General features: G+C 56.5%; 53 protein-coding genes (1 of these 53 only partly in view). 34 read left to right on the forward strand and 19 right to left on the reverse strand.

The genetic code is table 11. The annotated features are described in order from the left end of the window. Positions 1–97: 97 nt before the first annotated feature. The 5 genes from PUP35_RS09775 to PUP35_RS09795 all read left to right on the forward strand — a co-directional run bounded on the left by PUP35_RS09775 (position 98) and on the right by PUP35_RS09795 (position 5,908). Positions 98–424: a YnfA family protein gene (locus PUP35_RS09775; protein WP_274243038.1), complete on the forward strand. Its 327-nt coding sequence runs from the start codon at positions 98–100 to the stop codon at positions 422–424. A 111-nt stretch (positions 425–535) separates the two neighbouring features. Next, positions 536–1,750, forward strand: a complete 1,215-nt coding sequence (gene manD, locus PUP35_RS09780; RefSeq protein WP_274243039.1) for a D-mannonate dehydratase ManD — start codon at positions 536–538, stop codon at positions 1,748–1,750. Positions 1,751–1,764: 14 nt separating this feature from the next. Next, positions 1,765–2,784 (forward strand): Zn-dependent oxidoreductase, encoded by a 1,020-nt coding sequence (locus PUP35_RS09785; RefSeq protein WP_274243040.1) that lies wholly within the window; start codon positions 1,765–1,767, stop codon positions 2,782–2,784. A 72-nt stretch (positions 2,785–2,856) separates the two neighbouring features. Next, positions 2,857–4,224 carry an MFS transporter gene (locus tag PUP35_RS09790; protein ID WP_045401182.1) on the forward strand — a complete coding sequence of 456 codons (1,368 nt, stop codon included), beginning with the start codon at positions 2,857–2,859 and terminating at the stop codon, positions 4,222–4,224. 220 nt (positions 4,225–4,444) lie between these two features. Then, positions 4,445–5,908, forward strand: a complete 1,464-nt coding sequence (locus PUP35_RS09795; RefSeq protein WP_274243041.1) for a mannitol dehydrogenase family protein — start codon at positions 4,445–4,447, stop codon at positions 5,906–5,908. Positions 5,909–5,951: 43 nt separating this feature from the next. Here PUP35_RS09795 and ydfZ read toward each other — a convergent pair whose 3' ends face one another. Then, positions 5,952–6,155, reverse strand: a complete 204-nt coding sequence (ydfZ, locus tag PUP35_RS09800) for a putative selenium delivery protein YdfZ (RefSeq protein ID WP_014883679.1) — start codon at positions 6,153–6,155, stop codon at positions 5,952–5,954. Positions 6,156–6,442: 287 nt separating this feature from the next. Here ydfZ and PUP35_RS09805 point away from each other — a divergent pair, with 287 nt between their 5' ends. After that, positions 6,443–6,874, forward strand: a complete 432-nt coding sequence (locus tag PUP35_RS09805) for a universal stress protein (RefSeq protein WP_111965759.1) — start codon at positions 6,443–6,445, stop codon at positions 6,872–6,874. 33 nt (positions 6,875–6,907) lie between these two features. Here the strand turns inward: PUP35_RS09805 and PUP35_RS09810 are convergent, their stop codons facing one another. Next, positions 6,908–7,594, reverse strand: coding sequence for a GntR family transcriptional regulator (locus PUP35_RS09810; protein ID WP_014883681.1), 687 nt, complete (start codon positions 7,592–7,594; stop codon positions 6,908–6,910). Between the two features lie 91 nt (positions 7,595–7,685). Continuing rightward, positions 7,686–8,432, reverse strand: a complete 747-nt coding sequence (gene ydfG, locus PUP35_RS09815; RefSeq protein WP_023292548.1) for a bifunctional NADP-dependent 3-hydroxy acid dehydrogenase/3-hydroxypropionate dehydrogenase YdfG — start codon at positions 8,430–8,432, stop codon at positions 7,686–7,688. A 142-nt stretch (positions 8,433–8,574) separates the two neighbouring features. On the opposite strand from ydfG, the gene dcp reads away from it, so the two are divergent. Together dcp and PUP35_RS09825 are read left to right on the forward strand one after the other, a co-directional pair. Then, positions 8,575–10,647 (forward strand): peptidyl-dipeptidase Dcp, encoded by a 2,073-nt coding sequence (dcp, locus tag PUP35_RS09820; RefSeq protein ID WP_274243042.1) that lies wholly within the window; start codon positions 8,575–8,577, stop codon positions 10,645–10,647. Between the two features lie 316 nt (positions 10,648–10,963). Continuing rightward, entirely contained in the window at positions 10,964–13,546 is a 2,583-nt protein-coding gene (locus tag PUP35_RS09825) for a bifunctional diguanylate cyclase/phosphodiesterase (protein ID WP_274243043.1), read from the forward strand. Positions 13,547–13,606: 60 nt separating this feature from the next. Here PUP35_RS09825 and PUP35_RS09830 read toward each other — a convergent pair whose 3' ends face one another. After that, a complete protein-coding gene (locus tag PUP35_RS09830; protein ID WP_127730655.1) occupies positions 13,607–14,278 on the reverse strand; it encodes an MgtC family protein in 672 nt (223 codons plus the stop codon). 455 nt (positions 14,279–14,733) lie between these two features. Here PUP35_RS09830 and PUP35_RS09835 point away from each other — a divergent pair, with 455 nt between their 5' ends. Further along, a complete protein-coding gene (locus tag PUP35_RS09835) occupies positions 14,734–15,942 on the forward strand; it encodes an MFS transporter (RefSeq protein WP_274243044.1) in 1,209 nt (402 codons plus the stop codon). Between the two features lie 19 nt (positions 15,943–15,961). On the opposite strand, the gene PUP35_RS09840 is transcribed toward PUP35_RS09835, so the two are convergent. Further along, positions 15,962–16,951 (reverse strand): 2-hydroxyacid dehydrogenase, encoded by a 990-nt coding sequence (locus PUP35_RS09840; protein WP_274243045.1) that lies wholly within the window; start codon positions 16,949–16,951, stop codon positions 15,962–15,964. A 321-nt stretch (positions 16,952–17,272) separates the two neighbouring features. Here PUP35_RS09840 and PUP35_RS09845 point away from each other — a divergent pair, with 321 nt between their 5' ends. The 4 genes from PUP35_RS09845 to PUP35_RS09860 all read left to right on the forward strand — a co-directional run bounded on the left by PUP35_RS09845 (position 17,273) and on the right by PUP35_RS09860 (position 21,722). Then, positions 17,273–18,028: a DUF4225 domain-containing protein gene (locus tag PUP35_RS09845; protein WP_115874945.1), complete on the forward strand. Its 756-nt coding sequence runs from the start codon at positions 17,273–17,275 to the stop codon at positions 18,026–18,028. Between the two features lie 541 nt (positions 18,029–18,569). After that, positions 18,570–21,209, forward strand: a complete 2,640-nt coding sequence (locus PUP35_RS09850; protein WP_274243046.1) for a YdbH family protein — start codon at positions 18,570–18,572, stop codon at positions 21,207–21,209. Further along, positions 21,206–21,397 carry a YnbE family lipoprotein gene (locus PUP35_RS09855; protein ID WP_014169918.1) on the forward strand — a complete coding sequence of 64 codons (192 nt, stop codon included), beginning with the start codon at positions 21,206–21,208 and terminating at the stop codon, positions 21,395–21,397. The genes PUP35_RS09850 and PUP35_RS09855 overlap by 4 nt, the downstream gene beginning before the upstream one ends. 7 nt (positions 21,398–21,404) lie before the next feature. Continuing rightward, entirely contained in the window at positions 21,405–21,722 is a 318-nt protein-coding gene (locus PUP35_RS09860) for a YdbL family protein (RefSeq protein ID WP_127730663.1), read from the forward strand. On the opposite strand, the gene feaR is transcribed toward PUP35_RS09860, so the two are convergent. After that, positions 21,723–22,631 (reverse strand): transcriptional regulator FeaR, encoded by a 909-nt coding sequence (gene feaR / locus PUP35_RS09865; RefSeq protein WP_274243248.1) that lies wholly within the window; start codon positions 22,629–22,631, stop codon positions 21,723–21,725. Positions 22,632–22,872: 241 nt separating this feature from the next. Here feaR and PUP35_RS09870 point away from each other — a divergent pair, with 241 nt between their 5' ends. Continuing rightward, positions 22,873–24,372 (forward strand): aldehyde dehydrogenase family protein, encoded by a 1,500-nt coding sequence (locus PUP35_RS09870; RefSeq protein ID WP_274243047.1) that lies wholly within the window; start codon positions 22,873–22,875, stop codon positions 24,370–24,372. Positions 24,373–24,414: 42 nt separating this feature from the next. On the opposite strand, the gene PUP35_RS09875 is transcribed toward PUP35_RS09870, so the two are convergent. The 3 genes from PUP35_RS09875 to paaZ form a co-directional block, all read right to left on the reverse strand. Continuing rightward, entirely contained in the window at positions 24,415–25,521 is a 1,107-nt protein-coding gene (locus PUP35_RS09875) for a GGDEF domain-containing protein (protein ID WP_115874951.1), read from the reverse strand. A 118-nt stretch (positions 25,522–25,639) separates the two neighbouring features. Beyond that, complete coding sequence (gene tynA, locus PUP35_RS09880) at positions 25,640–27,913, reverse strand: primary-amine oxidase (RefSeq protein WP_271367797.1); 2,274 nt, start codon at positions 27,911–27,913, stop codon at positions 25,640–25,642. Between the two features lie 598 nt (positions 27,914–28,511). Then, positions 28,512–30,554, reverse strand: coding sequence for a phenylacetic acid degradation bifunctional protein PaaZ (gene paaZ / locus PUP35_RS09885; protein ID WP_274243048.1), 2,043 nt, complete (start codon positions 30,552–30,554; stop codon positions 28,512–28,514). 285 nt (positions 30,555–30,839) lie between these two features. On the opposite strand from paaZ, the gene paaA reads away from it, so the two are divergent. The 14 genes from paaA (at position 30,840) to PUP35_RS09955 (ending at position 42,840) form a co-directional block, all read left to right on the forward strand. Further along, positions 30,840–31,769: a 1,2-phenylacetyl-CoA epoxidase subunit PaaA gene (paaA, locus tag PUP35_RS09890; RefSeq protein ID WP_274243049.1), complete on the forward strand. Its 930-nt coding sequence runs from the start codon at positions 30,840–30,842 to the stop codon at positions 31,767–31,769. A gap of 12 nt (positions 31,770–31,781) precedes the next feature. After that, entirely contained in the window at positions 31,782–32,069 is a 288-nt protein-coding gene (paaB, locus tag PUP35_RS09895) for a 1,2-phenylacetyl-CoA epoxidase subunit PaaB (protein ID WP_003857353.1), read from the forward strand. An 8-nt stretch (positions 32,070–32,077) separates the two neighbouring features. Next, positions 32,078–32,824 carry a 1,2-phenylacetyl-CoA epoxidase subunit PaaC gene (paaC, locus tag PUP35_RS09900; RefSeq protein WP_115874956.1) on the forward strand — a complete coding sequence of 249 codons (747 nt, stop codon included), beginning with the start codon at positions 32,078–32,080 and terminating at the stop codon, positions 32,822–32,824. A gap of 11 nt (positions 32,825–32,835) precedes the next feature. Further along, positions 32,836–33,333, forward strand: a complete 498-nt coding sequence (gene paaD, locus PUP35_RS09905) for a 1,2-phenylacetyl-CoA epoxidase subunit PaaD (protein WP_274243050.1) — start codon at positions 32,836–32,838, stop codon at positions 33,331–33,333. 7 nt (positions 33,334–33,340) lie between these two features. Beyond that, on the forward strand, positions 33,341–34,411 hold the full coding sequence (gene paaE / locus PUP35_RS09910) for a 1,2-phenylacetyl-CoA epoxidase subunit PaaE (RefSeq protein ID WP_274243051.1): 1,071 nt from the start codon (positions 33,341–33,343) through the stop codon (positions 34,409–34,411). Then, positions 34,408–35,175, forward strand: coding sequence for a 2,3-dehydroadipyl-CoA hydratase PaaF (paaF, locus tag PUP35_RS09915; protein ID WP_274243052.1), 768 nt, complete (start codon positions 34,408–34,410; stop codon positions 35,173–35,175). The genes paaE and paaF overlap by 4 nt, the downstream gene beginning before the upstream one ends. Further along, positions 35,175–35,963, forward strand: a complete 789-nt coding sequence (paaG, locus tag PUP35_RS09920) for a 2-(1,2-epoxy-1,2-dihydrophenyl)acetyl-CoA isomerase PaaG (protein WP_274243249.1) — start codon at positions 35,175–35,177, stop codon at positions 35,961–35,963. Before paaF ends, paaG begins: the two co-directional genes overlap by 1 nt. A 1-nt stretch (position 35,964) precedes the next feature. Then, positions 35,965–37,389 (forward strand): 3-hydroxyacyl-CoA dehydrogenase PaaH, encoded by a 1,425-nt coding sequence (gene paaH, locus PUP35_RS09925; RefSeq protein WP_274243053.1) that lies wholly within the window; start codon positions 35,965–35,967, stop codon positions 37,387–37,389. Continuing rightward, the gene (gene paaI / locus PUP35_RS09930; RefSeq protein ID WP_115874962.1) at positions 37,379–37,801 is read left to right on the forward strand and encodes a hydroxyphenylacetyl-CoA thioesterase PaaI; all 423 of its coding nucleotides are present in this window, start codon (positions 37,379–37,381) and stop codon (positions 37,799–37,801) included. The genes paaH and paaI overlap by 11 nt, the downstream gene beginning before the upstream one ends. Continuing rightward, positions 37,801–39,006 carry a 3-oxoadipyl-CoA thiolase gene (gene pcaF / locus PUP35_RS09935; protein WP_274243054.1) on the forward strand — a complete coding sequence of 402 codons (1,206 nt, stop codon included), beginning with the start codon at positions 37,801–37,803 and terminating at the stop codon, positions 39,004–39,006. The genes paaI and pcaF overlap by 1 nt, the downstream gene beginning before the upstream one ends. 27 nt (positions 39,007–39,033) lie before the next feature. Continuing rightward, positions 39,034–40,350 (forward strand): phenylacetate--CoA ligase PaaK, encoded by a 1,317-nt coding sequence (gene paaK / locus PUP35_RS09940; RefSeq protein ID WP_274243055.1) that lies wholly within the window; start codon positions 39,034–39,036, stop codon positions 40,348–40,350. Between the two features lie 102 nt (positions 40,351–40,452). Next, positions 40,453–41,388, forward strand: a complete 936-nt coding sequence (paaX, locus tag PUP35_RS09945; RefSeq protein WP_271367806.1) for a phenylacetic acid degradation operon negative regulatory protein PaaX — start codon at positions 40,453–40,455, stop codon at positions 41,386–41,388. A 9-nt stretch (positions 41,389–41,397) separates the two neighbouring features. Continuing rightward, positions 41,398–41,994: a phenylacetic acid degradation protein PaaY gene (gene paaY, locus PUP35_RS09950; RefSeq protein WP_274243056.1), complete on the forward strand. Its 597-nt coding sequence runs from the start codon at positions 41,398–41,400 to the stop codon at positions 41,992–41,994. A 102-nt stretch (positions 41,995–42,096) separates the two neighbouring features. Then, the gene (locus PUP35_RS09955) at positions 42,097–42,840 is read left to right on the forward strand and encodes an SDR family oxidoreductase (RefSeq protein WP_274243057.1); all 744 of its coding nucleotides are present in this window, start codon (positions 42,097–42,099) and stop codon (positions 42,838–42,840) included. A 16-nt stretch (positions 42,841–42,856) separates the two neighbouring features. On the opposite strand, the gene PUP35_RS09960 is transcribed toward PUP35_RS09955, so the two are convergent. Next, a complete protein-coding gene (locus tag PUP35_RS09960; RefSeq protein WP_271367808.1) occupies positions 42,857–44,098 on the reverse strand; it encodes a serine hydrolase domain-containing protein in 1,242 nt (413 codons plus the stop codon). A gap of 136 nt (positions 44,099–44,234) precedes the next feature. Here PUP35_RS09960 and PUP35_RS09965 point away from each other — a divergent pair, with 136 nt between their 5' ends. Then, entirely contained in the window at positions 44,235–44,717 is a 483-nt protein-coding gene (locus PUP35_RS09965; RefSeq protein ID WP_274243058.1) for a glutathione peroxidase, read from the forward strand. 219 nt (positions 44,718–44,936) lie between these two features. Here the strand turns inward: PUP35_RS09965 and PUP35_RS09970 are convergent, their stop codons facing one another. Both PUP35_RS09970 and PUP35_RS09975 read right to left on the reverse strand, forming a co-directional pair. Continuing rightward, positions 44,937–45,818 carry an arginase family protein gene (locus tag PUP35_RS09970; protein ID WP_271367809.1) on the reverse strand — a complete coding sequence of 294 codons (882 nt, stop codon included), beginning with the start codon at positions 45,816–45,818 and terminating at the stop codon, positions 44,937–44,939. A 37-nt stretch (positions 45,819–45,855) separates the two neighbouring features. Then, positions 45,856–46,950 carry an NADH:flavin oxidoreductase gene (locus PUP35_RS09975; RefSeq protein ID WP_271367810.1) on the reverse strand — a complete coding sequence of 365 codons (1,095 nt, stop codon included), beginning with the start codon at positions 46,948–46,950 and terminating at the stop codon, positions 45,856–45,858. A gap of 93 nt (positions 46,951–47,043) precedes the next feature. On the opposite strand from PUP35_RS09975, the gene PUP35_RS09980 reads away from it, so the two are divergent. Then, complete coding sequence (locus PUP35_RS09980) at positions 47,044–47,937, forward strand: LysR family transcriptional regulator (RefSeq protein WP_271367811.1); 894 nt, start codon at positions 47,044–47,046, stop codon at positions 47,935–47,937. 107 nt (positions 47,938–48,044) lie between these two features. Here the strand turns inward: PUP35_RS09980 and PUP35_RS09985 are convergent, their stop codons facing one another. Continuing rightward, positions 48,045–48,482, reverse strand: coding sequence for a VOC family protein (locus PUP35_RS09985; RefSeq protein WP_274243059.1), 438 nt, complete (start codon positions 48,480–48,482; stop codon positions 48,045–48,047). Positions 48,483–48,564: 82 nt separating this feature from the next. Next, positions 48,565–49,722 (reverse strand): MFS transporter, encoded by a 1,158-nt coding sequence (locus PUP35_RS09990; RefSeq protein WP_271367813.1) that lies wholly within the window; start codon positions 49,720–49,722, stop codon positions 48,565–48,567. A gap of 133 nt (positions 49,723–49,855) precedes the next feature. Here PUP35_RS09990 and PUP35_RS09995 point away from each other — a divergent pair, with 133 nt between their 5' ends. Together PUP35_RS09995 and PUP35_RS10000 are read left to right on the forward strand one after the other, a co-directional pair. Further along, positions 49,856–50,392, forward strand: coding sequence for a MarR family winged helix-turn-helix transcriptional regulator (locus PUP35_RS09995; protein ID WP_274243060.1), 537 nt, complete (start codon positions 49,856–49,858; stop codon positions 50,390–50,392). A 24-nt stretch (positions 50,393–50,416) separates the two neighbouring features. Further along, positions 50,417–51,340 carry a LysR substrate-binding domain-containing protein gene (locus tag PUP35_RS10000; RefSeq protein ID WP_127730698.1) on the forward strand — a complete coding sequence of 308 codons (924 nt, stop codon included), beginning with the start codon at positions 50,417–50,419 and terminating at the stop codon, positions 51,338–51,340. A 47-nt stretch (positions 51,341–51,387) separates the two neighbouring features. Here PUP35_RS10000 and PUP35_RS10005 read toward each other — a convergent pair whose 3' ends face one another. Further along, positions 51,388–51,858 (reverse strand): hypothetical protein, encoded by a 471-nt coding sequence (locus PUP35_RS10005; RefSeq protein WP_274243061.1) that lies wholly within the window; start codon positions 51,856–51,858, stop codon positions 51,388–51,390. Between the two features lie 183 nt (positions 51,859–52,041). Here PUP35_RS10005 and PUP35_RS10010 point away from each other — a divergent pair, with 183 nt between their 5' ends. Together PUP35_RS10010 and PUP35_RS10015 are read left to right on the forward strand one after the other, a co-directional pair. Further along, positions 52,042–52,827: a phosphotransferase family protein gene (locus tag PUP35_RS10010; RefSeq protein ID WP_274243062.1), complete on the forward strand. Its 786-nt coding sequence runs from the start codon at positions 52,042–52,044 to the stop codon at positions 52,825–52,827. A gap of 136 nt (positions 52,828–52,963) precedes the next feature. Beyond that, complete coding sequence (locus PUP35_RS10015) at positions 52,964–53,440, forward strand: WbuC family cupin fold metalloprotein (RefSeq protein ID WP_274243063.1); 477 nt, start codon at positions 52,964–52,966, stop codon at positions 53,438–53,440. A 65-nt stretch (positions 53,441–53,505) separates the two neighbouring features. On the opposite strand, the gene PUP35_RS10020 is transcribed toward PUP35_RS10015, so the two are convergent. From PUP35_RS10020 to PUP35_RS10035, 4 genes are all read right to left on the reverse strand, one after another. Continuing rightward, a complete protein-coding gene (locus tag PUP35_RS10020; RefSeq protein WP_274243064.1) occupies positions 53,506–54,048 on the reverse strand; it encodes a cysteine hydrolase family protein in 543 nt (180 codons plus the stop codon). 284 nt (positions 54,049–54,332) lie between these two features. After that, the gene (locus tag PUP35_RS10025; RefSeq protein ID WP_274243065.1) at positions 54,333–54,932 is read right to left on the reverse strand and encodes an NAD(P)H-dependent oxidoreductase; all 600 of its coding nucleotides are present in this window, start codon (positions 54,930–54,932) and stop codon (positions 54,333–54,335) included. A 74-nt stretch (positions 54,933–55,006) separates the two neighbouring features. Further along, positions 55,007–55,600, reverse strand: a complete 594-nt coding sequence (locus PUP35_RS10030) for a TetR/AcrR family transcriptional regulator (RefSeq protein ID WP_111964699.1) — start codon at positions 55,598–55,600, stop codon at positions 55,007–55,009. Positions 55,601–55,634: 34 nt separating this feature from the next. After that, a protein-coding gene (locus tag PUP35_RS10035; protein ID WP_274243066.1) for an efflux RND transporter permease subunit crosses the window boundary here: on the reverse strand, positions 55,635–56,896 show its end. 1,828 nt of this gene lie beyond the right edge of the window; the window shows 1,262 of its 3,090 coding nt (coding positions 1,829–3,090); its start codon lies beyond the right edge, outside the window; it ends in the stop codon at positions 55,635–55,637.

The following is a 56,896-nucleotide window of genomic DNA, read 5'->3' on the forward strand; positions in this document are numbered from 1 at the left end:
CTAATGCGAAATGACGGCATACCCGCGGGGCAAGTATGGAAAAGTAAAGGGCATCATCAGGTATGATGGTTAAATAAATCCTCACCTGACGTGAAATATGCTTAAAACGACGCTGCTTTTTTTTGCCACCGCGCTATGCGAAATCATCGGCTGCTTCCTGCCCTGGCTCTGGCTGAAGAAGGGGGAAAGCGCACTGCTGCTGATCCCTGCGGGCGTCGCGCTTGCCCTGTTTGTCTGGCTGCTAACGCTGCATCCGGCGGCCAGTGGTCGCGTTTACGCGGCTTACGGTGGTGTTTATGTGTGTACAGCGCTGCTGTGGTTGCGCGTCGTGGACGGGGTCAAACTCAGCGCATACGACTGGGCCGGGGCGCTGATTGCCCTGTGCGGTATGCTGATTATTGTGGTGGGATGGGGGCGCGCCTGAGCCCCCGGTTTTTGTGATCGCTAGCTGATTTCGCGATCTTTATACTTGTATGGTAGTAGTGTAGTTGCGTAAATTTCCAGCATCACAACGAGCGATGTAAGGAAAAGAATTATGAAGATTGTCGCGGCTGACGTGTTTGTTACCTGCCCGGGGCGGAACTTTGTCACCCTTAAAATCACCACCGATGAGGGGATTGTCGGTCTCGGTGACGCTACGCTAAACGGGCGCGAGCTCTCCGTGGCCTCATACCTGAAGGATCACCTTTGCCCGCAGCTGATTGGCCGCGATGCGCACCGCATCGAAGACATCTGGCAGTTTTTCTATAAAGGCGCCTACTGGCGTCGCGGCCCGGTTACCATGTCGGCCATCTCCGCCGTAGATATGGCGATGTGGGATATCAAAGCCAAAGCGGCCAACATGCCGCTCTACCAGCTGCTGGGCGGCGCCTCCCGGGAAGGAGTGATGGTCTATTGCCATACCACCGGCCATACCATTGACGACGTGCTGGAAGATTACGCCCGCCATAAAGAGATGGGCTTCAAGGCGATCCGCGTGCAGTGCGGCGTGCCGGGCATGAAAACCACCTACGGCATGGCCAAAGGGAAGGGGCTGGCCTACGAGCCTGCGACCAAAGGCGACTGGCCGGAAGAACAGCTCTGGTCCACCGAAAAATACCTCGATTTCACGCCGAAGCTGTTCGACGCGGTGCGCAGTAAATTCGGGTTCAATGAGCATCTCCTGCACGACATGCACCACCGCCTGACGCCCATTGAAGCGGCGCGCTTCGGCAAGAGCATCGAGGAATTCCGCATGTTCTGGATGGAAGACCCAACGCCTGCGGAAAACCAGGCTTGCTTCCGCCTGATCCGCCAGCACACCGTCACGCCGATTGCCGTGGGGGAAGTGTTTAACAGCATCTGGGACTGCAAGCAGCTCATCGAAGAGCAGCTCATCGACTATATCCGCACCACCATTACCCACGCGGGCGGGATCACCGGGATGCGTCGCATCGCGGACTTCGCCTCGCTCTACCAGGTGCGTACCGGTTCGCACGGCCCGTCGGATCTCTCGCCTGTATGCCACGCCGCCGCGCTGCATTTCGACCTGTGGGTGCCGAACTTTGGCGTGCAGGAATATATGGGCTACTCCGAACAGATGCTGGAAGTCTTCCCGCACAGCTGGCGCTTTGATAACGGCTATATGCATCCGGGGGATAAGCCGGGGCTGGGCATCGAGTTTGATGAAAAGCTGGCGGCGAAATACCCGTACGATCCGGCCTATCTGCCGGTGGCCCGTCTCGAAGACGGCACGCTGTGGAACTGGTAAGCGAGGAGAGAACGATGAAAAGCGTAGTGATTCAGCAGCCGAACGAACTGGTGATTGAAGAGCGGCCACGCCCGGAACCAGGCGCAGGCGAAGTGCGCGTCAAGATTAAACTGGCCGGGATTTGCGGTTCAGACAGCCACATCTACCGCGGGCATAACCCGTTTGCTAAGTACCCACGCGTAATTGGCCACGAGTTTTTTGGCGCGATCGACGCCGTGGGTGAGGGCGTTGATGCTGCCCGCCTGGGCCAGCGCGTCTCGGTTGACCCGGTGATCAGCTGCGGGCACTGCTACCCGTGCTCGGTGGGAAAACCGAACGTCTGTACCTCGCTGGTGGTGCTGGGCGTTCACCGTGACGGCGGCTTCAGCGAATATGCGGCAGTACCTGCACAAAATGCCTGGCCCATTCCGGATGACATTCCTGATAAACACGCCGTTATGGTGGAGCCCTTCACCATCGCCGCCAACGTGACGGGGCAGGCCAGTCCCACCGGGCAGGACGTCGCGCTGATTTACGGCGCAGGCCCGATGGGGCTGGTCACCGTGCAGGCGCTGAAAGGCGTCTATCAGGTGAAGCAGGTTATCGTGGTTGACCGCATAGACGAGCGCCTGGCGATGGCCCGGCGCAGCGGCGCGGATTGGGTCTTTAATAACGGCGAGCAGTCGCTGCAGGCCGCGCTGGACGAAAAGGGCATCAAACCGACGTTAATCATTGATGCCGCCTGCCATCCATCTATTTTGCAGGAAGCGATAACCCTGGCCTCTCCGGCGGCGCGCATCGTGCTGATGGGCTTTTCCAGCGAGCCGAGCCAGATTGTTCAGCAGGGCATCACCGGCAAAGAGCTGGCGATCTTCTCCTCACGCCTCAATGCCAATAAATTCCCGGTCGTCATCGACTGGCTGAAGAAGGGGCTGATCGACCCGGAAAAACTGATCACCCATACCTTTGACTATCACCATGTAACAGACGCCATCGAACTGTTTGAAAAAGACCAGCGGCAGTGCTGCAAGGTCTTACTGACGTTCGGTCAATAATCAAACACGCGGTTAAGAGCCTGCGCAGACAGGCTCTGGTGGTACGCATCTTACCTTTCAGAGATAGCCATTATGACGCAAGCACAACCTCAAAGAACCACCTCCGATCTGGTGAAAGCCGCCGTTTCCGGCTGGCTGGGCACCGCTCTGGAGTTTATGGACTTTCAGCTTTACTCGCTGGGGGCCGCCCTGGTCTTTCATGAGATCTTCTTCCCCGAACAGTCCGCCGCGATGGCGCTGATCCTGGCGATGGGGACCTACGGCGCAGGCTATATCGCACGCATTGTCGGCGCCTTTATCTTCGGCAGAATGGGCGACAGCATTGGCCGTAAGAAGGTGCTGTTCATCACCATCACCATGATGGGGATCTGCACCACGCTGATTGGCGTCCTGCCGACCTACGCGCAGATCGGGATTTTTGCCCCCGTGCTGCTGGTGACGCTGCGCATTATTCAGGGCCTGGGCGCCGGGGCGGAGATCTCCGGGGCGGGGACCATGCTGGCGGAGTACGCGCCGAAAGGAAAACGCGGCATCATCTCCTCGCTGGTGGCGATGGGCACGAACTGCGGGACGCTCAGCGCCACGGCGATCTGGGCGGTGATGTTCTTTGCTCTCGATCGTGAAGAGCTGATTGCCTGGGGCTGGCGCGTGCCGTTCCTCGCCAGCGTCGTGGTAATGATCTTCGCCATCTGGCTGCGTATGAATCTCAAGGAGAGCCCGGTCTTTGAGAAAGTAAACGATGCACAAAGCGTGCAGCCGGATACCTCGCTGGGTTCGATGGTGAAAAGCAAATCCTTCTGGCTGGCGACCGGCCTGCGGTTTGGTCAGGCGGGTAATTCGGGTCTGATCCAGACGTTCCTTGCCGGGTATCTGGTCCAGACGCTGCTGTTCGATAAGGCCATCCCGACCGATGCGCTGATGATCAGCTCCATTCTCGGGTTTATCTCCATCCCGCTGCTGGGCTGGCTTTCCGATAAAGTGGGGCGCCGTCTGCCGTATATTATCCTCAACATCTCCGCCATTCTGCTCGCCTACCCGATGCTGTCGATCATCGTCGATAAGAGCTATGCGCCGGGGACGATCATGCTCTCTATCATCGTTATCCATAACTTCGCCGTGCTGGGGCTGTTTGCTCTGGAAAATATCACTATGGCGGAGATGTTTGGCTCGCGAAATCGCTTTACGCGTATGGCCATCTCCAAAGAGGCGGGCGGTCTGGTGGCGGTGGGCTTTGGTCCGGTGCTGGCAGGGATCTTCTGCAATATGACCGGCTCCTGGTGGCCCATTGTTGCCATGCTGGTGGCCTATTCCGCGATTGGACTGGTCTCGGCGATCCTGATGCCGGAAGTGCGCGACCGTGATTTGAGCGCGGCGCATGACGCAGCCGAGTCTGCGCCAGAAGAGAGTGTGGGTTACGGCGCTGTCTCTTCGCGACGCTAGTGGTTTACAGCCTGCGCGACCTGTCACACAACTTTATTTTTATGTCACACCAGATGAGCAAAAGTTAATATATATCAAAAAATCAAACGGCAGTATCGGTATGGTTGATGGCAGTTCTCTTTTTACTACAGCTGCCATTCTAGTTGGTGTAGTCAGCAGGCGCTGCCGCTTCAGAAAGAGCGGCAGCGATCCACAGCTTTCTAATTAACGAGTCTTAATCATGGAAAACACGTTATTACAGGCCAACGCGACGCTGCCTCAGTACGATCGCGACAGCCTCAAACCACGCATTGTACATTTAGGCTTCGGCGCATTTCACCGGGCGCACCAGGCGGTGTACGCCGACATCCTTGCCGCTGAACACGGCAGCGACTGGGGCTATTGTGAAGTTAACCTGATTGGCGGCGAGCAGCAGATTGCCGATCTGGAGGCCCAGGATAATCTCTATACCGTGGCGGAGATGTCTGCCGATGCGTGGACTTCCCGCGTAGTTGGCGTAGTCAAAAAGGCGCTGCATGCGCAGGTTGACGGGCTGGAGACGGTGCTGGCGGCGATGTGCGAACCGCAGGTGGCGATTGTCTCGCTGACCATCACCGAGAAAGGGTACTGTCACTCACCGGCGACCGGGCAACTGATGCTCGATCATCCGTTTATCGTCGCAGACCTGCAAAACCCGCACCAGCCAAAATCCGCGCCGGGTGTCGTCGTGGAAGCGCTCGCGCGCCGTAAGGCGGCGGGTCTGCCGGCGTTTAGCGTGATGTCCTGCGACAACATGCCGGAGAACGGTCACGTGATGCGCAATGTCACCTGCGCGTACGCCCGAGCGGTAAACGCTGAACTGGCGGACTGGATTGAATCCCATGTCACCTTCCCGTCAACTATGGTGGATCGCATCGTGCCCGCGGTCACTCCCGATACGCTGGATAAAATCGAACGGCTGACCGGCGGGCGCGATCCGGCGGCGGTGGCCTGTGAACCGTTCCGTCAGTGGGTGATCGAAGATAACTTTGTGGCGGGTCGTCCTGCGTGGGAAAAAGCCGGAGCCGAGCTGGTGTCGGACGTGATCCCGTTTGAAGAGATGAAGCTGCGCATGCTCAACGGCAGCCACTCGTTCCTGGCGTACCTAGGCTATCTGGCGGGCTATCAGCATATCAACGACTGCATGGAAGATAAGAATTACCGTCTTGCCGCGCACGCGCTGATGCTCAACGAGCAGGCGCCCACGCTGAAGGTCAAAGGCGTCGATTTAAAACGTTATGCCGATCTCCTGATTGCCCGCTACAGCAACCCGGCCCTGCGCCATCGGACCTGGCAAATTGCGATGGACGGCAGCCAGAAGCTTCCGCAGCGCATGCTGGATTCCGTGCGCTGGCACCTGGTGCATCAGAAGCCTTTCCCGCTGCTTGCACTGGGCGTGGCAGGCTGGATGCGCTATGTCGGCGGGGTGGACGAGCAGGGCAACGCGATTGACGTAAGCGACCCGCAGCTGGCTGTGATTCAGGCGACGGTGAAGGGCAGTGCGGAAGGGGAAAGCCGGGTCAGGGCGCTGCTCGGCCTTGAAGCCATCTTTGGCAAGGAGTTACCGCGTGAAGCCGTCTTTGTTGACGCGGTGATGAAGGCCTACCTGACGCTGCTGCAAAAGGGAGCGAAAGCGACCGTGGAGCAGTACGTGTCTCAACGGTAATTCAGCACATGCCGCCGTGCGCGGCGGCATGTCCGCGCACCGTTTAGTGCATACCCAGGCGAATCAGCTCAATCGGTTCGAACTTACCTTCGCATCCTTCCACTTCAACCGTTTTGCTGCGGCGCACCTGCGCGGCATCCAGCCCGTCGCTGTGGATCGCTTTAATCACGCCAGTTTTGCCCGTGCCGCTAATCATGACGCGGCTGCCGGTGGTGATTGCATTGCGGTTACGGTCGTATGTCATCATGGTATTTTCTCCTCTCTAACCTTTTCGTTACGGCGTTATTTCAGGGTTGCCGTTCACGGAGCATATAAATACGCCTGTCTGCATCACATGTTTTTGTTTTTGATCAAACTCACACTTTTTTCTTTATTGTGCCGGGCGCTGACGGTTCACTACAGCAATTTACAAAGCAGACCGTTATTTTCATTAGCTGATAGTTTCAGCAGGGAAGCGTTGAGGGTTGGTTTATATTCCTGATGCCATTCTGGGTACAGGAAATAACCCTTTCATCGGAATAAGGAGTCAGGCTTATGTATAAGAAGATTTTGATGCCTGTTGATGTGTTTGAAATGGATTTGAGCGACAAAGCGGTTCGCCACGCGGCAAACCTTGCGAAGGCGGAGGGCGCCTCGATTACCCTGGTCAATATTCTGCCGGCCAGCAGCCGATCCCTGCTGCGTGGATTTAACGCCGATATTAAAAAGTTCGAAGAGTATATGACGGAGGAATCCGGTAAGAAGATGAACGCGTTAAAAAGACTTTTCGATATTTCGCCGGAGAAAATTGACAGCCTGGTTCGCTTTGGCAACGTCCGCGATGAAATCATCAGGCTGAGCAAAGAAGGGGAATATGACGCGATCGTCATCGGGTCGAAAAATCCGGGCATCAGCACCCATCTGCTGGGGTCAAATGCGGAATCTATCCTGCGCTATGCCACTATTCCGGTGTTAGTCGTTCGCTAAACCCATCGCCGCGTCCGAAAGGGGCGGCGAATATTACTCTTCGCTAAACCACTCGCTATTTTCCTGACGAATCAGCTGCACGGATTCGCTAATTTCCTGCAGATGCAGCGTCATCGCTTTTTCCACGCCGTCCGGGTCGCGTTTTTCCAGCGCGCTGAAAATATCATGATGCTGTCGAAGCAGCATTTCCGGCGGGGAGACGTGATCGAGGCTCATATAGCGCACGCGGTCAATGGTGGCCTTGATGTTCTCGATGGTATCCCAGGCCAGCTGGCAATCCGCAATCTGCGCCAGTTTCTGGTGGAATTCATCATCAAGCTGGAAGAAATCATTCAGCTGCTTACGGTCAATCGCAATCCGCTGCTGATGCAGGTTTTGCTCCAGCAGGTAACACTGGTTGTCGTTGATGAGCGTTGCGGCACGGCGCGCCACCGCGCACTCAATGGCCTGGCGAACAAAACAGCCGTTGCGCACCTGAGAGAGTGAAATTTTGTTCACATAGCTGCCGCGCTGCGGGCGGATCTGAATCAAACCGTTTTCCGCAAGCTTAATAAACGCTTCACGAACCGGCTGACGGGAAACGTCAAAACGCACGGACACCTCTTTTTCAGAAAGCGGCGTTCCCGGTGGGATCAGGCAATGGACAATATCACGTCGCAAAATGCGATAGATTTGCTGGTTTACGGGCTGGGTGGGGTTGAGTTGCGATTCAGCGGCCATGAGTTGTCATTTCTCAGAGAGTTAGCCCGAATATACTACCATTCTTTTATAGACCGAAACAGACCCGGCCCGCAGGCCGGGAAGGGCAGATTTAGCCACGATGGACGCTAAGTCCGGCAAAACTTTGGCTGACCGGCATCATTTCTACGGTATTGATGTTGACGTGTTTTGGCAGCGTCGCCACCCACCAGACCGTTTCGGTGACATCTTCCGGCGTCAGGGCGTTAGCGTTTTCGTAGGTTTTGTCTGCTTTCGCGTCATCTCCCTTGAAGCGCACGTTGGAAAACTCGGTGCCGCCCACGAGGCCCGGCTCGATGTCGGTGACGCGAATGGCGGTGCCGTGCAGATCGGTCCGCAGGTTAAGGCTGAACTGGCGCACAAACGCTTTCGTCGCGCCGTAGACGTTGCCGCCCGCATAAGGCCAGCTTCCGGCGGTGGAGCCGATATTGATAATGTGGCCGCGATTACGTTCAACCATGCCCGGCAGCACCGCGCGGGTCATATAGACCAGCCCTTTATTGTTGGTGTCGATCATGTTTTCCCAGTCTTCCACGCTGGCTTTATGGGCGGGCTCCATGCCCAGCGCCAGACCGGCATTGTTGACCAGCACGTCGATGGCGCGCCACTCGGCGGGCAGGTTAGCAATCATCTCTTCAATCGCCGCGCGGTTACGCACGTCCAGCTGCGCGGTCAGGATGCTGTCGCCTAATTCGTCCTTCAGCTCCTGCAGACGTTCCTGACGACGGCCGGTCGCAATAACCTTGTGCCCGTTGGCGACGAAGCGACGCGTGATGCTTTCACCAAAACCTGCCGTTGCCCCGGTAACTAAAATAATCATCTCACTGTTCCTCAACGCTTTTTGTGTTGTACTAACATAGCACGGCCGCAGAGGGTGCGTTAAGGCAACATTTGTATGACGGCGTTGCAGGGGATGGCGGCCTGGCCTACTCTGGGAGGATACCCGTACTCAGGAGCGAAAGATGACGGCCACGAATCCTTTTTTTGAAATCAGCCTGCTGCCTTACCAGGCACCCCATTTTGATAAGATCGACGACAGCCACTATCGTCCGGCCTTCGATGAAGCCCTTCGCCAGAAGCGGGCGGACATTAACGCTATTGTCTCTCAGGCCGCTGCGCCTGACTTCACGAACACCGTGCTGGCGCTGGAGAAAAGCGGCGCTTTGCTCGCGCGCGTCAGCAGCGTGTTCTTCGCCATGACTTCCGCGCACACCAATCCGTATTTACAGGAGCTGGAAGAACAGTTCTCCACCGAGCTTGCCGCGCTGGCAAACGATATCTGGCTGAATGACGTGCTGTTCGCCCGCGTGGAAAGCGTCTGGCTGAATGACGTGCTGTTCGCCCGCGTGGAAAGCGTCTGGCAGGACCGTGCCGCGCTGGACGCCGAATCCCGTCGTCTGGTCGAGGAGACGTATCAGCGGTTTATTCTGGCCGGTGCGCGTCTGAATGAGACGGAAAAGGCCGAGCTGAAGGCACTGAATACCGAGGCTGCCTCCCTGACCAGCCAGTTTAACCAGCGCCTGCTGGCTGCCGATAAAACGGGTGGGCTGGTGGTGGATTACGCGCACCAGCTTGACGGGCTCAGCGCCGGTGAAATCGCGGACGCCGCGCAGGCTGCCGCGGAGCGAGGGCTGAACGATCGCTGGCTGATCCCGCTTCTGAACACCACTCAGCAGCCCGCGCTTTCCGCGCTGCGCAATCGTCAGACCCGCGAAAACCTTTTCAACGCAGGCTGGACGCGCACCCAGAAAGGGGATGAAAACGACACTCGCGAGCTGATCCTTCGTCTGACGGCGCTGCGCGCGCGGCAAGCCCGCCTGCTGGGCTTTGAGGATTACGCCAGCTGGAGCATCGCCGATCAGATGGCGAAAACCCCGGCCGCCGCGCTGGAATTTATGCGCGGCATTGTGCCTGCCGCGCGCGCCCGCGCGGAACGCGAGCAGGCCGACATTCAGAAAGTCATTGACGATGAGCAGGGCGATTTCACCGTCCAGGCCTGGGACTGGGCGTTTTATGCCGAGCGCGTGCGCCAGGCAAAATATGCCCTCGATGAGTCGCAGATCAGGCCCTACTTTGCGCTCAATACCGTGCTGCAGGATGGCGTATTCTGGGCAGCCAGCCAGCTGTTTGGCATTCGCTTCGTTGAACGATTCGAAATCCCGGTATATCACCCGGACGTCCGCGTATGGGAAATTTTCGACCACACCGGTGAGGGCATGGCGCTGTTTTACGGTGACTTCTTTGCCCGTGATTCCAAACAGGGCGGGGCATGGATGGGGAATTTCGTCGAGCAATCCTTCGAGTTTGCTGCCCGTCCGGTTATCTACAACGTCTGTAACTACCAAAAACCGACGAATGGCGGGATCGCGCTTCTCTCGTGGGATGACGTGATCACCCTGTTCCACGAGTTTGGCCATACGCTGCACGGTCTTTTTGCCAGCCAGCGTTTCGCCACGCTTTCCGGCACCAATACGCCGCGTGATTTTGTTGAGTTCCCGTCGCAAATCAACGAGCACTGGGCCAGCCATCCACAGGTGTTTACCCATTATGCGCGCCATTACGAAACCGGGGAGCCGATGCCGGACGCTCTGCGGGAAAGCATGCTCAACGCGACCCATTTCAACAAGGGGTATGACATGACGGAGCTGCTGGCTGCCGCGCTGCTGGACATGAACTGGCACGGCATCGGCGAGGCCGTTTCGGACGTTGAAGGCTTTGAAGCGGCAGCGTTGAAAAAAGAAGGGCTGGATCTGCCCGCCGTACCGCCGCGCTACCGCAGCAGCTATTTTGCCCATATTTTCGGCGGCGGGTACGCGGCGGGGTATTACGCCTACCTGTGGACGCAGATGCTGGCGGATGATGGCTATCAATGGTTTGTCGAGCAGGGCGGCTTAACTCGTGAAAACGGGCAAAAATTCCGCGAGGCGATTTTGTCTCGTGGTAACAGCACGGATCTGGCTGAACTTTATCGCAGCTGGCGCGGGCGCGATCCGAAGATTGAACCGATGCTGGAGAATCGCGGGTTGAGCGAATAGCGACAGTTTCGTCAGAAAAAAGAGCCGGGCTTTACGCCCGGTTTTTTAATTTCATCTTGCTGGTAAATGCTTCAGCAAAAAAGTTTTAACAGGCATTCTTTATAAATAAAAAATGTGAGATTAAAACTCGCTTCTACCGGTATATATAATTTTCCAAGTGTAGTCTGTAAGTGAGTGAATAATTAATACTTTGATCTGGATTGTGAAAATAAAAAATCTTTTAACTGCGAATTTTTAGCTATAAATTTTTATTATTTTGTGCCGATAAATGAAAATGGCATAAGAATCGACGCAGTAGCAGTCAAGAAGGCGAAAGATGACCCTACCTCTGAACAATCCGGGCTTCACGGATACCGAGCCTTCTAAAGGCCTGATAAATAAAACTTTTAGCTATATAGTAACGTTGTTGATAAGTATTTTTATTGCAGCAATAATTTCCCTGCTCATAATAAAAGATAATGTTAATGAAATCAGCGACAAGCACGATGAATTTTTGCTAAGGAAGGCCCTGGATACCCGCCAGGAAAACATGCGAAGTCATTTGAAAGACAATGCCGAGTGGGGAGATGCCTACAAACATCTTCATCTGACCACTGACGTTCACTGGGCATGGGATAAGCAGAATCTGGGTAAGTCCCTGTATGACAACTTTGGCTACGAAGGGGTGTTTGTTCTCTCTCCGGAAGGGAGCACGCGATACAGCGTGGTTGACGGGAAACTGAAGCTTCAGGATCTGGAGCGCTGGTTAGACAAATCAACCAAAGACCGTTTACTGCGTGAGATAAGCATAAAAAATGGATTGCCGGTTTCTGTGCTAACGCTTATCAATTCGGTCCCGGCCATTGTTTCTGCTGAATGGATAACGACCGGCGATGATACGAGCGTGCAACCCTTACCGGGGAAACCTTCGACAATGGTGTTTATAGATAAGTTAACGGCTAAAAAATTCCTCACGATTGGGCAGGATGCCGGCATTCTGAATGTTCGTACCTCACCGGCTACAGTGACTTCTCAAATAAATAATCAGACGGAATTTACCTTAAGCACCCAGAATGGTGATGTGCAAATTATCTGGGACGGTGAAAATCCCGGCCAGGCGTTGATAATTTATTTTTTGCCATTACTCATTCTTTCAGTCGTTCTGACAGTATCAATGACGCTAATATTAATGCGTCATATTATGCACAAGGCGAGAATGCTTGACGAAAATAGCTTTCTCCTTGAGCAGGCGCGATTAAATCTAATTACGAGTGAAAAACGATTCCGGGACGTCAGTGAAACAACGAGCGACTGGTTCTGGGAAACAGATTTATCGTTAAAGATAACATGGCTGTCAGGTCGTTTTACTACAATAACGGGATATGAAAATAGCAAATGGATAGGCCGCAGCCTGGATGAACTCTTTCCGTCGACTAGCGGGTTATCACATGCCTGTGCCAGCCAGCGGGACTTAACTGAGCGCTTTGAATTTAAAAACTGTCCTTATACTCACGCGCATCAAACCACGTCATATTGCACGCTCCTGGCAAAATTTTCTGCTCAGCCTGATGGAACGGTGGTTTTGCGAGGCGCGGCAACCGATGTCTCTCAGGAAGTTGAAGCAACAAAACGTGTGGAGTTTCTGTCACGTCATGATGAATTAACCGGTCTGCCGAACCGCTATCATATTAAGGAATTTCTGGCAGGCCAGCTGGCTAAAGAAGACCTTAACCATTATCCCTTTGCCATGATTTGTCTCGATTTAGACAAGTTTAAACCCGTCAATGATATTTTTGGGCACTCTACTGGGGATGCTCTGCTCGGTGAGGTCGCTTCACGTCTTAAATATTGCGTTCGACGAGGTGATTTTGTCGCACGGCAGGGAGGTGATGAATTTATGATTCTCCTCGGCAACACCAGCCAGCAAGACCAGATTGAAGAGGTGTGTCGCCGTATTGTGCAAGAACTGAACCGACCGTTTTCCATTGAAGGGAATGAGGTAGCGATAGGTGTAAGCATGGGCATTGCACAGGCTCCCCGGGATAGCATCAGCGCAAACGATCTTCTACGCTATGCAGATATTGCGCTGTATCAGGCAAAGCAATCCGGCAGAAACCGATGGGTCTATTATCGCCCGGATATGTCGGAAAAGCTGACCGAACGCAGGAAACTGGAAGTAGAGCTGAAGACCGCGATTCGCGAAGAACAACTCTACCTGGTTTACCAGCCCCGTTATAACCTCCGGTATTCTAAAATAGAGGCCGTCGAAGCGCTGGTACGCTGGCAGCACCCGACTCGGGGGACCATAATGCCCGACCAGTTTATTCCGCTGGCAGAAGAAACCGGGCTTATTATTAGCCTGAGCAACTGGGTCATACGCAAAGCGTGTGCGGAAACGAAAGATAAATTGCCGGGATTATCGGTATCCGTAAATATTTCTGCTATCGAATTCCAGGCAAGCGATCTTGCTGAAAGGATAAAAGAGTTACTTCACGAAACAGGGCTTGAATCCAACCGGCTGGAAATAGAAGTGACGGAAAACGTAACGCTTTCCGATCCTGAAAAAACGCTGCAGACCATGAAGTCTCTCAAAAAAATGGGCGTCCGCATTCTGATTGACGATTTCGGAACCGGCTACGCCTCTCTGAGCTATCTGCGGAAGTTTCAGTTTGATGGGCTTAAGCTCGACAAGAGCTTTATTTTTACCCTGGGTGACTCGCCGCAGAACCAGTCAGTCGTGGAGAAAATTATCGACCTGGGGAAAGCCTATTCCATGGCGGTAACCGCAGAGGGGGTGGAGACCGTCGAACAGCTCTCTTTTCTTAAAGAAAATAAATGTGATGAGGTTCAGGGCTACCTGCTTGGAAAACCGGTCGCCATTACGGACTTAAATTTAAACGCAAGCAGAGTAAATCTCTAAATCGCGTTTTCACTCAGGGAAGCGTAACTGAAAAACCGGGCTTCTCGCCCGGTTGAGTATTTACATTGCGTGACAGCTTACGGACGCGATAATTTTATTCCCACCCATATTACCCATAATCAGTTCGAGTAATTTTCGGTATTCTTCACGGGTCATCACCTCAGCCCGAATTTCGGTTTTTCCCTCAGCCTGAGCCGTGGCGGAATAAATCGCTTTCAGACTTAACGTCAACTCTTTCGCCATATTAACGATGCTCTGCCGCACCGCATCTTCATGCTCGTCAGCACAGGTGATTTTCAGAACATAGCTTTTTTCGCCTTCATGGAGCACGGGCAGCTGATTAATCCGCTGCGCGGCTTCGCGAAGCAATATGTTGGCGCAGAGAATAATTAAGCTGGCCATAGCGGCATTCCAGAACTGGCCTAAACCACATAGCACGCCAATTCCGGCCGAGCACCACAGCGTGGCGGCGGTGTTCAGACCACGAATATTCATTCCTTCACGCATAATGACGCCTGCGCCAAGAAAGCCGATACCGGAGACGATCTGCGCTGCGATACGCCCCGGGCTATCAGGAGAGGTGGATACCGAGCTTAAGATGAACACTGCCGCGCCCGTGGCAACCAGTGCATTGGTACGAAGTCCGGCCATACGCTGGCGCCACTGTCTTTCCGCGCCAATAATTGCGCCCAGCAGCATCGCTGCGAGCAGATGAGAGATATAAGGGAACATCAGCCTGTCGCCTGTAAACGTTAATAAATAATAAGCGTCAGTGCTTTGCTAAGCACATCATAACGCCGTTTAAATGCAAAGCGTCTCAGGACAACGGTGGCGGAAAGAGTGAATGTGTAAACATGAACATGCGATGCCCCACAAATTGAGTGGTTTTACTATTTCGGGATACAATCGCTTAAAGAGGATTGCTGCCCACCCTTTCAGGTAAGCAGCGAGAAAATTGCGCTAGCTTACCTTCGTATCGACGATAAAATGACTTTCCAACGAAGGTCTCCTGTGAAAATTTATTGCCAGTATAGTCAGGCGAAATAATGAGTAAAGCGAAAAAACAGCCTCCGTTATGAATTGTTTAAGTTCGAAAGGCATATTTTTAAGACGTCATCTGATTTTCAAAAATACCCGGTATACTACATTTCCTTTTTTTCAGGCGATAACAGACAAAGGCAGGAAGTATGTCTCTTCGTTCGCTGCGGGCATTGTGCCTGACAAGTTTTTTCATCGCGGATGTCCGCGATGGCCTGGGGCCTTTTCTCGGTATTTTCCTGACCGAACGCCACTGGACCCCTGATGATATCGGCATCCTGATGACGGCCGGTGGGCTGGCGGGATTACTGGCCACGCTGCCGGCGGGATTCATCACCGACACCTCACGCAGCAAGCGGACCGTGCTAGCGCTGGTGTGCCTGCTCATCACCCTTAGCACGCTCCTGCTCTGGTTTAGCCAGCAGAGCGGCGTTGTCGCCGTGTCGCAAATCGTCACCGGTATCTGTGCGGCGTTTGTCGGCCCGCTGATCGCCGGGATTACGCTGGGTCTGACCGGCCAGAGCGGGTTCAGCGCGCAGATGGGTAGAAACGAAGCGTTCAATCACGGCGGCAACTTTGTTACCGCACTGATTGCAGGCGGCATTGCCTGGTACTGGGGCGTCGGCGGGATTTTCCTGCTGATGACCTGTACCACGCTGTTAACGCTCTGCGCGCTGCTTGCCATTCGCAACCGGGATATCGATAACGACGCGGCGAGGGGGCTCTCTTCTTCAGCGAGCCTGCCGGTCCCCGGTTTTGCAGTGCTGATGAAAAACCGGGCGCTGTTTGTGACAGGCCTGACGCTGCTGCTGTTTCATCTGGCGAACGCCGCGCTGCTGCCGATGCTGAGCATGAGGGTGGCCGCGGCACCCGCATCGATCAACCCCGGTTTGTACGCGGCGGGCACCGTTATCATCTCTCAGGCCGTGATGATCCCCGTCGCCATCTGGGTCGCCCACCGAATAGACCGCTACGGCTACTGGCGCTTGATTATGCTGGCGCTGCTGGTGATGCCGGTGCGCGCCGCGCTGGCGGCGTCTACGGACGCGCCGCTCATGATGATCCCGGTACAAATTCTCGACGGGCTGGCCGCAGGGATCCTGGGCGTCGTGGTACCGTCGTTTATCGTTGTGCTGCTGCGCGGTAGCGGGCACGTCAATGCCGGGCAGAGTGTGGTGATGCTGATGCAGGGGATAGGGGCATCCATGAGCCCGGCGTTAACCGGCACGATTGCCGGTCATTACTCATTTGCCACGGCATTCAGTGTCCTGAGCGCGATTGCGCTGGTGGCCGTCCTGCTCTGGTGGCGCGTTGCGCACCGGAGCTGGGAAACGGACAGTACGCCGGGTGGGCCATAGCCGCCACCCGGCGTCACGCTTATGCCAGTTCGTTAGGGCACGCTTCGCCCTTTTCCAGCTGCTGCAGGTTCCCCAGCGTGGTTTCTGAAATGCTGATCAGCGCTTCGGCAGTCAGAAACGCCTGGTGGCCGGTAAACAGCACGTTATGGCAGGCAGAGAGGCGACGGAATACGTCGTCCTGGATCACATCATTCGACTTGTCTTCAAAGAACAGATCGCGTTCGTTCTCATACACGTCCATCCCCAGCGCGCCAATTTTCTGGGTCTTCAGCGCTTCGATAGCGGCCTGCGAATCAACCAGCCCGCCGCGGCTGGTGTTGATGATCATCACGCCATCCTTCATCTGGTCAAATGCTGCCTGGTTAAGAAGGTGGTAGTTCTCCGGCGTCAGCGGGCAGTGCAGGGAGATCACGTCAGACTGGGAGAACAGCGTCGGCAGGTCGACATATTCCACGCCCAGATCCAGCGCTGCGGCGCTTGGGTACGGATCGAACGCCAGCAGACGCATGCCAAAGCCTTTCAGAATGCGCAGGGCAGCCACGCCAATTTTACCGGTGCCGATCACGCCGGCGGTTTTGCCGTACATGGTAAAGCCGGTCAGTCCTTCCAGCGAGAAGTTAGCGTCACGGGTACGCTGATAAGCGCGGTGAATACGACGGTTAAGCGACATCATCATGCCAATCGCATGTTCAGCCACCGCTTCCGGGGAGTACGCCGGAACGCGCACCACCTTCAGACCCAGCTCTTTCGCCGCATCGAGATCCACGTTGTTAAAGCCCGCACAGCGCAGGGCGATGTACTTCACCCCTTGTCTTTTCAACTCTTCCAGCACCGGGCTACTGCCGTCATCGTTTACGAAAATGCAGACGGCTTCACAGCCGTGCGCCGTTTTGGCGGTTTTTTCGGACAGCAGAAAGTCGAAAAATTCAAGCTCAAACCCGTAAGCCTCGTTAACATGTTGCAGATACTTTTTGTCGTACTGCTTTGTGCTATATACCGCGAGTTTCATAAGACTTTCTCCAGTGATTTTGCATTCACGTTAGCATGATTAAAATTATCTTACAATTTCTAAAATATTATTGAATTCAATAAGTTCTATCAATTATTCTAGAGCATATGTCCACCCTAACTCCATGATATTCATATCCAACGCTTTCTTAAGGGGGTTACACCAGAGACATGTCTGTTAGTTTTAACATTGGGGAGACTCAGTGGTTTACCAATGCCTGAAAACGTGACCAGCGTAATCATTGATATTGCGTAGCTCTTTGAATGTATTAACATCAAAGGTAGTATTATCGTTATTGTTTAAAAATGACAGGGAGACCGAATGTACAACCATAATCGGGAAAAAAGTCATTTCGAGGAGAAAGTTTCTGAGATTGAAAATCTTGCGCAGCGAATTGCCACAAAGCATTTGCTTTATGGTTCCTCTGGCATGTTTTTTGAAACTCAACAACTTGTTGCTCGTTTGAGAAGGGAGATCGAATCGCATTGCTTGACCTGGTCAGGCGGGATTCAAGTTCTTGATGAACAGATACACCATCTTAAGGAACAAGATGACTTACTTACCTTCAATAAGGCTAAATTATTCATCGTTGTTGAAAAAAATCGGACAACAACGACGACTTTAGCGCTTAAACAGATCGGTTTCGTTGCCGGTGGGGCGCAAGTGTATGGCGGCGCTAGTTTATGCGTCGGTTCGCTGGGTCTTGCCTGTGCTGCGTATGGTGCACCTATGATCACTCATGGGCTAAACAACATGTATGAAAATGGATACTATCTTCTCTATCGTGAAGATCGGTCTGGCACGCTAAGAGATGCTTATCGTTACGCAGCAGCGATGCTCGGCTATGGGGATAATGAAGCTGATATTGTATATGGTGTGGTTGATATCTCTTTATCAGCCTATGGCGCGGGCAGGAGAGTACTGGCTCCCAGAGAAAAATCCTGGAGTCTGTTCCGCAACATCGAATCTGATTATATCAGAGGATGGCAAGAGGCTTCTAAAACAGCGATGGCTCTGGATTTAACCAGTGGAAGCGTCACAGGTTGGCAGATGTACCAGATAGCTAAAGAGAATTAATTATGTCAGAACAGTTCGAGTTGTCATTAACCCCACCGATTCTACCTGCCGTGTGCTATTTTATTGTATCTATTGTTATTTTTTGCCTGTTGTACCTCGGAAAACTCAAGGTTAACAGGCTTCGTAAATATCCTCTGTTCATAGCCTATACGCTGTTTGTGATAGCCATTGCAGCCATCCAAATTAACGTTTTTGCCAACGGCTATGAGTTTGTTCGCGGTTTTTTACATATCGATTTTGATCCCTGGCGGTACGATTCGGTGTACTGGGGGTCATTGATATTCGCTATGCTTTACCTGCTGGCAATGCCCAGGAACAGGTATTAGTTTCGCAGTGTTTTCCCTTTTTTACGCCTGAAATGATGCGTAACCCACTGAATATAAAATGTGTTCTTTAGGTTACGCATAGCAAAAAAGTTACCTCATACTATTTCCAGCATCTATCCTTAATCCTGGCGTTAACTTCAACTCAACCGCTAAACATGCGACAATGTTCGCACTGCCGGCTTAATTCTTTCGCTAAATCAGGATATTAACTGCCCATGAAGGGTAAATACAAAGCCGCTCTTGCGCTTTTACTGCTGTTCATACTGTTGCCGCTGACGCTGCTGATGACGCTCGCCCAGTGGGTCCCGACGCTCGCCGGGATCTGGCTGCCCGTGGGGACGCGCATCGCGTTCGAAGAGAGCCCGAAACTAACCCGCCACGCGCTGGTGATCCCCAATCTTCGCTATCTGGTTGAAGACTGCGAAATTGCCCGCATCGATAACGTGACGCTGTCACATCCGAGCCGCTGGAAGCTGGATATCGGCGCGCTGGATTTAAATTCCGTCTGTCTGAGCAAAATTCCTCCGTCAGCGCCTTCAACGGTCGCCCCGAAAACGCTCGCGCAATGGCAGGCAGTATTACCCAATACCTGGCTCACGATTCACCGTCTGACGCTCTCTCCCTGGCAGCAGTGGCAGGGCGAGCTGCGTGCGTCGCTGACCCCGTCCAGTCAGGAGATCGCCTATAAAGGCGAGCAGGTCAGCATTAAAGGCACGCTTCGCGGTCAGACGCTCTCGGTCAGCCAGTTCGATGTACAGCTCCCGGACCAGCCGCAGCCGATTAAGCTGGTGGGCGAATTTACCCTGCCGCTGGTACCGGATGGCGTACCGGTGAAAGGCCACGCGGTCGCGACCTTTAACGTGCCACAGTTGACGTCTCTGGTCGATGCCGATCTGGACTGGGAAGACAATCAGGGACAGCTGGTGGTGATGGCGCGGGACAATCCCGATCCGCTGCTCGACCTGCCGTGGCAGATCACGGCGGAACAGCTGAACATCAGCGACGGGCGCTGGAACTGGGATCTCTCGGGTATGCCGCTGAGCGGGCGGGTGTCCCTTCGCGCCGACAACTGGCAGCAGGGGCTGGAGAAAACCACCCTGACCGGACGGCTGAATGTGCTTACCCACGGTGATGCGGGGAAAGGGAACGCGGTACTGAATATCGGGCCAGGCAGGCTCAGCATGGAAAACAGCGACATGCCTCTGCACCTGAGCGGCGAGGCAAAGCAAAACGATCTCATTCTTTACGCTAAATTGCCCGCAACGCTGACCGGCAGCCTGTATGAACCGAAGCTGGCCTTTGAGCCGGGCGCGCTGCTCCGCTCGCGCGGGCGCATCATTGATTCACTCGATATCGATGAAATCCGCTGGCCGCTGGCGGGCGTGAAGCTCACCCAGAAGGGCGTGGACGGCCGTCTGCAGGCTATTCTGCGCGCCCATGAAAACGAGATGGGCGATTTTGAACTCCACCTGGACGGTCAGGCCAGCGACTTCTTACCCGATAACGGCCTGTGGCAGTGGCGCTACTGGGGGAAAGGCGGTTTTACGCCGATGCATGCCCGCTGGGATGTCGCCGGGAAAGGCGAGTGGCGCGACAATCTTATTGAGCTGACGGCGCTCTCCACCGGTTTTGACAAGCTCCAGTACGGCACGATGGAGGTCAGCAAGCCTCGCCTGGTGCTGGATCAACCGGTGCGCTGGTTGCGTGACCCCGAAAAACCGACCTTCAGCGGCGCGCTGTCGCTTAACGCCGGGCAAACCCGTTTCTCCGGCGGCAGCGTGTTGCCGCCATCGGTCCTGACCTTTAGCGTCGACGGCAGCGACCCGACTATTTTTCAGTTTAAGGGTGACCTCCACGCGGACAAAATCGGTCCGGTACAGGTAAACGGGCGCTGGGATGGCGTACGCCTGCGCGGGCAGGCCTGGTGGCCGAAACAGTCTCTCACCGTATTCCAGCCGCTGCTCCCGCCTGACTGGAAAATGACGCTGCGCGACGGGGAACTGTATGCGCAGGTCGCCTTCTCGGCGGCGGCCGATCAGGGTTTTGAAGCGGGCGGGCACGGCGTGCTGAAATCCGGCAGCGCCTGGATGCCGGATAACCAGATTAACGGCGTCGATTTTGTGCTGCCGTTCCGCTTCAGCGACGGAACCTGGTCTCTGGGCACGCGCGGACCGGTGACGCTGCGCATTGGCGAAGTGGTAAACCTGGTGACCGCGCGCAACATTACTGCCGATCTACAGGGGGACTATCCCTGGACGGAGGACAATCCGCTGCTGCTCACCAACGTGAAGGTAGAAACCCTCGGCGGGAAGATCACCATGCAGCAGCTGCGGATGCCGCAGCACGATCCGGCCCTGCTGCGGGTGGACAATATCTCTTCGAGCGAGCTGATTAGCGCCGTTAATCCGAAACAGTTTGCCATGTCGGGGCCAGTCAGCGGGGCGCTGCCGTTCTGGCTGGACAATGAAAAATGGATCATTGAAGATGGCTGGCTCACCAACCCGGGCCCAATGACGCTGCGCATCGACAAAGATACGGCCGACGCCATCGTCAAAGATAATATGGTCGCGGGTGCCGCGATTAACTGGCTCCGCTATATGGAAATTTCGCGTTCGTGGACGAGAATCAATTTAGATAATCTGGGTGAATTAACCATGCAGGCGACCATCAAGGGGAACAGCCAGGTGGATGGCAAAAGCAGCTCCGTCAACCTGAACTATACCCATGACGAGAATGTCTTTACCCTCTGGCGTAGCCTGCGCTTTGGGGACAACCTGCAAACCTGGTTTGAGCAACATGCGGCGATACCTGCTCCCCGCAGTTTGACCGGCAAGGAAAGTGAGGAACAACAATGAAAAAGATGGCTGGTGTGCTCACCGTTGCCGTTGCCGCGCTACTGACCGGCTGTACGCCGCGTATTGAAGTCGCTGCGCCAAAGGAGCCGATTACCATCAATATGAATGTCAAAATCGAACATGAGATCCACATTAAGGTCGATAAAGACGTCGAAACCCTGCTTAAATCGCGCAGCGATCTGTTCTGAGGACGCCATGAAACGAGTAGCACTGATTTTACTGGCGCTGGGGATGAACGTGCAGGCGGCTGCGCTCACCCTGAACGATGCCCGGGCGCAGGGGCGCGTGGGGGAAACCCTCAGCGGTTATCTTGCCCCGATTCAGCAGGACGCCGAAACGCTGGCGCTGGTCAATCGCATCAACGCGGCGCGCACGGAAAGCTACCAGAAGCTGGCTGATAGCAATAATTTGCCGGTTGATGAAGTGGCCAAAATGGCAGGGCAAAAACTGGTTGCCCGCGCGCAGCCGGGCGAGTATGTGAAGGGCATTAACGGAAAATGGCTCAGAAAGTAGCTAGCGGTAGCGCCTGCGGTATTCACCCGGCGAGACGCCAAAACGCTGCTTAAACGCCGTTGAAAAATGGCTATGGTCGGTAAAGCCCCAGCTGTAGCCAATGCCCGCCAGCTTTTCATCATCGCCAGCAGTGCGCAGTACCTGCGCGCAGAGATCCAGACGACGGTTTTTAATGTACTGCGCGACCACCAGCCCCTTTTCGGCAAACATGCGGTAGAGGCTGCGCACGGACATACCGCTCTCGGCGGCAATCCATTCAGGACGCAGCGATTCAGACTGAATATGGTCGTCAATCAGCGCCACCACATGCTGGAACTGGCGCTCCTTGCGCGGCTGAATGATTTCACGCTGCTGGAAAGCGGGGCGCAGCAGGCAGATCATCGCTTCGAGCGCGGCTTCGCTTTCACGATCGCTCAGGTCGGCATTGCTCATACTCTCCATCAACAGGCGATGGCTCAGCTGCACCGTGGGTAAGGTGCGGGAAAGGGCGGTCGCGCAGCTTATCTCCTGGAAACGACACTGCTGCTCAATAATCTGACGCGGAACCAGGAGCGAAATCTGGCGGGATTTTTCCTGCCAGTTGATTGAACAGGGACGCGACGCGTCAATCAGCGTGATATCGCCGGTTCTGAGCAGCGCGCGACGGTCATCCTGCTCAATTTCTGCACTCCCTTCGAGCTGGAACACGGTATAGAACCAGGCATCGTTACTCTGTTTGATCTCCTGACGGGAGCGGAACAGGTTAACGCCACCCGCGGTCACGGTGCTGAGCTTCAGACTGCGCGCATAGCTGGTCTCCAGCTCGCCGTAGAATTTACCCCCGGTGGGCTGCGCGTTAAAACGCCCGCAAACCTGGTTAATTTGCGCCAGCCAATGCTGATACTGTTCCTGCTCGCTTGCACACGCCATCGTTTCTCTCACTGCACCGTCAACGTTTTCGCATTGTTGCATTTGTGTTGCATTTTGTCAGAGCTATGAGGCTGACTATAGGAAAGAACACTCACCGGTTACAGCGATATAAGCGGCAATTATCGCGATTTGCGGAGCCTGTCACAGGTGGCAAAGCGAATGTCACAGAGACAAAAGCGAGAATGCAAAACCCCTCTTAGACTGGATGAACACCCTGCGAAGAATAACGAAGGAGTATCCTATGTCTGAATCACAGGTGGCTATTCAGCCTGCCGTGCAGCAGTTTTTAGACCGACAGCATGGCCTGTGGATTGAAGGGCGTCAGGCCGCGTCGGACAGTGAAAAGCGGCTGAATGTCTTCAACCCGGCTACGGGCGAGGTGATTGCCTCGACTGCCGATGCCAGCGTCGATGACGTTGATCGTGCCGTCATGTCCGGCTGGCGCGCCTTTGTGGCCCGCACCTGGGCCGGAAAACTCCCGGCGGAGCGCGAGCGGATCCTGCTCCATTTCGCCGATCTGGTGGAACAGCACAGCGAGGAGCTGGCCCAGCTTGAAACGCTGGAGCAGGGCAAATCCATCAACATTTCCCGTATGTTTGAAGTCGGCTGCACCCTGAACTGGATGCGCTATACCGCCGGGCTGACCACCAAAATTTCGGGTAAAACTCTCGATCTTTCTATCCCGCTGCCGCAGGGCGCCCGCTATCAGGCGTGGACGCGTAAAGAGCCGGTTGGCGTGGTGGCCGGGATTGTGCCCTGGAACTTCCCGCTGATGATCGGCATGTGGAAAGTGATGCCAGCGCTGGCAGCTGGCTGCTCTATCGTCATTAAGCCGTCTGAAACAACGCCGCTGACCATGCTGCGCGTGGCGGAACTGGCCAGTGAAGCGGGCATCCCGGATGGGGTGTTCAACGTGGTGACCGGGAGCGGCGCGGTGTGTGGCGCGGCGCTGACCTCGCATCCGCATATCGCGAAGGTGAGCTTCACCGGCTCAACGGCGACGGGTAAGCAAATTGCCCGCGCGGCGGCGGACACGCTAACCGGCGTGACCCTGGAGCTGGGCGGGAAAAACCCGGCAATTGTGCTCAAGGATGCGGACCCTGCGTGGGTGATCGAAGGCCTGATGACCGGCAGCTTCCTGAACCAGGGGCAGGTGTGCGCGGCGAGCTCGCGCATCTACATTGAGGCGCCGCTGTTTGACACGCTGGTCAGCGGGTTTGAACAGGCGGTGAAATCCCTGAGCGTCGGGCCAGGCATGTCGCCGGAAGCGTTTATTAACCCGCTGGTGTCGCGCGCGCATTGCGACAAGGTGCAGACCTTCCTCGATGAGGCGAAGTCGCGCCACGCGGAGCTGATCGTCGGTAACCGGGGGCCGGAAGGCAAAGGCTATTACGTTTCACCTACGCTGGTGGTGAACCCGGATGCCTCGCTGCGCCTGACCCGCGAAGAGGTGTTTGGCCCGGTGGTCAACCTTGTGCGCGTCGCCGACGGGGAAGAGGCGCTCCAGCTGGCAAACGACACCGAATATGGCCTGACGGCCAGCGTCTGGACGCAGAATATCAGCAAGGCGCTGGAGTATACCGACCAGCTGCAGGCGGGCACCGTCTGGGTGAACAGCCATACGCTAATCGACGCCAACCTGCCGTTCGGCGGCATGAAGCAGTCCGGTACCGGACGCGATTTTGGCCCGGACTGGCTGGACGGCTGGTGTGAAACCAAGTCGGTGTGCGTGCGGTATTAAAAAGCAAGCCGGGTAAGGCGTAGCCGCCACCCGGCTTTTTTTCTACAGCGACCACCGATCCCGACCTGCCTCTTTCGCCCGATACAGCGCCGCATCGGCGCGGGCGATGATCTCGGTGCCCGCTAACCCCTCGGCCATGCTCGCAATCCCCATGCTCACGGTGACATGGTCGCTGACCGTCGAGGCGCCGTGCGGTATGGCTTCCGTACGCAGGCCGTCCTGAATACGCAGGGCAACCTTTTCCGCGATGTTCTCCGGGCAATTAAACAGAATCACCAGAAACTCTTCGCCGCCGTAGCGTGACACCACATCGTCAGGCGTGCGCACGGACTGCTTCAGCACGCGCGCCACGCGCGTCAGACAGTCGTCGCCCGCCTGGTGCCCGTAGGTATCGTTGTAGCGCTTGAAGTAGTCGATATCCAGCATGATCACCGAGAAGGTTTTTTTCTGCTCAACCGCGTTCTCCAGCACCACCTCCATTTTCCGGCGATTGGCGGTTTTGGTTAACGGGTCCTGATGCGCCAGCGCGTCCAGCCGCGAAATCAGCAGCTGATTTTGCTGGTTACGTCGCCAGGCTTCGTCAAACCAGCTCAGCAGAATGAAACGCCCGCAGATCAGGATCAGCGTAAACACGCTCCAGATAACAACGAAGTGTAGGTTGAGGCCATCGTTTCGTATCCAGCTTGCTATCGGCAGGGTGATCCAGAGCGGGAGCACAAAGGCGAGCAGCCCTTCAGGGTAGAAATAGAGCGCCGTCAAACCGGCGAGTAACAGAATAACGCACAGCGGCCAGACGTGCGGGAGCAGCAGCTGGGTGATAAACCAGAAGCAGGAGACCGACCAGATGGCGCTACAGATAAACAACACCACGCTGATACCGGCGATACGCCGCCAGGCCATGAGGATCAGCGCGGCCGAGAGGATGATAATACCGAGCATGGAGGCATCAACCATTCTCGTCAGCTGGGGCGAGTGGGGATAAAGGGGATCGCTGGGCTTAAGCAGAACGTGTCGCAGCAGAATCATCACCGCAAAGCTGATATTGACGAAGGCCAGCCACGGCAGGTTCATCGCCAGCCCGTGCATGACCATGGCATGGCGCGTTGGCCAGGTCGCCCGTTCCAGCGACGGTTTTTTTCTTTTTTCCATAAAGCCCTTTCCCGTCCGGGGGATAAATCATGTCGATGAGATATCTGTAACTATAAGCAAGCCAGGACGATCCTCAAACGCTAGGGCAAAAAAAACCGGGCTATTGCCCGGCGGGTGGTTATTTTTCGTCTTTTTTCTTCCCGAGCGTTGGCGTCTCGTCGAAGAAGTTCCACGGCTTAAGCAGGGTATGCACCCATTCCGTTGGCATGATCGGCCACTCTTCCGCGCGCGCCACGTGGGTGGTGCCGGTGGTCATCCAGACTACGTCGTCCCGATCGTTGAGCGACTCGTTATCCTTGCTGTACTGCCCGAGGCCCGTGTCATGTACGGAGCGGTTAGGGAATTTACCTTCCGGGTAGAGCTCATCAGGGTGGTAGCGGGTCACCCACAGCTGTTTGTCCATAAAGCTCAGGCGATGGTAAATCCACTCGTCCGGGGCAAATTTCGCGCCGGTTGCCACCGGGTGCGTACCGCCCGCGTAAGGGATGATCTGGTACGAGACCGGGTTACCCATGCGGTTCTCTTTACTTGTGTTGCTCAGCAGGCGAATCGTGCCCGGGTCGAACTTCTGCGCCGCCTGCTGCTCGGTATCAATATCATACTGATTGATCTGCATGGTGCTGGTGCGAGGTCCACCGGCGGTATTCGGCTTCACTTCCGGATCCATAGCCACCAGCTTGTTGTTGATGCCGTCCACGTCCATATCAAGACGGAAGTTGTAGATGTGCTGGTGCGTGGTGCCCACGATGTTGTGGTCGATCAGCGTACCGTATTTTGTATCGTCTTTGGCGGTGGCATCGTGCATGGTTTTCGCCTGCACGCCTTTCACCGCTTCGATACCCGTCGCGCCGGCGTCAATGCCGATGGTGCCATTTTCATGGAACACCCAGTCGAAGATGTAATCGTAGTTGCCCACGGTACTCACCCAGCGCACCACCAGCTCGCGGCGCTCGGTGCTGACGTTAGGCTGGCCCATCTCCTGATGCTTATATTCCGGCCCCGCGTAGCGTTCGAAAATGGCGATCGCGCGCGGGATCTCCATCGGCGCGCCGGTGTAGTCCGGGATAGTTTCGTTGAGCATCACCGCGTTGGACGGCACGTCTTTCCCGCGCACCAGAGGGGAGGTCAGGGTGCCCATGCCGTAGTCGCCGGAATCAAGATAGGCCTTGAAATACCAGCCCACGTCCGGATCGCCGTAAGGAACGATCATGCCGCCGAGCGACCCCTGATACATAATCTGGCGCTTTTTACCGTTGTCGTTATACGTGACGGTTGAAATCATCGGACCGACGCGAGAGTCCAGGCTCAGGTGGAAATCCCAGTTCTGCCAGTGCACCATATCGCCGGTAATGGTGTAGTTCTTACCTTCCGGCTCGATGATGTCGAGCGGTTTTTTCGGCGTTTCTATACGATCGCGGCCATCGTAGGGGCGCGGCGTCATCGGAACCGGAACAACGGCGCCTTCCTCAATCTTCTGGATTTTCTTCTGCTCAAGATCGACCACGGCCACCAGGTTTTCAATCGGGTGCGCCCAGTAGTTGCCGTCGCCCACATCCAGATAGCTCACCACCTTCAGCAGGCGATCTTCCTGCTTCAGGCCGTCTTTACCGTCGAAATAGCCGACGGTCAGCGGCGTGGTAATCACTTTTTTCGGGTCGGTGATGCCGTGTTTTTTAAGCACCTCGGCAAATTCCGTACTCTCGTTAACGATCTGCTGTACCGCGGTGAAATCATCCAGCAGCACCATGCCGTGCGCGTCTTTCACCGGCTCCCAGCGCAGGATTTTTTTATCCTTCAGATCCACCAGGCTTTCGATAACGTGCTTTCCATCGAGCATCACAATCTTTGCCTGACGCGGGGCATCCACCGCCGTACCGTTAAGCACAAAGTCCCACACTTTGGCTTTCTCTGGCTCTGCAAGGGCAATCTGGGTAAAGCGGGTATTAGGCTTAAAGTCCGCCGAGGCTTTCACAATCTCAACGGCCTGCTTAATTTCGTCCGCCGTTAGCGCGTTTAGCGGGTGAGGGCGTTTTTCAACCTGGAAGGTCTGGTCAAGGCCGGACTGGAAAACATCGTTGATAAAGGTATCGGAAATAAAGGCTTTCTTGCCTTTCATCACCACCGGCACCTCGAGCCTGAGGGTTTTGCCGTTGACGATGGCGGTTTTGGCACCCGGTTTGACCTTCACGAAGGCACCGTCTTTCGCAATGGTGAACATCTGTGCGTAATCATCCCACTGAACGTCGGCGCCAAAGTCCTGCAGCGTTTTGTCCATCGGGACCATATGCGCCTCACTGCCGTGGGCGAAAACAGGGGATTGCCAGGCGCAACACAGCGCAACGGCCATAGCCAGCGCCGTTCTACGGGCAGAAAAAGAAGAATTGCTTCCCATCGTAGACCTCATCTTGTTGTGTTTATTGTGTTGTGACAGCCTTATCCTGACAGGCGCCTGAGAAAAGCGTTTGCCTGCATCTGCCAGATTATTTGCCAGTCTTGCCAGGTTAAAAAAAGAGCGGGGATACATCACATGCCGGGCCATTTCCTCTCCCCACAAATGATGTCAGCACAGGCGACCCCCTCTCCCTTGAGGGAGAGGGCTGGGGTGAGGGGGAACATACGGCTGTAGTGGTCATTCCGTTCACTTCATGTTCCTTGCTACTCTGTCACGACATGACCGGTGAACGTGCCAGGGTGGCTCAATCGCCACCACCCTGGCGACCCAGGCTCCCGGCGGTAAATCGCCGCTTCGCGGTGCCCTCAGCTTATTCCTTCAGGCTATCGGGTCGGGCATGAGCCTGCATCCCTGCAGGCCACGCCCTCTCGGCGCATCCCTGCGCCTCGCCCCGGCCTTACGGAAACGCTTCGGCGATTTACAGCCGGACCAGGTTGTCGCTGTAAGTCATTAATTTTCCTGAAGCAATTTATCGCTTCTGGTTAAAAAAATTACAGGGGTTCCTCCCCCTTTGGGGAGAGGGTCAGGGTGAGGGGCGTTAGCTGAAATCTCCCTGCTGGCGCGCCACCAGCGTCAGGATGGAGTAAAGCGCCACGGCCTGCTGGTGCTGGTTGAAGATCTCAACCGCCCATTCCACCACGCCGGTCGGTTTTTCCTCGGCGGTGCGCTGTTTCTTAAGCGTTTTGCGCTTGCAGGTCAGACGCACCTGAATGGTATCGCCCGGTTTGACCGGCTCGATAAAGCGCAGGTTTTCCATGCCGTAGTTGGCAATCACCGGCCCGACGCCCGCATCGACGAACAGTCCCGCCGCGGCGGAGATCAGGAAGTAGCCGTGCACCACGCGCTCGCCAAAGATCGACTCTGCCGCGCCGATCTTGTCCATATGGGCGTAGAAGTGATCGCCGCTCAGGCAGGCAAAGTTAACGATGTCCGCTTCCGTGAGGGTACGGCGCGGCGTCAGCAGGCTGTCGCCCGGCTGTAGCTCCTCAAAGTATTTGCGGAACGGATGCACGCGATCTTCCTGCACCGTTGCGCCACGCACCCACTGCTTGCCGATGGCGGCCAGCATGGTCGGACTGCCCTGAATCGCGGTGCGCTGCAGGTAGTGCTTCACCGCACGCAGGCCGCCCAGCTCTTCGCCGCCGCCCGCGCGACCCGGGCCGCCGTGCACCAGCTGAGGCAGCGGGGAACCGTGGCCGGTGGACTCTTTCGAGGCTTCCTCGTTGAGGATCTGAATACGCCCGTGGGCGCGCGCCGCACCGGTAATAAACTCGCGGGCAATGTCCAGGTCTGCGGTGACCAGCGTGCCCGCCAGGCTGCCGCCGCCCTCGCGGGCAAGCTGCATCGCGTGCTGTGCATTGCGATACGGCATCAGCGTCGCAACCGGGCCAAAAGCTTCGGTTGAGTGCACTGCCGGAGTTTCATCCGGCTGCGGGCAGAACAGCAGCGTCGGCGGGAAGAACGCGCCAGCGGCCTGCAAATCCGCTTTGCCACCCAGGCGGACCTGGCAGCCTGCGGCGATCAGTTGCTCCACTTTCTCCTGCACGTCCGCACGCTGTTCGGCGTTGACCAGCGCGCCCATCTTTACCCCTTCCTGCGCCGGGTCGCCCACCAACACCTTTTCCAGCCGGGCAATCAGCGCCTGGCTCACGGCGTCAATCTGGCTCTGCGGGACGATAATGCGGCGAATGGCCGTACATTTCTGCCCGGCTTTGGCGGTCATCTCGCGGACCACTTCCCGGATGAACAGGGCAAATTCCGGCTGCTCAGGGGTGACGTCTTCCCCCAGCACGCAGCAGTTCAGGGAGTCGGCTTCCATCGTGAACGGAATCGAATTCGCCACGATATTCGGGTGCACGCGCAGGCTTTGCCCGGTGCTGGCGGAGCCGGTAAAGGTGACCACGTCCTGGCTGTCGAGCTGGTCGAGCAGATCCCCCGCGCCGCCGCAGATCAGGCTTATAGCGCCGTCCGGCACCAGCCCGCTGTCGACGATGGATTTCACCATCGCCTGCGTCACCTGGGCGGTGGCGGTGGCGGGTTTGATGATGGCGGGCATGCCGGCAAGCCAGGTCGGGGCCAGCTTTTCCAGCATTCCCCAACAGGGGAAGTTAAAGGCGTTGATGTGCACCGCCACGCCGGACTTCGAGGTCAGGACGTGACGCGCGGCAAAGCCGCCTTCTTTTGACAGCGGAATTAACTCGTCTTCCGGCCACACGGTGTCATCCGGCAGCTCGCGGCTGCCCAGGCTGGCGTAAGTGAAAAGGGTGCCGATCCCGCCTTCAATGTCCACCCAGCTGTCCGCTTTAGTCGCCCCGGTCTGGGCGGACAGGGCATAAAACGTCTCTTTCTCGCTAAGCAGGTGCTTTGCCACCGCCTTCAGCATGGCTGCGCGTTCGATAAAGGTCATCGAGTGAAGCGCTTCGCCGCCGCGATCAATCGCATAGCGGCGGGCGGCCGCCATATCCAGCCCTTCGCTGGTCACGCTCCACAGCGCTTCGCCACTGATGGCGTGATGAATAGTGCGTTCGCGGCCCCGGCCAGACTGCCAGGAACCGGATAAGAAGCTGGCTAACTGCTGCATCGCTTATCTCCAAATGTTACGTAATTTACTCATTAATAGTTTAATCATGAATCATAAAAATCAAGCGGCGTTTTTAATGAATTGTTAATGATGTGATCTGACTGGATGAATTTCAGAATACGAAGGCCCGCTTATCAAGGCTTTAAGCAGAAGGCTTGCGAGCAACGTCACAGAATCAGGAAACAATTCTTGGGGTTATATTTAACCTTTGTGTAACTTTTAAAAAACAAAGTGATTCAACATTACGCTTTAATTTGCAAACTAACGAATCATAAAGGTGATGACGTGACGCAAGAACAACGGTTTGAGCAGCGCATAGCGCAGGAGACGGCGATTGAGCCTCAGGACTGGATGCCTGACGCCTACCGTAAGACGTTGATCCGTCAGATTGGCCAGCATGCGCACTCCGAAATTGTCGGCATGCTGCCGGAAGGGAACTGGATCGCTCGCGCCCCGACGCTGCGCCGAAAAGCGATCCTGCTGGCGAAGGTGCAGGACGAAGCCGGACACGGGCTTTACCTCTACAGCGCGGCGGAAACGCTGGGCTGCGCGCGGGAAGACATCTACCAGAAGATGCTCGACGGCAGGATGAAATACTCCTCCATCTTCAACTATCCGACCCTGAGCTGGGCCGATATCGGCGTGATCGGCTGGCTGGTGGACGGCGCGGCCATCGTCAACCAGGTGGCGCTGTGCCGCACTTCCTATGGTCCGTATGCCCGCGCGATGGTGAAAATCTGTAAAGAAGAGAGCTTCCACCAGCGTCAGGGCTTTGAGGCCTGCATGGTGCTGGCGCAGGGCAGCGAGGCCCAGCGCCAGATGCTCCAGGATGCCATCAACCGCTTCTGGTGGCCGGCGCTGATGATGTTCGGGCCGAACGACGACAATTCGCCGAACAGCGCCCGCAGCCTGGCGTGGAAAATCAAACGCTTCGGCAACGACGAGCTGCGCCAGCGTTTTGTCGACAACACGGTGCCGCAGGTGGGAATGCTGGGCATGACGGTGCCCGATCCCGAACTGCGTTTTGATGAAGAGAGCGGTCATTATCGCTTCGGCGAGATCGACTGGCAGGAGTTTGACGAGGTCATTAACGGGCGCGGCATCTGCAACCACGAACGCCTGGCCGCGAAACGTAAAGCCTGGGAAGAGGGCGCGTGGGTGCGGGAAGCCGCGCTTGCGCACGCGGAAAAACAACGCGCCCGTCAGGCCGCGTAAGAGGAAACAACCATGAGCAATGTCTACTGGCCGCTGTACGAAGTGTTCGTACGCAGCAAACAGGGGTTATCCCACCGTCACGTTGGCAGTCTGCATGCCGCCGACGATCGCATGGCGCTGGAAAATGCGCGTGATGCCTACACCCGCCGCAGCGAAGGCTGTTCTATCTGGGTGGTTAAGGCGAGCGAGATTGTCGCCTCCCAGCCGGAAGAGAGCGGCGAGTTCTTCGACCCGGCGGAAAGCAAAGTTTACCGCCATCCGACGTTCTACACCATCCCCGACGGCATCGAGCATATGTGAGGCAACGAATGAATTCAGTGACTGCCTATGCCCTGCGTCTGGGCGACAACGGTCTGGTGCTTTCCCAGCGTCTCGGCGCCTGGTGCGGCCACGCGCCGGAGCTGGAAATCGACCTCGCGCTCGCCAATATAGGTCTCGACCTGCTGGGGCAGGCGCGCAATTTCCTGACCTATGCCGCGGAGCTGGAAGGCCAGGGCGATGAAGACACGCTGGCGTTTGGCCGCGACGAACGCCAGTTCCGCAACGTTCTGCTGGTGGAGCAGCCGAACGGCAGCTTCGCCGACACCATTGCCCGCCAGTATCTGATGGATGCCTGGAACGTGGCGCTGTACGAACGCCTGACCCATAGCCGCGACGGCCAGCTTGCCGCCATCGCCGCCAAAGCGGTTAAAGAGGCGCGCTACCACCTGCGCTTCAGCCGCGGCTGGCTGGTGCGTCTGGGCGACGGGACCGAAACATCCGCGCAAAAAATGCAGCAGGCTATCGACAATCTGTGGCGTTTTACGGCCGAGCTGTTTGAAGCCGATGACGTCGAGCTGGCGCTGATTGAGCCCGGCGTGGCGGTTGACCCGCGCGTCCTGCGCCAGCCGTGGGAAAGCGAAGTCTTTGCCGGTCTGAATGAAGCCTGCCTGCAGGTGCCCGCCGAGGTGGCGTACCGCACCGGGGGCAAGAGGGGGCTGCATACCGAACATCTGGGCCCGATGCTGGCGGAAATGCAGTATCTCCAGCGCGCGTATCCCGGTCAGCAGTGGTAAAGGAGAACGCTATGCAACGCCTCGTCGACATCGCGCCCGCGCAAATCCCGCAGATCTGGGCGCTGTTAGGCCAGATCCCCGATCCGGAAGTGCCGGTGTTAACCATCACCGATTTAGGCATGGTGCGCAGCGTGAAGGCGCAGGGGGAAGGCTGGGTCATCGGCTTCACGCCCACCTACTCGGGCTGCCCGGCAACGGAACATCTGCTGGGGGCGATCCGTGAGGCGATGACTAAACGCGGCTTCACTCCCGTGCACATTGTGCTCCAGCTTGAACCTGCGTGGACCACAGACTGGATGACCGCCGACGCGCGCGAGCGCCTGCGGGCGTACGGCATCAGCCCACCTGTGGGGCATAGCTGTCACGCACACGTCCCAGCCGAGGTGAGCTGCCCGCGCTGCGCCAGCACAGACACCGCGCTTATCAGTGAATTTGGTTCGACGGCCTGCAAAGCGCTCTACCGCTGCAATTCCTGCCGTGAGCCCTTCGACTATTTCAAATGCATTTGAGGCTGCCATGACAACGTTTCATTCATTAACAGTGGCAAAAGTGGAACCCGAAACCCGCGACGCGGTAACCATCACCTTTGCGGTGCCGCAGGCGCTGCAGGAGGCCTACCGCTTCCGCCCAGGCCAGCACCTGACGTTAAAAACGAAGCTTGGCGGTGACGAGCTGCGCCGCTGCTACTCCATCTGCCGGAGTACCGCCCCGGGCGAAATCAGCGTGGCGGTCAAGGCGATTGAAGGCGGGCGCTTTTCCCGCTATGCCCGGGATGAGATCAAAGCGGGCATGGCGCTGGAGGTAATGGTTCCTCAGGGGCAGTTTGGCTACCAGCCGCGGGCCGAACGCGAAGGCCACTATCTGGCAATTGCGGCAGGCTCCGGGATCACTCCGATGCTGGCGATTATCTCCGCGACGCTTGAGACCGAACCGAACAGCCATTTCACCCTGATCTACGGCAACCGCAGCAGCCAGAGCATGATGTTCCGCCAGGCGCTGGCGGACCTGAAGGACAAATACCCGCAGCGCCTGCAGCTGGTCTCCATCTTCAGCCAAGAGCGGCTGGACAGCGACCTGCTGTATGGCCGCATCGACGGGGAAAAGCTGCAGGCGCTGGCGAAAACCCTGATCAACTTCCGCCAGTACGACGAGGCGTTTATCTGCGGCCCGTCCGCAATGATGGACGACGCGGAAGCCACGCTGAAGGCGCTGGGGATGCCGGACAAATCCATTCACCTTGAGCGCTTTAACACCTCCGGTATCACCGTTAAGCGCGCGGCGCACGTGCAGGCGGATGGACAAAAAGTGACCGTTCGCCAGGACGGGCGCGACCGTGAAATCACCCTGACGGCGGACGACGAAAGCATTCTCGATGCCGCCCTGCGTCAGGGGGCGGATCTGCCTTATGCCTGTAAGGGCGGCGTCTGCGCCACCTGTAAATGCAAAGTGCTGCGCGGGAAGGTGGACATGGCAACCAACTACAGTCTGGAGCCGGACGAGCTGGCGGCCGGGTATGTGCTCAGCTGCCAGTCGCTGCCGTTAACCGCCGACGTGATCGTCGACTTCGACGCGAAGGGGATGGCATGAGCGAACTGATTGTTACCCGTAATGGCCGCGTGCTGCAGCTGACGCTAAACCGTCCGGCGGCGCGCAACGCTCTGAATAATGCGCTGTTGACCCAGCTTGCGGAACAGCTTGAGGCCGCCGCCGTGGATGCCGAGATTTCCGTCTGCGTGATTTACGGCAGCGAGCGCTGCTTTGCCGCCGGAGCCGATCTCAACGAAATGGCGGAGAAAGACCTGCCCGCCACGCTGAACGATATCCGCCCGCAGCTGTGGGCGCGTATCAACGCTTTTCCTAAACCGCTGATCGCCGCCGTGAACGGCTTCGCGCTGGGCGCAGGCTGCGAGCTGGCGCTGCTGTGCGACGTGGTGATTGCCGGTGACAACGCCCGTTTCGGCCTGCCGGAAATCACGCTCGGCATTATGCCCGGCGCGGGCGGCACCCAGCGTCTTATCCGCTGCGTCGGTAAATCGCTGGCCAGCAAAATGGTGCTGACCGGCGAGAGCATTACCGCAGAGCAGGCGCTGAGCGCCGGGCTGGTGAGCGATGTTTTCCCGGCGGCGCTGACGCTGGAGTATGCCCTGAAGCAGGCGGCCCTGATGGGGCGCCACTCGCCGCTGGCTTTACAGGCAGCCAAACAGGCGCTGCGCCAGTCTCAGGAGGTGCCGCTTCAGGCCGGTCTGGCCCAGGAGCGCCAGCTGTTTACGCTGCTTTCTGCCACCGAAGACCGCCGGGAAGGCATCAACGCCTTCCTACAAAAACGCACTCCCGACTTTAAAGGACGCTAATTGTGGAATTTATTCTCAGTCATGTAGAACAGGGCGTGATGACCATTACGCTGAACCGTCCGGAGCGTCTGAACAGCTTTAACGACGTGATGCACCAGCAGCTGGCCGAGTGCCTGAAACAGGCCGAGCGTGATGACACCGTTCGATGCCTGCTGATCACCGGGGCAGGACGCGGCTTTTGCGCCGGTCAGGACCTCAACGACCGCAACGTCGACCCTAACGGCCCGGCGCCGGATCTGGGCATGTCGGTTGAAACCTTCTACAACCCGCTGGTGCGCCGCCTGGCAAAGCTGCCGAAGCCCGTCATCTGTGCCGTTAACGGCGTGGCGGCGGGTGCGGGCGCCACGCTGGCGCTCGGGTGCGACATGGTGATCGCGGCGCGTTCCGCCAGCTTCGTCATGGCCTTCAGCAAGCTCGGCCTGGTGCCGGACTGCGGCGGCACCTGGCTGCTGCCGCGCGTGGCCGGACGCGCCCGCGCCATGGGGCTGGCGCTGCTCGGCGACAAGCTCAGCGCCGAACAGGCGCAGGCGTGGGGCATGATCTGGCAGGTGGTGGATGACGAGCAGCTCTCCACCACGGCACAGCAGATGGCCCTGCATTTTGCGTCGCAGCCGACCTTCGGCCTGGGGCTGATCAAGCAGGCGATCAATGCTTCGGAAACCAATACTCTGGACGCTCAGCTCGATCTCGAGCGCGACTATCAGCGCCTGGCCGGGCGCAGCGACGACTACCGCGAGGGCGTCAGCGCCTTCCTCGCGAAGCGCGCGCCGAACTTTACGGGGAAATAAGATGCTGAACATACGTACGGTCGCCGTGATTGGCAGCGGCACGATGGGTGCCGGGATTGCCGAAGTGGCGGCCAGCCACGGGCATCAGGTGCTGCTCTATGACATTTCCAGCGATGCGATATCACGCGCCATCGACGGGATCCGCCAGCGTCTGGCCTCCCGTGTGACGCGCGGAAAACTCTCCGCCGATGCCGGGAGCCAGACCCTTGCCCGGCTTGTTCCCGTCACGGAGATCGACGCGCTCTCCGCGGCCGATCTGGTGATTGAAGCGGCCTCCGAGCGGCTGGAGGTGAAAAAGACGCTGTTTGCCCAGCTGGCTGAGATCTGCCCGCCGCAGACGGTGCTGACCAGCAATACCTCCTCCATCTCCGTCACGGCGATTGCGGCGGACGTCCACCACCCGGAGCGCGTCGCAGGGCTGCATTTCTTTAACCCGGCGCCGGTAATGAAGCTGGTGGAGGTGGTCAGCGGGCTGGCGACCTCCCCGGAAGTGGCCAACGCGCTGTGCGAGCTGGCGCTGAACTGGGGCAAACAGCCCGTTCGCTGCCAGTCAACGCCGGGGTTCATCGTCAACCGCGTCGCCCGTCCGTTTTATTCTGAAGCCTGGCGCGCGCTGGAAGAGCAGGTCGCGCCGCCGGAGGTGATTGATGCCGCCCTGCGCGAAGGCGGCGGCTTCCCGATGGGGCCGCTGGAGCTGACCGACATGATTGGTCAGGACGTAAATTTTGCGGTGACCTGCTCGGTATTTAACGCCTTCTGGCAGGAGCGTCGTTTTCTGCCTTCGCTGGTGCAGCAGGAGCTGGTGCTGGCTGGAAGGCTGGGCAAGAAAAGCGGGAAGGGCGTGTACGACTGGCAGGGCGACAAACCTGACGTGCAGTGGGTTGAGTCGGTGAACGACAGCTATAGCCCGATGCGCGTGGAAAAGCGACGTGACGGTGTCACGGAAATTGATGATGTGTACCTGATTGAAACGCAGGGAGAGACCGCGCAGGCGCTGGCGCTGCGGCTCAACGGCCCGGTGGTGGTGGTCGACCGCATCGAGCGTGACGTGGCGGTCATTGCCGCTGCCGCCAGCAACCCGCATACCGCGACGCAAAAAGCCATCCGCTACCTGCAGCAGCAGGGGCATCGGGTGGTGCGAATTGCCGATTATCCCGGCCTGCTGATCTGGCGAACGCTGGCGATGATTGCCAACGAGGCGCTGGATGCCCTGCAAAAAGGGGTCGCCAGCGAGAAGGACATCGACACGGCCATGCGCCTGGGCGTGAACTACCCGAGCGGGCCGATCGCCTGGGGCGAGCGCCTGGGCTGGCAGCGCCTGCTGACGCTGCTGGAGAACCTGCAGCGCCATTACGGCGAAGAGCGCTATCGCCCCTGTTCACTGCTGCGCCAGCGCGCGCTTCTGGAGAGTAGCTATGAGTCATAACGCCTGGCATAACGCCCGCACCATGTTCGAACGGGACGCCTGCGCTCAGGCGATGGGGATGGACATTGTCGAGATGGACGAGGGCTACGCGGTGGTCACCATGACCATCACCCCGCAGATGCTGAACGGCCACAAAACCTGCCACGGCGGCCAGCTGTTTTCGCTGGCTGACACCGCTTTTGCCTACGCCTGCAACAGCCAGGGGCTGGCGGCGGTGGCTTCCGGCTGCTCAATTGATTTTCTGCGTCCGGGCTTCGCCGGGGACACGCTCACCGCCACCGCGCGGGTGAAGCATCAGGGCAAGCTGACCGGCGTGTACGACATTGAAATCCAGAACCAACAACAGAAAACAGTCGCCCTTTTTCGCGGAAAATCTCACCGCATCGGCGGCAGCGTGACAGGAGAAGCCTGATGCGTGACGCATTTATTTGTGATGGCGTTCGAACCCCGGTGGGTCGCTACGGCGGCGCGCTTTCCGCAGTCCGAACCGACGATCTGGGTGCCGCTCCGCTGCGCGCGCTGCTGGCCCGCTACCCGCAGCTCGACCTGGAGCGGATCGACGACGTGATTTTCGGCTGCGCCAACCAGGCGGGGGAAGATAACCGCAACGTAGCGCGCATGTCGTCGCTGCTGGCCGGGCTGCCGGAGACGGTGTCCGGGACCACCATTAACCGCCTGTGCGGTTCCGGGCTGGACGCGATTGGTTTTGCCGCCCGCACCATTAAGGCGGGCGACGGCGACCTGCTGATCGCGGGCGGCGTGGAGTCGATGTCCCGCGCGCCGTTCGTGATGGGCAAAGCCACCGCCGCGTTTCAGCGTCAGGCGGAGATCTTTGATACCACCATCGGCTGGCGATTTGTGAATCCGCTCATGCATCAGCAATTCGGAACTGACAGTATGCCGGAAACGGCAGAGAATGTAGCTGAATTGTTAAATATCAGCCGTGCCGATCAGGACGCGTTCGCCCTGCGCAGCCAGCAGCGTACCGCGCTGGCACAGCAGAACGGCATTCTGGCGCAGGAGATCGTGCCAGTGCAGGTGCCGGGTAAAAAAGGGGCGGTCACAGAGTTCAGCGTGGATGAACATCCGCGCGCGGACACCACGCTTGAACAGCTTGCCGGGCTGAAAACGCCATTCCGTAAGAACGGGGTGGTCACGGCGGGGAATGCCTCCGGGGTCAACGACGGCGCTGCGGCGCTGATCGTCGCCAGCGAGAAGATGGCGCTGGCGCAGGGGTTAGTCCCGCGCACGCGGATCGTGGCGATGGCGACGGCAGGCGTGGAGCCACGTCTGATGGGGCTCGGCCCGGTGCCGGCCACCCGCAGGGTGCTGGAGCGCGCCGGACTCAGCATTCACGATATGGACGTCATCGAGCTTAACGAAGCTTTCGCCGCGCAGGCGCTGGGCGTGCTGCGTCAGCTGGGCCTGCCAGATGATGCCGCGCACGTTAACCCGAACGGTGGCGCGATTGCGCTGGGCCACCCGCTGGGCATGAGCGGCGCCAGGCTGGCGCTGGCCGCGAGTAATGAACTGCACCGACGCGGCGGGCGCTACGCGCTGTGTACGATGTGCATCGGTGTGGGTCAGGGCATTGCCATGATCCTTGAGCGTGTTTGAGCATAAAAACAATGTGAGTACCCTACAATGACAAATACAACAAAGCTTGATCCGATTGAAACGGCCTCCCTTGACGAGTTACAGGCGCTGCAGACCGAGCGTCTGAAATGGACGCTGCATCACGCCTACAGCAACGTGCCGATGTACAAACGCAAGTTTGACGCCGCGGGCGTTCACCCTGACGATTTCAAAGAGCTGGCGGATATCCGTAAATTCCCGTGCACCACCAAGCAGGACCTGCGGGATAACTATCCGTTCGATACCTTTGCCGTGCCGATGGAGCAGGTGGTGCGCATTCACGCGTCTTCCGGCACCACCGGCAAACCGACTGTTGTCGGCTACACGCAGGGCGACATTGATAACTGGGCCAGTCTGGTGGCCCGCTCCCTGCGCGCGGCGGGCGGCAGCGCGAAGGACAAAATTCACGTGGCGTATGGCTACGGCCTGTTTACCGGCGGGCTGGGGGCGCACTACGGGGCCGAGCGTTTAGGCGCGACGGTGATCCCGATGTCCGGCGGCCAGACGGAGAAACAGGCGCAGCTGATCCGCGATTTCCAGCCGGACATGATCATGGTGACGCCATCCTACTGCCTCAACCTGATTGAAGAGCTGGAGCGCCAGATGGGCGGCGATGCCAGCACCTGTTCCCTGCGCGTGGGCGTCTTCGGCGCCGAGCCGTGGACGCAGGCCATGCGGCGGGAAATTGAAAAACGCTTAGGCATTACGGCGCTGGACATCTATGGCCTCTCCGAAGTGATGGGGCCGGGCGTGGCGATGGAGTGTATCGAAACCGTCGACGGCCCGACCATCTGGGAAGATCATTTCTACCCTGAGATCGTCAACCCGAACGACGGCACGCCGCTGGATGACGGCCAGCAGGGCGAGCTGTTGTTCACCACGCTGACCAAAGAGGCGCTGCCGGTGATCCGCTACCGCACCCGCGACCTGACGCGTCTGCTCCCGGCCACCGCGCGCAGCATGCGCCGTATGGACCGGATCAGCGGCCGCAGCGACGATATGCTGATCATCCGCGGCGTCAACGTCTTCCCGTCGCAGCTGGAAGAGGAGATCGTGAAGTTCGAACATCTTTCGCCGCACTACCAGCTGGAGGTGAACCGTCGCGGACATCTTGATTCACTTTCCGTGAAGGTGGAGCTAAAAGAGAGCAGCCTCACGCTGACCCACGAGCAGCGTTGTCAGGTGTGCCACCAGCTGCGCCACCGCATTAAGTCGATGGTGGGGATTTCCACCGACGTGACGATCGTGAACTGCGGCAGCATCCCGCGCTCGGAGGGAAAAGCCTGCCGGGTGTTTGATTTGCGTAAAGCGGCGGCCAACGGTTAAGTTTCCTCTCACCCCGGCCCTCTTCCAAAGCGAGGGGGTTAGGGTGAAGGGCTATCCCAGAATCCTATGCTATGATTCATCCAGGACAAAAATAACAACAGAATGAATCACATGAATAAACTCGACGCCTTTATCCAGCACGCGGTCAGCTCCGTTCCCGTCAGCGGGACCTCGCTTATCTCCTCGTTATACGGTGACGCGCTTTCCCATCGCGGCGGTGAGATTTGGCTCGGCAGCCTGGCTGCCTTACTGGAAGGCATGGGGTTTGGCGAACGGTTCGTGCGTACCGCGCTGTTTCGCCTCAACAAAGAGGGCTGGCTGGACGTCTCGCGCATCGGACGACGTAGCTTTTACCGCCTGAGCGATAAGGGGCTGCGCCTGACGCGTCGCGCGGAGAATAAGATCTACCGCGCGGAACTGCCCGCCTGGGACGGAAAATGGCTATTGCTGCTCTCCGAGGGGCTGGATAAAACCACCCTGGCCGACGTTAAAAAGCAGCTGATCTGGCAGGGGTTTGGCACGCTGGCGCCGAGCCTGATGGCCTCGCCGTCGCAGCATCTTGCGGACGTGCAGTCCCTGCTTCACGATGCCGGCGTGGCGGAAAACGTGATTTTCTTTGAAGCCCACTCGCCGCTGGCGCTCTCCCGCGCCGCGCTGCGTTCACGCGTGGAAGAGTGCTGGCAGTTAACCGAGCAAAACGCGATGTACGAATCGTTTATCAGCTCGTTCCGGCCGCTGCTGCCGCTGCTGAAAGAGGCCGCGCCCGAGGAGCTGACGCCGGAACGCTGCTTCCAGATCCAGCTGCTGCTGATTCATTTTTATCGTCGCGTGGTGCTGAAAGACCCGCTGCTGCCGGAAGAGTTGCTGCCCGCGCACTGGGCGGGACAAAGCGCCCGACAGCTCTGCATTAATATCTATCAGCGTGTCGCGCCGGGAGCGCTGGTGTTTGTCAGCGAGAAGGGCGAAACCTCCGTCGGCGAACTGCCCGTGCCCGGCACGCTCTACTATCAGCGCTTTGGTGGTCTTACAAGCGCCTAAGGAGGGAAGATGCCTGTTTATCAAATTGACGGCCTGACGCCGGTGGTACCTGACGAGAGCTACGTTCACCCAACGGCGGTGCTGATTGGCGACGTGATTCTGGGCAAAGGCGTGTATGTCGGTCCTAACGCCAGCCTGCGCGGTGATTTTGGCCGTATCGTGGTGAAAGACGGGGCGAACATTCAGGATAATTGCGTGATGCACGGCTTCCCGGAGCAGGACACGGTGGTGGAAGAGGACGGACATATTGGCCACAGCGCCATTCTTCACGGCTGCGTGATCCGCCGCAATGCGCTGGTGGGCATGAACGCGGTGGTGATGGACGGGGCGGTCATTGGTGAAAACAGCATCGTCGGCGCGGCTGCGTTCGTGAAGGCGAAAGCGGAGATGCCCGCCAACCATTTGATTATCGGCAGCCCGGCCAAAGCGATTCGCGAGCTGAGCGAGCAGGAGCTCGCCTGGAAGCAGCAGGGCACGCGGGAATACCAGGTGCTGGTGGAGCGCTGCAAGCTGACGATGCATCAGGTTGAACCGCTGCGCGAGGTTGAGCCTGAACGGAAGCGGCTGAAGTTTGATGAGAATTTAAGGCCGAAGTCGGCGGTGTAGGACGGGAAGTCTGCGCCAGGGCACTAACGGGAAGATGTGACCCCGCCTCATCATGCTATAAATCCTCCGACACAGACTCATCACGATAAAGGACGCAGAGTTATGCTGAGAGGAAAACGCGCTGTTATCACGGGCGGCGGCGGGGGATTTGGTCAGGCGCTTTGCGTCTGGCTGGCGCGAGAGGGCGTTGACGTTGATTTTAGCGCCCGTCGCGAGGAGGATATAGAAAAAACTTGCGCCCTCATCGCGGCTGAAGGGGGGGTGGCAAGAGGGTATCTCTGTGATTTAGCCCAGCCGGAATCCGTTTCTCAGTTCTCTTCGCAAGTCTTACATTCAGACAGGCCAATCGATATTTTAATACTGAATGCTGCTCAGTGGCTGTCAGGAACAATAGACGAACAATCGAGCTCTGAAATCGTCAATACCGTTAGTTCAGGCCTGACAGGTTCAATCCTGCTCACCCAGACGCTGCTTTCAGGATTGCGACGCTCAGACGGCGCAGACATCATTGCGATTATATCCGCATGCGGTATTCCGAACTTTACAGATTCCATTGCCCATCCCGCTTTTTTTGCCAGTAAACACGGGCTCAGCGGCTTTACAACAAAACTGTCAGCACACTTATCCAAAGAAAATATTCGGGTAACCGGGTTATATCCGCCTGATTTTGAACTGACCGGTTTAGATGCGCATGTCGATCGTCAAATAAGAATGGGGGAGAGTCTGGTGAATGGACGGTCCATCTGGGAAACGATGCGTTTTGTGCTGACTCAGCCTCGAAGTTGCCATATTAGTACCATCTACTTTCAGGGGCCGACTCGTGAAGATCTGGCGCATCAGGCCTGAATCTGACGGCGGGCGCTCACCGTAATTGCTGATAAACGCGTTCAGGCATCCCATTATTCGCAAAACGGTTGCCAGAGATAATAAGGCTGTCTTTTTTCGCCATGTCCATCAACAGCGCGATGCCAATGTAATTACTCCAGTTAAAGGTATTTTGCAGCACCACCACCGCATTGCCTTTTTCTTTGTCATAACCGATAAAGCTGGAGTAGCCGCCGATATAGCCGACCTGATAGGTGATTTTTTCCAGACCGATAAAGTCGGTGGTCCAGGCAATACCCTGTACCCCGTCGGGACGTTGAATATCGGTATTTCTGACTTCGGCAAAGACGCTGTCCAGCAAGGGATTGTGGGTCGTCGATACGTGATAGCGCGCATAGGCCGCCAGATCTTCGGCGTTGCTGTATAAGCTCGCTGCCGCCACCATGTTGTTGGAAAAATGCCAGTCCGGCGTGAGCTGTCCGCGCGGGATGAATTTCGGCTGATCGCCCGCGTGGCCGAGGGCGCGCTGCGGGTATCCTTTTAGCTGCTGTGGCGTAAAGCTGCTGTTAGCCATTTGCAGCGGATGGAAAATATAGCGCGAGGCTAAACTCTGGATATCTTCGCCTGTTTTGTGTTTCAGGATATAGCCGATCAGCGCGTAGCCGGTATTGGAGTATTGCGGCACTTTACTCTTTGGCGCTTGCCAGTCGGCGAGGTAACGCAACACGTTATCGCTATCCAGCTCGCCGTAGAAATTATCGCCCGTGCTTAAATAGCTGATGAATTTTCCAAGCATCGGAACATCCATATTCTGACGCGGCAGGCCGGAGGTGTGGGTTACCAGTTCAAGCAGGGTGATTTTTTGTGCATCCGCGCTAAGCGGGGTACCTGGCGGTAATAATGTTGCCAGGCTATCGTTCCAGTTCAGTTGCCCTTCATTGACCAGACAAGCCACCACTTCCGCCGTGATCCCTTTGCTGAGCGAGCCGAGTGCAAAGAGGGTGTCGGGCCTGACCGGATAACGATTGACCGCATCGGTTACGCCCCAGGTGTAAAACTGCGGTGAGCCGTGATTATGAATGACCGCGACCGTCATTCCCGGAACGGATTTTTGCGCCATGTAGTGACGCACCACGCTGTCAACGTCGCCATCCAGCGAATCATGGGTGAGAAGTTCCTGAGTACCTTCCGGGGAGGACATTTGTGAAAGCGTGCCACAACCGCTGAGGAGTGGGAGAGTAAGCAGAAGCCAGCGAAATTTTTTTGTTATGTTCTGCATACCTGATAGCGAGTGTGGTGGTCATGGCGCGCCAGGAATGTATCACAAATAGCCTGCTTGAATGTAAACTTTCTACACGGTGACGGCCCTGCGGGTGGTCACCGTGACTTTTCGGCCAGCTTTGAGGGATTTTAGTATGACTCGCTTTTATCAACTTACCGCCACCCGTCTGGATGGACAGCTTACCTCTATGGCCGACTATGCCGGAAAGGTGGTTTTGGTCGTGAATACCGCCAGCCAGTGTGGCTTCACGCCGCAATATGCTGGTCTTGAAGCGCTGTACAAGAAGTACGCCGATCGGGGGTTAGTGGTGCTGGGCTTCCCCTGCAACCAGTTCGGTAAACAGGAACCCGGCGGCGCCGACGAAATCTCGAAAACCTGTTACATCAACTACGGCGTGAGTTTCCCGATGTTCGAGAAGGTTGAGGTTAACGGTAGCGCAGCGCATCCGCTGTTTCGTTATCTTAAAAACGAATTACCCGGCGTGCTGGGTGAGCGAATTAAGTGGAACTTTACTAAGTTTCTTATCGGACGCGACGGTAAACCACTGAAGCGCTTTGCTCCGATGACTACCCCAGAGAAAATGGAGGGGGCGATTGTTGAGGCTTTGCGGAGTTAGGTGCTGTGGTGACTGGAGCATTCCACAAATCCAGTGCTAACGAAAATGAATTATATGGAAGCTGGCAACGGACGCCCCTCGATTGTGGAAGATCTTACTGCCTTTCCTTATGACTGCTTTGTGCCAAAAGCGGACGATATGAGAGTATAAGTATTAGTAGTTCCAATAACTTATATTAGAAGTTGAATATGAACATTCTGACAAAATTAAATGTGGCACTTACTCGTTCATCATTGGAAGCTTTTTAAGAAACTCTTTAAGATTCCAGGCATCCCACGGCAGATGTTCGGTAATACCTATAATCACAATTTCTGTTTCAGCAGAGACATCACGGATGATTCTGAGCATCTGTGCAAGATTCAGTTTTCCTACCGGATACACTGCCTGCCAGTCAAACTCAGGTTCAGGCTCTGCGAACAGCAGTGAACGAAAAACCTCCGGGTTAAGGACGTCCAGGTCCAGATGCACTGCCAGTTTGCGGATGTTCTGTTCTTTTATCCAGCGAGTGATCCTGTCACTGTTCTCATAAAGTTCTTCAGGCCGGGCGATCTGCAAACCAAGATCGCTGATAACGGACGATTCCTGCTCGGTCAGCCCTTCTTCAATCAGACCGGCATACATGACGCGCGAGGGTGCTACCGGAGTTTTCACTTTTGAAGCAAACCCCGTATCGCCGCCGCCTAAAAGATTGCCCAGTACCATGGTATGACCATTGGTAAAATCGCGCGGGGTCTTCACATCGGGGTGTGAATCGATCCACAGTACGCCCATTTCACCATTGTGCCTGGCGTTCATCCAGGCAAACGGAGCCTGGTCTACAAGGCAGTCACCGCCGAACACCACGATATGATCCGGTTCTTCTTTTTCCAGCACTGCCCAGGCTTCATCATGCTGGCTGAGTAACTGCCGGCGATAAAGCAGACCCTCTTCAGGCTCAGGCGTGTCCGGGTTAAATTCCGGCACGCTGATAGTATGCAGAGGAGAGCGTGACTCCGGAGAGAGCCAGTGCAGCAACCGGGCACCAAACCCGTAGAGCTCCTGGTTGCCACCCTGCCACTGTGGAAATAAGATCCTGATGGTTTTTTTCGACTTGTCAGTCATGTTAACTCCCTGGTTTCAGCACAGCTGGTGATAACAATTAAAAACGCTCTTTTTCCTTAATGTCCGCAACCGGCGAAAGAATATCGCCAGGAAGTTCGTGGAGTGGCAGACCGCTGCCGACTTTTCGTGGCCAGTCAGGATTGGCAAGCGCAGCCTTGCCAATGGAAACAAAGTCTGCCCCCATACCCAGAAGCTTTTCTGCCGTTTCACCGTCATCCAGCCCACCGTTAGCAATTATGATGGTCTCCGGAGCGGCTTCACGGGCAAGCTCAACAAGGCTCTTGTCGCTGTTTTCGAATGCAGGTAGCCAGGATTTGTATTCGGTCACATGGATATAGTCCACGCCAGCATCGGCGAGCAGACCGAAGATTTTCCTGGCACCGGCCTCACCTTCTTTCCATTTATGATGAAAATCGTTTACTTTTCCCTGCGAAATCCTGACGCCCAGAGTCTTTTCTGCGCCAATTTTGCCGCGTACGGCACGGATAACTTCCAGCGTAATGGCCAGCCGGTTTTCTAGGGAACCACCCCATCCATCGGTACGCTGGTTGGTATAATCTGTCAGGAACTGGTCAAGCAGGTACCCGTTCGCCGCATGGATCTCAACCCCGTCAAATTTTGCATCACTGACGGCGCGCTCCGCGCTGTCGGCAAAACTGGAGATGATATCGCGGATCTGCTCTTCATTGAGTGCCCGGGGAGTGCTGTATTCTCCGGAACCATAGTAGAACTCAAGCTGCTGCCCTTTAGGTTTTACGGGGGAAGGACCGGCAGAGTCCGGACGGTAAATATTTTTCTGAGACAATGTGCCGGCATGAATGAGCTGGGCTATGACCCGTGCACCGCGCTGATGCGCTTTTTCGACAATATTTTCCCAGCCGCAGATCTGTTCTTCATTCACGATGCCTGGCTGAAACGCATAGGTCTGTGACCACGCCTGATCAATGTAGATCCCCTCGGTGATGATGGCGCCGAAACCTCCCCGGGCAAAGCGGGAGTAATAATCCTGCATCTTTTCCCCCGGTACGCCGGTTTCAGACGCGGAGATACGCGTCATAGGGGCAACCATGATGCGATTGCGGTACAGAGTGCGGTTAATAAATGTGGCTTCGAATAATGATGCGTGGCGCATGGTGACTCCTCGGTAACAATTATAATAAAAATAATTATAATGCCGTTATCAGGAACGTTATACTGGTAAGAAATGCATCGCTGTATAACGGAAATGGATATAATGAATCTCCGGGACGTCGAACTGTTCACCGTTCTTGCGGAAACCTGCAATCTTTCTCAGGCCGCACGCAGACTTGGCATGAGCGCGATGAGCGTGTCGCGACATCTCGCCCAGCTGGAAAAGGATTTAGGTGCGCGTCTGTTTCAGCGCACGACACGCGCGGTGTCGCTGACCAGCGAGGGCGAAGAATTTCTTCCCTATGCCAGAACCATGATGGAAGCAGAGCAGGGCGCGCGGATTATATTCAGCGAGGACGCTGGCGGGGCAACAGGCCTCTTGAGGATCACGGCACCCTCCGGCATCGGCCGCCGTTACATACTTCCCCTGCTGCCTGAACTCATGGAACGGAATCCGAAGATGAAAATCGACCTTAACCTCAGCGATGACGTGGTGGATATCGTTGGTCAGGGATACGATGTGGCCATCAGGGTTGCCCCGCTCAGGGATTCGAACCTGATTGCCCATAGACTCAGCAGCAACCCCCGGGTCCTCTGCGCCTCACCTGCTTATCTGTCCCAGCACGGGATTCCCACCACTTTTGCAGAACTGACCAATCATCAGTGTTTGAGAACGGCAATGGTGTCTCAGTGGACATTTGTGAAAGATGAGAACCTACTCAGTCATTTATTTGAGCCACGGTTCATTTGTAACAATGTAGAAGGTGTCCGAAGTATGTGTAAGGCCGGAGCGGGCCTGGCACAACTAACAAAAGCAGATATTCACTCTGAACTGGCAACCGGAGAACTCGTCGAAATAACACTTAGTGATGCGGAATGCCACATGCTGGCAATATGGGCGCTGTTTCCGACAAAGCGCTATCTGCCATGCCGCGTTACTGTCTTTCTAGATGCTTTAAAGTCTTCGCTGAATAGACTTATGCCATGAATGTTAAGTTTAAATTTTGCAGAGAGTGATAAGGCCACAATGTCCACATTTCGCTCAAAGCAGACATTATCCTCATCCAAGTCTGCATCGCGCCAGGATAAAACCCATTACCCCCGCAGCCACGGCGTAATCGTCAGCCCGGTAAGCAAACCTTCCGGGCTGAGCAGGCGAGTGACGGTTTGCCCCCACGGCTCTATACGGTTAGCCACCAGCAACCGATAGCCTTTTTCGCTCAGAACGCGGGTAGCCGAGTCCAGATCCTGTACTTCGTACTCAATCCATCCCTGCGGTATCGAGTGCTCCGTGGGCCACAGTTCTTCTCCAAAACAGGACGCAGCCGCCTGTGCGAGCGGCCAGACGGCAAAATGCTTCACGCCTTCCAGCTGGCCCTCTTCAGTGAGCAGATATTCGCTGTTCCCCTCCATCGGCCTCAGCGGAAGGCCGAGTGTCTGGACATAAAACGCGGCGCTGGACTCCGTATCCCGCGATATGGGCCCGAACCCGGCGACGAACAAGACATCAATACCCGGTAACGTCTGCAACATATCCACTCCTGAATGAGGTGAAATTCACCCTGAAATTATCTCACGATCGGCTGAAATACGACTCTCAATTTTGGTATCGCATTCACCGTGCCTGAACGTCCACGACGGGTTTAAAATTCAGCGCGATGACGATCAGCAGCACGACTCCCGCACTCATGATCAACCATGCGCTGGTCAGCGAGACCGAACTGTCGCGAACGATCCCCGCAATTAACGGCATAAGCGCGGCAATCATATATCCACCTCCCTGAACTTTAGACAGTAACTTCCCGGCCTGCGCGGGCGTTCGCGCATGATCGAACGTGACGATAAGCGACAGCGGGAAGAGGGCGCCGATCCCGGTGCCAAGCAGCAGCGTGGATAAGACGGGCGTTGTACCCGGCGAAAAGACCAGGCACAGGAGTCCCGCCAGCAGCAGCAACAATACGGCGATCAGCGGCACGCGGCGATCGGGGAATTTACCAATCAGCGCGGAGACGACAAACCCTGCAACAACCTCGGTTAACGTCAGCCAGGCCAGCATGTAGCCGCTGCTGCGTGCGGTCCATCCCGCCTGAATATAGAGCGGGGGCAGCCAGGCCAGTACCAGCGTATAGGCTCCCGTTCCCACGCCGAAAAAGAGCAACAGTTGTGACGTACGGGAGGACGAGAGCGTAACGGTTTCGCGTGCTGGTTTTTCCCCCTGAGGATGCTTAACCAGAGTTAACCACATTATCAACGCCAGCAGCGCTAACAGTCCTGCCATAGCCAGTGCGGGCTTGAGCGTGAGCCATGAAAACAGCGGCTCGGCGCTGGCGGCGGCGACAGCAGCTCCGGCCATAATGCCCGTGCTGAATAGCGACATAATCGTGCTGGCCGTTTGCGTATACTCCTTTTTTATCAGGGCGGGCATTAACGCCTGGATAGTGCCTATGCTGGCCCCGCCGAGTAACGCGGTGCCCATAAGATTCTCCGGTGAGGCGCTAAAACCGCGTAATAAGCAGGCTACCAGCAGGATGAACAGCCCGAACATAATTCCCCGTACGGCTCCGACTGTGGCCAAAAGCCAGGGACCACACAGGGCAGCCAGTCCCATCATCGCCACCGGCAGGGTGGTCAGCAGGCTAAATTGCGTAGCGGTCAGTCCCGCTTCGCGCTGCAGCACGGAGAAAAGTGGTCCGACCGAGGCTAGAATGGGGCGCAGGTTCAGCCCGACGATAAAAGCGATAACGGCGAAGAGTAAAGGCGATGTGCGTTTCAACAGGAGATCCTTTTCGGTTGTGAATGGCCCGGGCAAATCGCTGCGAGCATTTATCTTAACGTTAAGATAAAATGTGTTTTTGCGTAAGATGTACCGCACAACAGGATAAATACCCACCCCATTAGAGGTGAAAATGAAAGACCATGTAGATTTCGTCGTCGGCCAGTGGGGCCGCGCCATGCCGGAGCTGGACGCCTCGTCGATGAAAATTTTTGGCCGAATGCTCCGGCTGATGAAGCATCTTGGAAAAGAATGGGCGGAGGCGATGGCGCAGTTTGGCTTTCGCGAGGGCGAGTTTGACGTCCTCGCCACGCTGCGTCGCGCCGGGGAGCCGTACTGCCTTTCGCCCACGCAGCTGTATATATCGCTGTTGATCACCTCCGGGGCGATGACGAACCGGCTCAACCGTCTTGAACAACAAGGGCTTATCAGGCGGATTGCCGATCCCGATGACAAGCGCAGCTCGCTCGTCAGCCTGACGCCGCGCGGGCAGGCTCTTATCGAACAGGCGCTGGTCGTGCACACGGAAACGCAGAATGCGCTACTGAGCAGCTTGTCGGACGCGCAGCGCGCGCAGCTAGAGTCCCTGCTGAGGGAATTGCTGCTGACGTTCCCATCTGAGGAATTGGGCGACAAGTCACTGAGTGCCGATAATACAAAAACTGCATGATTACACCTTACAGAAAGGGAACGTATGTCTTTACCGCCACTGTATGCGCTGCGCGCTTTTGAAGTTGCCGCACGGCTGAACTCCTTCAGCAAAGCGGCTGAAGTCCTGAATATCACGCCGGGTGCGGTCAGCAGGCATGTCCAGACGCTAGAAATGTGGTTCGACTGCGAGCTGTTTAAACGACAGGGGCCGAGAGTGGAGGTCAGCGACGCCGGGCGTATTCTGGCCGGTCAGCTTAGCGAAAGTTTCTCGAATATTGAGTGGGCCTGTCGCGCATTTAAAAGTGAAAACCACCTTCTGCGACTCAAAGCACCAAGCTCCCTGACGATGCGATGGCTTCTGAATGTGCTTAAATCCTTTCGCGAGAACCATGCGAAGCCGAAAATCGAAATTGCCAGCGTCTGGATGGACTTCGACACGGTTGACTTCAGCCGGGAACCTTACGATTGTGCGATCCTCCTCGGTAACGGCTATTTCGGCGAGTCAACAGAAAGCAGGCTGCTCTTCAGTGAATGGCTTATTCCGGTTTGTACCCCGTCTTTGCTGGAGTCTGCCCGGCATCAGCTTGCACAGTGCGAGCTTATCCACCCCTCACCGGACCGACGAGACTGGCGACGCTGGCTTAAAAGGACGGGCTTATTCCCCGGACTCGACATGAGTGGAGGGATCGTGTTCGACACCCTGGAGCAGGGAAGCCTTGCGGCCATGCACGGACATGGTGTTGCTATAGCCGATCTTCGACTCACGCTGGAAGCCCTGAAAAGCGGGCTGCTCGCATTGCCCTTCAGGGAAGCCATCGCAACCGGTGACGGCTACTATCTTGTCTGGCCCAAAAATTCGCTCAGAGGAGAGAGCATTGAACGGTTGCTGGCCTGGCTTAACCTTAATGCGCCTGTGGTGCCTTCTTTGGATATCGTCTGTCTTGATTTCAATGAAAAGCGGGTTTAATAAATAGCGGAATATGAATTGCGAGATATTCCGCATATTGAACGTGTTTATGCGTAGGGGATATTTGCCATCTTTTTATATCTATCCGGCAGGGCGCTGTTCAGGTTGAGTAATTTATCCAGTATATAAAGCGCAGGCGTTCCCTTTGCGCGTTCAGCTTCGATCAGCGCAGAGCGTAACAGATTGGCAGCCGATGTCATTTCACGGAAGTACTCCTCAGATTCAGCCGTCTGAACTTCGCCTGACGCGGCGTAATGCACCCTTGGCCAGTCCGCAAAGTCAAGCAGCGGAAGGAAACCATCTTCTTTGGGCAAATGCGCTGAGAGCAACTCTTCAGCGTTACCCGGATTGCTTTGGGCGAAAGACAGAAGATGCAGTCGATGCAAGAAAGGCGAAAGCGCTTCTGAACTTTCTTTTTCTGCTGAAAGTAATGTTATTAACTCATGCATATTTGCATCGCCGCTAAATTTACGCGGCGAGATAATATTTATTACAGGGAATAAAACATCGAGAGTCATAGGTGCTCCATACAAGCTTAGTAATATTTTTTTTCTATCCCAGGGATGAGGGGATGGTATTCAGGGCAATCACTTTTTAAAAACGATAAATAGTGGGAATCAATGTGAGTTTTACTCAACCTCGAATGTTGACACATCACGCTATACTTACGTTCTGTAACCAAACGAGTGGCTGAGGATGGTATGGCTGGCGAAAACCTGTCCAGAATGGGGGCAGCAAAAGTCCAATTGATTGCAGATCAACATGGCAACCAGGTAATAGAGAAATGCCCTGTTAGTGATGTTGAATACAGCTTTTATGAACATGCAGCAGATCCACTCTGTGGCGTTATTGAATCCCCTCGACTGTTGCACGCAGATACCCATCGACGCAGCCTGACGCTCGAATACGTTCCTCATAAGATCTCCCAGGAAGAGGTTACAGGGGACGACATACTGAAACGACTTTCCCGCCTTCACGATTATCCTGCCGAACCGGGATGGATTTATCAAAGCCATACCTGGTCTGAGTCAGCGCTTGAAAAATCCTTATCTCTTTTGGAATTACCCGTCCGCGCCGAGCAGCAGATGCGATGTTTTCAGCAGGCGGGCAGCGTTTTGTTTAGTCAGGAAGGTTTAATTTCTGGTGATACCAATGCGGGCAACTGGGGCAGAAGAGAAAACGGCGATGCGGTGCTCTTCGACTGGGAAAGGTTCGGCACAGGCAGCCCGGCCATTGACCTTGCTCCGCTGGTGAAGGGGATGGGCTCAAAACAAAGCATTTCAGAGCTTGCCGAGCGCTACTGTGTTTTTGCCACGCATTTGGCCACAGGCAGGTTAGCCAGAGAGATTGCTCTCGCTAAGGCATGGATAGTGACTGAAGTCGTATTACTTCTGCACGAAAGGAAAAAGAGTGATTTTCATCGCTACCTGAGCTGGTACAGAGAACATCTCCCCGGCTGGCTGGATGAGTACATCACACTGCTTTGAGCACGCTGTAACAGAGCATGCCAAAACGTTGCAGCGTTTTGTTTCACAAACGCCATAGCTCATCGGCTTTTCAGGATGGTATAACGTCCTGCGGCAATCGGGTTGCCGTCCGCTGATCCCATCCACAAAGGTGTATATGAAACAAATTACTTTCAGTGACCTGCAGCAGCAAAGCGAGCAGGCGGCTAATTCCCCTCGCTTACGCGCGCATCGCAATTTACATCCTGAGCTTAGCGACCCGGTGCAGCGCCTGGCCATTGCAATGGAGCCCGGCACCTATGTTCGTCCCCATCGCCATCCGCACACCTTTGAACTGCTGACGGCGCTGAGCGGTCGCTTTCTGGTGTTGAACTTTGATGACAGCGGTAGCGTGACCCGGCGCGTCGTATTAGGCGAAGAGTGCAAGGTGCTGGAGATGGATGCCGGTACCTGGCATGCCGTGCTGTCGCTGGATAAAGGCGGCGTCATTTTTGAGGTTAAGCACGGGGGGTATCAGCCCGTGCCCGAGCACGATACCGCCCCATGGTCACCTGCAGAAAACGAGCTCGGCACCGGGAAACTGATGAAATGGTACGCGCAGGCACAGGTGGGTGACGGTGGGTTTACCCTGTAATTATTCTCTTATGTGCCCGGCGCGCGGAAAGGCGAGCCGGGCAAAGAGATAAGCGCTCACCTGAGTCAACTCACCTTACTAAAAAGCCAGTCACGAGCAGTCGACAGCGTCACAAACGGGCCTGCCAGAGTGCTGTTGTGATGGGCGATAATATCGCTGGCGGATAAATAGTCATTATCCACTGTGGTATGCGCATCTGAAATCAATACCGTCCTGAAACCCAGCTCCGGTGCGGCCCGGCAGGTCGTATCGACACAAAACTCTGTTTTCATCCCGGCAATGACCAGCTGTTTGATGCCTCTCTGAATAAGTTCTCGCAGCAATTCGGTATCCCGAAAACAGCTGGGATAGCGCTTGGTGAAAACCACATCCTGCTCCTGGACGTCCAGCTCGGGTATGAGCTGTGTTAACGGCCCCTTCTCTGAGAGCGGTGAATCATCTGGTCCAATATGGCGGGCAAAAAAGACGGGCGCCTGAGCGTGTCGCGCGTTGTTGATTAACAGACGGATATTGGCCAGAACGGCATCGGCGGAACTGGGGGAAACCGGGCCCCGAAAGAGGCCCTGCTGCATGTCGATAATCAAGAGAGCATTGTCAGATGAAACCATTTTCTTTCTCCATTCAGAGGGTGGTGAACGGAGAGAGATTTCCCCGTCCATGTCGGCGGGGAGTGAGGTTCTGTTTGTCAGTCGTTTGCTACAGATACGCTCGCACCGCCGAAGGTTCCGGTGGTGGTGAGGGTGGTTGTTGGCTGAACTGACTGATACATGCAATGACCTTTGTTTATTTCGCTGTTAGCGTAACTATCGCGTACAGTTATAGCGTTGGTAAGAGATTCTCTTCAATACACCAACATCAGTAGGTGCAACATTAGCGTTGCGCATGGCTGATATTATTTAATACTGCCGAGCCCTTTCAGGAAATCCTCAACCTGTTCAGGCGTCGCCGTGTCTGACTGGTAAAGGATATCGAGCTTGACGTTCTTCAACCCGCAGAAGCCAAATACGCCTTCGATAATCTGCGTCTGAATCGCCGTCGAATAGCCGTGTTTATCAAATCCGGTCCGATCGCTACCGCCAGTGGCAATCAGGCGGACGGGAACATCCCGTAAGTTGCCCACAATCCGGCCGTCGTCGGCCACCTTATACGCCCAGTTCAGGGTTAACACGCGATCGAACCAGCCTTTCAACAGCGCGGGAACCGACCACCAGTACACCGGGAAGACGAATACCAGCATATCCGCGCGCTCGACGCGCTGCTGCTCGCGCAGAATATCGTCGGGAAGGGCGCTCGGATTGCCGTGATACAAATCAAGATCGGCGCGGGTCATCGACGGATTAAACCCTTCAGCATGCAGATCGGCGAACTCAACCTGCGTACCTTCCTCGCGTAATTTCCCGGCAATACGGGCTGCCAGCGTATGGGATAACGAATTGTCGATCGGGTGTGCCGTCACGATCAGCGCGTTTTTAATGGAATGTGTTGCAGACATAGCGACCTCCAGATGGGGGAGAAGTGACGCCTATATTACTATTGGTAACTTAGGTGTCAATCCGCCCCCGGCGATCATTTTGTGCTATTCGCGTAAGTCTCCAGCACCCCGGTCATGGCGCCGCTGAGCGTATCTTCCGCCACGTTCCGGGCGAGCACGCCGTTGCCCGCCGCGGTGCTGAGCGCCTCCGCCGCGCCAATAATAGCCGTCAGTACCGCTTCCCCCTGAACGCCTTTTAAGACGATAAAAGGGGAAAGCGCGGTGCGCAGGCAGTCGGCACATTCGGCCACGCATGCTTCCCGAAACGTCTGCAGCGCGCGAGAACCGGACAGCGCCGCGGCGATTGGCCCGGTTTCAGGCCCGGCGGCAATCGCACAGTCGATATAGGCCGCGCTGAAAAAGCGGATCGTCTTCTCCAGCGTTTTGCTGTCGACCGCCAGCGTCTCGCGGAATTTCGCCAGCTGCCGATCGCTATAATCCTTGTACAGCGCCATCAGCAACCCTTCACGATCGCCAAAGTGGTCGTAGGGGATAGGTTTGGTCACGTTGGCCCGCTCGGCCAGGTAGCCAAGCGTCAGCGCCTCCGTGCCTTGCTGACGCACGATCCCTCGCGCAACCTCCAGCAGCTGCACGCGGCGATCCTCTTTTCTTAAGCGCTTAACAACCATACTTTCCTCAGAAGTGTTATCTACTCATGGTAGTTTACAAGTTTTCAGCAACGTGCTGCACGCGTTGTTCCGCGGGGCGGATCCGAAACCAGATCGCATACATCGCGGGCAGGAAGACGAGCGTAATAATCGTCCCGCCCAGCGTTCCACCGATCAGCGTCCAGGCCAGCGTGCCCCAGAATACCGAATGCGTCAGGGGAATGAACGCCAGCACGGCCGCCATGGCGGTCAGTAAGACCGGGCGTGCGCGCTGGACAGTCGCTTCAACCACCGCCTGGAACGGCTCGAGGCCGTCCTTCTGGTTATGATCGATTTGACCGATCAGGATCAGCGTATTGCGCATCAGAATGCCGGAAAGGGCGATCAGACCGACCAGCGCGTTAATGCCAAACGGCTGATTAAATATCAGCAGGGTCGGCACGACGCCAATCAGCCCCAGCGGCGCGGTTAAGAACACCATCACCATCGCGGAGAGTGAGCGCACCTGCAAAATGATGATCAGCAGCGTCAGGGCTATCATGATCGGGAACAGCGGTAACATCGCCTGCGTCGCTTTGCCCGATTCCTCAATCGAACCCGCCATGTCAATACGGTATCCGGCCGGCAGCGCATCAACGATCGGCTGGAGCTGCTTCATGATGGCGACCGACACGTCCGGTGGCTGAAGATTGTCGGCAATATCGCCCCGCACGGTAATTGTCGGGGTGCGATCGCGACGGCGCAGGACCGGGTCTTCCATGCCGACCTCTATCTTGCCGATTTGAGACAGCGGCACGCGCTGTCCCGCATTGCCGACCAGGGTAAAGCCTTCGATTTTTGCCGGGTCAAGACGGATATCGCCCGCCGCGCGGGCAATGACGTCTACCGATCGAATATCTTCCCGCACGGAGGTGACTGGCACGCCTGAAAGCAGAAACTGAAGCTGATCGGCAACGGCGCTGGAGGTTAAGCCGGTCGCCTGCAGGCGGTTTTGATCGAGAGTGAAATGCAGGACGGGAACGCGTGACCCCCAGTCGGTGTTGACGGTTCGCATCATCGGGCTTGCCTGGAGCACGGCTTTCACCCGTTCGGCGATGTCCTGCACCTGTTTGACATCCGGCCCCGACACGCGCCAGGCAACCGGGAAGGGCGAGTAAGGGCCGAATACCAGCTGCGTCACCCGCACGCGGGCTTCGGGCGCAAGACCGCTGGCGACGGCCTCCCTGAGCCTGAACTTAAGCGCCTCGCGTGACGTCTCGCTGTCCGTCAGGATCACGATTTTCGCAAAAGAGGGATCGGGCAGTTCAGGCGCCATTG

This window comes from Enterobacter sp. S-33 (genome assembly GCF_028735835.1).
GTDB lineage: Bacteria > Pseudomonadota > Gammaproteobacteria > Enterobacterales > Enterobacteriaceae > Enterobacter > Enterobacter vonholyi.

Excerpts from the sequence above, each read along its gene's own strand:
- PUP35_RS09775 (WP_274243038.1), top strand. The coding sequence starts at position 98 with ATGCTTAAAACGACGCTGCTTTTTTTTGCCACCGCGCTATGCGAAATC.
- manD (WP_274243039.1), top strand. The coding sequence starts at position 536 with ATGAAGATTGTCGCGGCTGACGTGTTTGTTACCTGCCCGGGGCGGAAC.
- PUP35_RS09785 (WP_274243040.1), top strand. The coding sequence starts at position 1,765 with ATGAAAAGCGTAGTGATTCAGCAGCCGAACGAACTGGTGATTGAAGAG.
- PUP35_RS09790 (WP_045401182.1), top strand. The coding sequence starts at position 2,857 with ATGACGCAAGCACAACCTCAAAGAACCACCTCCGATCTGGTGAAAGCC.
- PUP35_RS09795 (WP_274243041.1), top strand. The coding sequence starts at position 4,445 with ATGGAAAACACGTTATTACAGGCCAACGCGACGCTGCCTCAGTACGAT.
- ydfZ (WP_014883679.1), bottom strand. The coding sequence starts at position 6,155 with ATGATGACATACGACCGTAACCGCAATGCAATCACCACCGGCAGCCGC.
- PUP35_RS09805 (WP_111965759.1), top strand. The coding sequence starts at position 6,443 with ATGTATAAGAAGATTTTGATGCCTGTTGATGTGTTTGAAATGGATTTG.
- PUP35_RS09810 (WP_014883681.1), bottom strand. The coding sequence starts at position 7,594 with ATGGCCGCTGAATCGCAACTCAACCCCACCCAGCCCGTAAACCAGCAA.
- ydfG (WP_023292548.1), bottom strand. The coding sequence starts at position 8,432 with ATGATTATTTTAGTTACCGGGGCAACGGCAGGTTTTGGTGAAAGCATC.
- dcp (WP_274243042.1), top strand. The coding sequence starts at position 8,575 with ATGACGGCCACGAATCCTTTTTTTGAAATCAGCCTGCTGCCTTACCAG.
- PUP35_RS09825 (WP_274243043.1), top strand. The coding sequence starts at position 10,964 with ATGACCCTACCTCTGAACAATCCGGGCTTCACGGATACCGAGCCTTCT.
- PUP35_RS09830 (WP_127730655.1), bottom strand. The coding sequence starts at position 14,278 with ATGTTCCCTTATATCTCTCATCTGCTCGCAGCGATGCTGCTGGGCGCA.
- PUP35_RS09835 (WP_274243044.1), top strand. The coding sequence starts at position 14,734 with ATGTCTCTTCGTTCGCTGCGGGCATTGTGCCTGACAAGTTTTTTCATC.
- PUP35_RS09840 (WP_274243045.1), bottom strand. The coding sequence starts at position 16,951 with ATGAAACTCGCGGTATATAGCACAAAGCAGTACGACAAAAAGTATCTG.
- PUP35_RS09845 (WP_115874945.1), top strand. The coding sequence starts at position 17,273 with ATGTACAACCATAATCGGGAAAAAAGTCATTTCGAGGAGAAAGTTTCT.
- PUP35_RS09850 (WP_274243046.1), top strand. The coding sequence starts at position 18,570 with ATGAAGGGTAAATACAAAGCCGCTCTTGCGCTTTTACTGCTGTTCATA.
- PUP35_RS09855 (WP_014169918.1), top strand. The coding sequence starts at position 21,206 with ATGAAAAAGATGGCTGGTGTGCTCACCGTTGCCGTTGCCGCGCTACTG.
- PUP35_RS09860 (WP_127730663.1), top strand. The coding sequence starts at position 21,405 with ATGAAACGAGTAGCACTGATTTTACTGGCGCTGGGGATGAACGTGCAG.
- feaR (WP_274243248.1), bottom strand. The coding sequence starts at position 22,631 with ATGGCGTGTGCAAGCGAGCAGGAACAGTATCAGCATTGGCTGGCGCAA.
- PUP35_RS09870 (WP_274243047.1), top strand. The coding sequence starts at position 22,873 with ATGTCTGAATCACAGGTGGCTATTCAGCCTGCCGTGCAGCAGTTTTTA.
- PUP35_RS09875 (WP_115874951.1), bottom strand. The coding sequence starts at position 25,521 with ATGGAAAAAAGAAAAAAACCGTCGCTGGAACGGGCGACCTGGCCAACG.
- tynA (WP_271367797.1), bottom strand. The coding sequence starts at position 27,913 with ATGGGAAGCAATTCTTCTTTTTCTGCCCGTAGAACGGCGCTGGCTATG.
- paaZ (WP_274243048.1), bottom strand. The coding sequence starts at position 30,554 with ATGCAGCAGTTAGCCAGCTTCTTATCCGGTTCCTGGCAGTCTGGCCGG.
- paaB (WP_003857353.1), top strand. The coding sequence starts at position 31,782 with ATGAGCAATGTCTACTGGCCGCTGTACGAAGTGTTCGTACGCAGCAAA.
- paaC (WP_115874956.1), top strand. The coding sequence starts at position 32,078 with ATGAATTCAGTGACTGCCTATGCCCTGCGTCTGGGCGACAACGGTCTG.
- paaD (WP_274243050.1), top strand. The coding sequence starts at position 32,836 with ATGCAACGCCTCGTCGACATCGCGCCCGCGCAAATCCCGCAGATCTGG.
- paaE (WP_274243051.1), top strand. The coding sequence starts at position 33,341 with ATGACAACGTTTCATTCATTAACAGTGGCAAAAGTGGAACCCGAAACC.
- paaF (WP_274243052.1), top strand. The coding sequence starts at position 34,408 with ATGAGCGAACTGATTGTTACCCGTAATGGCCGCGTGCTGCAGCTGACG.
- paaH (WP_274243053.1), top strand. The coding sequence starts at position 35,965 with ATGCTGAACATACGTACGGTCGCCGTGATTGGCAGCGGCACGATGGGT.
- paaI (WP_115874962.1), top strand. The coding sequence starts at position 37,379 with ATGAGTCATAACGCCTGGCATAACGCCCGCACCATGTTCGAACGGGAC.
- pcaF (WP_274243054.1), top strand. The coding sequence starts at position 37,801 with ATGCGTGACGCATTTATTTGTGATGGCGTTCGAACCCCGGTGGGTCGC.
- paaK (WP_274243055.1), top strand. The coding sequence starts at position 39,034 with ATGACAAATACAACAAAGCTTGATCCGATTGAAACGGCCTCCCTTGAC.
- paaX (WP_271367806.1), top strand. The coding sequence starts at position 40,453 with ATGAATCACATGAATAAACTCGACGCCTTTATCCAGCACGCGGTCAGC.
- paaY (WP_274243056.1), top strand. The coding sequence starts at position 41,398 with ATGCCTGTTTATCAAATTGACGGCCTGACGCCGGTGGTACCTGACGAG.
- PUP35_RS09955 (WP_274243057.1), top strand. The coding sequence starts at position 42,097 with ATGCTGAGAGGAAAACGCGCTGTTATCACGGGCGGCGGCGGGGGATTT.
- PUP35_RS09960 (WP_271367808.1), bottom strand. The coding sequence starts at position 44,098 with ATGCAGAACATAACAAAAAAATTTCGCTGGCTTCTGCTTACTCTCCCA.
- PUP35_RS09965 (WP_274243058.1), top strand. The coding sequence starts at position 44,235 with ATGACTCGCTTTTATCAACTTACCGCCACCCGTCTGGATGGACAGCTT.
- PUP35_RS09970 (WP_271367809.1), bottom strand. The coding sequence starts at position 45,818 with ATGACTGACAAGTCGAAAAAAACCATCAGGATCTTATTTCCACAGTGG.
- PUP35_RS09975 (WP_271367810.1), bottom strand. The coding sequence starts at position 46,950 with ATGCGCCACGCATCATTATTCGAAGCCACATTTATTAACCGCACTCTG.
- PUP35_RS09980 (WP_271367811.1), top strand. The coding sequence starts at position 47,044 with ATGGATATAATGAATCTCCGGGACGTCGAACTGTTCACCGTTCTTGCG.
- PUP35_RS09985 (WP_274243059.1), bottom strand. The coding sequence starts at position 48,482 with ATGTTGCAGACGTTACCGGGTATTGATGTCTTGTTCGTCGCCGGGTTC.
- PUP35_RS09995 (WP_274243060.1), top strand. The coding sequence starts at position 49,856 with ATGAAAGACCATGTAGATTTCGTCGTCGGCCAGTGGGGCCGCGCCATG.
- PUP35_RS10000 (WP_127730698.1), top strand. The coding sequence starts at position 50,417 with ATGTCTTTACCGCCACTGTATGCGCTGCGCGCTTTTGAAGTTGCCGCA.
- PUP35_RS10005 (WP_274243061.1), bottom strand. The coding sequence starts at position 51,858 with ATGACTCTCGATGTTTTATTCCCTGTAATAAATATTATCTCGCCGCGT.
- PUP35_RS10010 (WP_274243062.1), top strand. The coding sequence starts at position 52,042 with ATGGCTGGCGAAAACCTGTCCAGAATGGGGGCAGCAAAAGTCCAATTG.
- PUP35_RS10015 (WP_274243063.1), top strand. The coding sequence starts at position 52,964 with ATGAAACAAATTACTTTCAGTGACCTGCAGCAGCAAAGCGAGCAGGCG.
- PUP35_RS10020 (WP_274243064.1), bottom strand. The coding sequence starts at position 54,048 with ATGGTTTCATCTGACAATGCTCTCTTGATTATCGACATGCAGCAGGGC.
- PUP35_RS10025 (WP_274243065.1), bottom strand. The coding sequence starts at position 54,932 with ATGTCTGCAACACATTCCATTAAAAACGCGCTGATCGTGACGGCACAC.
- PUP35_RS10030 (WP_111964699.1), bottom strand. The coding sequence starts at position 55,600 with ATGGTTGTTAAGCGCTTAAGAAAAGAGGATCGCCGCGTGCAGCTGCTG.